The organism is Streptomyces atratus (assembly GCF_040655115.1).
Classification (GTDB): Bacteria; Actinomycetota; Actinomycetes; order Streptomycetales; family Streptomycetaceae; genus Streptomyces; species Streptomyces atratus_D.
In genome coordinates this window covers 1-57,671 of the sequence record NZ_JBFAJH010000013.1, presented here as the reverse complement: position 1 = coordinate 57,671, position 57,671 = coordinate 1, and the positions used below count along the sequence as shown (strand labels likewise).

Below are 57,671 nucleotides of genomic sequence, written 5' to 3'. Positions count from 1 at the left end.
GGGCGCCCGGTCGGTGTCATGCAGACCCACGAGTGGGCGCCGCGCGTCCTGATCGCCAACTCCAACCTGGTGGGCGACTGGGCGAACTGGGAGGAGTTCCGCCGCCTGGAGGCCCTCGGACTCACCATGTACGGCCAGATGACGGCCGGTTCGTGGATCTACATCGGTACGCAGGGCATCCTGCAGGGCACGTACGAGACGTTCGCCGCCGTCGCCGCCAAGAAGTTCAACGGGACGCTGGCCGGGACGATCACCCTGACCGCCGGGCTCGGCGGCATGGGCGGCGCCCAGCCGCTCGCCGTGACCATGAACGACGGCGTCGCGATCTGTATCGACTGCGACCCGCGCGCCATCGAGCGCCGCATCGAGCACCGCTACCTGGACGTGCGCGCCGACTCCCTGGAGCACGCGCTCCAGCTCGCCACCGAGGCGCGCGACGCGCGCAAGCCGCTCTCCATCGGGCTGCTCGGCAACGCGGCGGAGCTGCTGCCCCGGATGCTCGCCGAGGGCGCCCCGATCGACATCGTCACCGACCAGACCAGCGCGCACGACCCGCTCGCGTACCTCCCGATCGGCGTCGACTTCGACGACATGGCCTCGTACGCCGCCGAGAAGCCCGCCGACTTCACGCAGCGGGCGCGCGAGGCGATGGCCAAGCACGTCGAGGCGATGGTCGGCTTCATGGACGCCGGGGCCGAGGTCTTCGACTACGGCAACTCGATCCGCGGCGAGGCCCAGCTCGCCGGTTACGACCGGGCATTCGACTTCCCCGGCTTCGTGCCCGCGTACATCCGTCCGCTGTTCTGCGAGGGCAAGGGCCCGTTCCGCTGGGCCGCGCTGTCCGGCGAGGCGTCGGACATCCACAGGACCGACAAGGCGATGCTCGAACTCTTCCCGGAGAACGAGTCGCTGCACCGGTGGATCAAGATGGCCGGCGAGCGCGTCCACTTCCAGGGGCTGCCCGCCCGGATCTGCTGGCTCGGCTACGGCGAGCGCGACCGCGCCGGTGAGCGGTTCAACGACATGGTGGCCTCCGGCGAGCTGGCCGCACCGCTCGCGATCGGCCGCGACCACCTGGACTGCGGGTCGGTGGCGTCCCCGTACCGCGAGACCGAGGCGATGCTCGACGGGTCCGACGCGATCGCGGACTGGCCCCTGCTGAACGCCATGGTCAACGTGGCGTCCGGCGCCTCCTGGGTCTCCATCCACCACGGCGGCGGCGTCGGGATGGGGCGCTCCATCCACGCGGGTCAGGTGACCGTGGCCGACGGTACGAAGCTGGCGGGGGAGAAGATCCGCCGGGTGCTGACGAACGACCCGGGAATGGGGGTCATCCGGCACGTCGACGCGGGGTACGACATCGCGGAGTCCGTTGCCGCGGACAAGGGCGTGCGGGTTCCCATGACGGAGGGGCAGTGAGCCTGACGGGCGGAAGCGGTTCCGTGGGCGCCGAGGGTTCCCCGGCGCCCTCCCTCCCCCATGGTCCGCAGGGACCGGGAGGGGCCGGACAGCCGTCCTTCCAGGCCATGTGGAAGGAACTTGCCCCCATCGGACGCCACCCCGAGAGCGGTGGGTACCGGCGGTACGCCTGGACCGGTGCCGATGCCGACTGCCGGGTCTGGTTCCGGGAGCAGGCCGAAGCGCGTGGGCTCGGGTACGAGGTCGACCGGAACGGGAACCAGTGGGCCTGGCTCGGGGATCCGCTCGGTGACGACGCCGTCGTCACCGGGTCGCACCTCGACTCCGTGCCGGACGGCGGTGCGTTCGACGGGCCGCTCGGCGTGGTCTCCTCCTTCGCGGCGCTCGACGAACTCCGCCGCAGAGGAGCCGAGTTCACCCGGCCGTTCGCCATCACCAACTTCGGCGACGAGGAAGGGGCCAGGTTCGGGCTCGCCTGTGCCGGGTCCCGGCTCGCCGCCGGGCAGCTGACCGTCGAGAAGGCGCACCAGCTCCGCGACGGCGACGGCATCACACTGCCGCAGGCCATGGAGGCGGCCGGGTACGACCCCGGCGCCATCGGCCCGGACCCCGAACGGCTGGCCCGTATCGGCGCGTTCGTCGAGCTCCATGTCGAGCAGGGGCGCTCCCTCGACCTCACCGGCGACCCGGTCGGTATCGCCTCCGCGATCTGGCCGCACGGCCGCTGGCGGTTCGACTTCCGGGGCGAGGCCAACCACGCGGGGACCACCCGGCTCGTCGACCGGCGCGACCCGATGCTCACGTACGCCGAGACCGTGCTGGCCGCCCGCCGCGAGGCGGAGCTCACCGGTGCCCTCGCCACCTTCGGGAAGATCGCCGTCGAGCCGAACGGCGTCAACGCCATCCCCTCCCTCGTCCGTGGCTGGCTCGATTCGCGCGCCGCCGACCAGGACACCCTCGACGCCGTCGTCACCGGCATCGAGCGGGCCGCCCGGGAGCACGCCGAGCGTGCGGGCATCGATCTCGATGTCGTACGGGAGTCCTTCACGCCCGTCGTGGAGTTCCAGCACGCCCTGCGTGACGAACTCGGCAAGATCCTGACCGGCCGGGGCGGCGACGACGCGGGCCGCGCCGTGCCCGTCCTCGGCACCGGCGCCGGACACGATGCGGGTATTTTGTCCGCCTCAGTCCCTACCGCCATGCTGTTCGTACGGAACCCCACCGGGATCTCGCACTCGCCGGCCGAGTACGCCGCCGAGGACGACTGCACCGCCGGGGTGACCGCACTCGCCGATGTACTGGAAGGTCTCGCGTGCAGCTGACAACGACACCGACGGGCGCGCACCGCACCGCCACGTTCTGGATGTCCCACGCCTGGCTCGGCACCCATGTCGAGCCGGGCGTCACCCTGGACGTCGCCGACGGGCGGATCGCCGGGATCCGTACCGGCGTCGACGCCCCGCTGCCGGGCGCCACCGTGCTGCGCGGACTCACGGTGCCCGGGCTCGCCAACACGCACTCGCACGCCTTCCACCGCGCTCTGCGCTCCACCGTCCAGGTCGGCTCCGGCACCTTCTGGACCTGGCGCGAGCTCATGTACCAGGTCGCGTCCCGGCTCACTCCCGATACGTACTACCACCTGGCCCGTGCCGTGTACGCCGAGATGGCGCTGGCAGGCATCACCGCGGTCGGCGAGTTCCACTATCTGCACCATGCGCCGGGCGGAGCCCCGTACAACAACCCCAACGCGATGGGCGAAGCCCTGATCGCCGCCGCCGACGCGGCCGGGATCCGGATCACCCTGCTGGACACGGCCTATCTCGCCGCCGGATTCGGGGAGCGGCCCGGCCAGTACCGGAAGCCCGACCCGCACCAGATGCGCTTCTCCGACACCACCGCGGACGCCTGGGCCGAACGCGCCTCCCTGCTCAAGGGCAGCGACCACGCCCTGATCGGCGCGGCCGTCCACTCCGTACGCGCCGTGCCCGCCGGGCAGCTCGCGACGGTGGCGAAGTGGGCCGAGGAGCGGCAGGCCCCCCTGCACGTCCACCTCTCCGAACAGACCGCCGAGAACGATGCCTGCCAGGCCGCCCACGGCTGTTCCCCCACCCGGCTCCTCGCCGACCACGGGGTCCTCGGCCCGCGCACCACCGGCATCCACAACACCCACCTCAGCAGTGAGGACATCGCGCTGCTCGGTGTCTCTGCCACCGGCACCTGCATGTGCCCCACCACCGAACGCGACCTCGCCGACGGCATCGGACCCGCCGTCGCCCTCCAGCGCGCGGGCTCGCCGCTCTCCCTCGGCAGCGACAGTCACGCCGTGATCGACCTCTTCGAAGAGGCCCGCGCGATGGAGCTCAACGAGCGTCTGCGCACCCATGCCCGCGGCCACTGGACGGCGGCCGCACTGCTGCGCGCCGCCACCCTCGACGGGCACGCCGCACTCGGCCGGCCCGACGCGGGCGCCCTCGAACCGGGCGCGCTCGCCGACTTCACCACCGTCGCCCTGGACTCCGTCAGAACAGCGGGACCGGTGCCCCGACTGGCCGCCGAAGCAGTCGTATTCGCCGCCTCCGCAGCCGATGTGCGCCATACGGTCGTGGCCGGCCGGCACATCGTCCGTGACGGGCAGCACGCGCTCGTCGAGGACGTCCCCGCAGCACTCGCCTCGGCCATCGCCGTCCTGCACGGCTGACCCCGGACCCACGCAAGGAGAGCAGTCCCCCGATGACGACGACCGCCATCACCAACATCGCCAGTCTGGTCACCAACGACCCCTCCCTCGGTGACGGTTCCCCCCTGGGCCGGATCCTGGACGCGGCCGTCGTCATCGAGGGCGACCGGGTCGTCTGGACCGGTGAATCAAGCAAAGCACCCGACACTGACAACGCCGTCGACGCGGGCGGCCGCGCGGTGATCCCGGGGTTCGTCGACTCCCACTCCCACCTCCTCTTCGCGGGCGACCGCACCGAGGAGTTCAACGCCCGGATGTCCGGCCGCCCCTACACCGCGGGCGGTATCCGCACCACGGTCGCCGCCACCCGCGCCGCCACCGACGACGAGCTGGACGCCAACGTCGCCCGCTACCTCGCCGAGGCGCTCCGCCAGGGCACCACCACGTTCGAGACCAAGTCCGGCTACGGGCTCACCGTCGAGGACGAGGCCCGCGCCCTGCGCATCGCCGCCCGCCACACCGACGAGGTCACCTACCTCGGCGCCCACGTCGTCCCCCCGGACTACGCCGACGATCCCGCCGGGTACGTCGACCTGGTCACCGGACCGATGCTCGACGCCTGTGCCCCGTACGCCCGTTGGGTCGACGTGTTCTGCGAGAAGGGCGCGTTCGACGGCGACCAGGCCCGCGCGATCCTGACCGCGGGCCTGGCCAAGGGCCTGCACCCCCGGGTCCACGCCAACCAGCTCGGTCACGGCCCCGGCGTCCAGCTCGCGGTCGAGCTGGACGCCGCCTCCGCCGACCACTGCACGCACCTCACCGACGCGGACGTCGACGCCCTCGCCCAGGGCGACACCGTCGCCACACTTCTCCCCGGCGCCGAGTTCTCGACCCGCGCGAACTGGCCCGACGCCCGCCGCCTCCTCGACGCGGGTGCCACCGTCGCACTGTCCACGGACTGCAACCCGGGCTCGTCGTTCACCTCGTCCATGCCGTTCTGCATCGCCCTGGCCGTACGGGACATGGGCATGACCCCCGACGAGGCTCTCTGGTCCGCCACCGCGGGCGGCGCGGCGGCCCTGCGCCGCACGGACATCGGCCGCATCGCCCCGGGCGCCCGCGCCGACCTGGTCCTCCTCGACGCCCCCAGCCATGTCCACCTCGCCTACCGGCCAGGCGTCCCCCTGGTCCGGGCGGTCCGGCAGCGCGGCGAACGCGCCCTCTGAGCGGCAACTCCGAACGTGGCGCTCCGTCAACAATGCGGAAGGACCTGCCCCTTGCCGGGCAGGTCCTTCCGCAAGTGGTCCCGCGGGGGCGCGGGGAACTCCGGGGTCATTCCTCCAGCGTCAGGCCCTTCCTGAGCTTGACCAGCGTCCGGGAGAGCAGCCGCGAGACATGCATCTGGGAGATGCCGAGTTCGTCGCCGATCTCCGACTGCGTCATATTGGCGACGAAGCGGAGCGAGAGGATCTTCCGGTCGCGACCGGGCAGCGAGGCGATCAGCGGCTTCAGGGACTCGACGTACTCGACGCCTTCGAGCCCGTGGTCCTCGTAGCCGAGCCGGTCCGTCAGGGCGCTCTCGGTCTCGTCCACCTCGGGCTTGGCGTCGAGCGAGCTCGCGGTGTACGCGTTGCTCGCGGCCATGCCTTCGACGACCTCGTCGTTGGTGAGTCCGAGGCGCTCGGCGAGTTCGCCCACGGTGGGCGCCCGGTCGAACTGCTGGGCGAGTTCGTCGCCCGCCTTGGCCAGGTCGAGCCGCAACTCCTGCAGTCGGCGCGGGACGCGCACGGACCAACTGGTGTCGCGGAAGAACCGTTTGATCTCGCCGATGATGGTCGGCATCGCGAAAGTCGGGAACTCGACGCCCCGGCTCAGCTCGAACCGGTCGATCGCCTTGATCAGGCCGATGGTGCCGACCTGGATGATGTCCTCCATGGGTTCGCTGCGGGAGCGGAACCGGGAGCCGGCGAACTTGACCAGGGCCAGGTTCAGTTCGACGAGTGTGTTGCGTACGTACGCGTACTCGTAGGTGCCTTCTTCGAGGGTTTCGAGCCGCGCGAAGAGTGTCTTCGACAGCGCCCTGGCGTCCAGTGCGCCCACTTCGTCGTACGGCGAGATCTCGGGAAGTCCTTCGAGACCGTCGCTGTCCTTGGTGCTGCTGGTGCTGCGGCGCGGGCCGGGTACGGCGCCCGCGGCAGGGGAGTCTGATTCGGTCAGTCCCTGAGGACATGCTGACGTCGCGATATGGGTACGCGGTTCGTCGAGCCGGGGTGACATGGTCTCCTCCATCGTTCTCGGCATATGGCTGCCGATGCCCATACGTGTTCCTGCGGTGAAGCGGCGCCTCCAAAGCCGGTCGTGTTTCGGGTGTCCCTCTACCCTTACCCGGTCCGGACGTGCAGATACAACCGCCAATTGATGCCATATGTCCGGTTTGTTGAGGTCTTCGGCTACCGTGTGCCGCACGAAACGCGTAGTGTTTTGAGGACGTCAGCGACGGCTACACACGCAACCGCACGCGTCATCACAGACGGTGACGCGCATGGTGACGCAGGCAGTGACGGACGGCGAAGAGGGACGGGCATGGACCGCCAGACGGTCGGCAGTGCGCACCGGGGTCGACTTGAGGTCGAGGTCCGGACCGAGGGGCGCAGCGAGGTAGTGACGCCGGTGGGTGAGTTGGATCACCACACCGCCGATCTGCTCCGCGAACCCCTGGAGAGCGCGGTCGAACAAGGACGGACCCGCCTGGTGGTCGACTGTTCGCGACTCGAATTCTGTGATTCCACCGGGCTCAATGTGCTGCTCGGTGCCCGCCTCAAGGCGGAGGCGGCCGGGGGAGGGGTCCATTTGGCCGGAATGCTGCCGATGGTGGCGAGGGTCTTCGAGATCACCGGGGCCGAGGCGGTCTTCACCGTCCACGACTCCCTCGAATCGGCGCTGGACGCCTGATCGTGGCCCGGAGCGCAGGCTCACCCGTCCCGGGCGTCGCCTGCCTCACGCATTCCGCGGGGGCGAAGTGGGTGTTGTCACGATACGGCCGGGCAGGAGACATCCCGGCGAACCTCTTGTGACCTGGGCGGCCCGCACACTCTGTATGCGGTCGGTATCCGTATCGGCGGCTGCACCCCTATCTGTATCTGTATCTGTTCAATGGCGACATGGTGAATCGGTGAGGTGAAGCGCTGATGAGCACCACCCGGCAGCATCCGCCGGGCGACCTCGGCCGGGAGCCGGAGGGCGCGGGCGACGGCGCAGCCTCCTCCGGGCCCGTCGACCGGCAGTGGCGCACGCTGCCCCTGCGGCAGGTCAGCGGCATCGTGCCGACGGCCCGCGATTTCGCCCGCCAGGCACTCCACGACTGGGGCTGGCTCCCCGCGTCGAGCGCCGACCGGCGCGCAGCCGCCGAGGACGTCCTGCTGGTCGTCTCCGAGCTGGTCACCAATGCCTGCCTGCACGCGGAAGGACCCGAGGAGCTGCGCATCGCCTGCGCCCCGAAGGTGCTGCGGGTGGAGGTCGTCGACGGCGGTGCGGGACAGCCCGCGCCGCGCACCCCGCACCGGGCGGGACGGCCCGGCGGGCACGGCATGTTCATCGTGCAGCGGCTCTGCCTGGACTGGGGTGTCCAGCGGGTGCCGGGCGAGCCGGGCAAGACCGTATGGGCGGAGCTTGCCGCCCCCGCGTAGTCACCACCCGAACCGTCGGGCCGTTCGGCCCCTCCTCCTCACCCCCGAAGAGCGCGCCGGATCGGCGCGCTCTTTGTCTTCCCTCCATACGGCCCAAGGCGTACCTCGAGCGCCCAATCTGATGTGTCGTCAGTAACGTGCGTCGGAGTGATGCGGCGCGCGGCGACTTCCGGCATGAGGGGAACCGAGGTGCCGTACCCGAAGCGAACAGCTCTCGCGCCGGCGTCCGCGCTGGCCGGCTCGGTGGTGCTGCCGGCCGCGCCCGCCGCCCACGCCGCGGTCGTGGACGTCGACTACACGTGCAGGACCCCGATCGGCGACAAGAGCGCGGTGCCGCCCATCGAGATCAAGGGCGTGAAGAGCGGCAGCAGTTACACGCTCACGATGTCCTTCCGGAAGGGTGTCTCGTCCAGCCCCGTCGAGCTGGGAAGGGTGCCATGAAGCCCGGCGCGGTCATCCGGTCGACCGGCGCCGAATCGGGTCGGGTCCAGGTCCCGGGACCGGCGAACACCGCGGCGATCCCGGCGAACACCCCGATCAAGATCAGCGACCTGTCGGGTACGTACACCCCGCGGAAGAGCGGCAAGGTCGGCTTCACCGCCGGAGTGCTCACCGTCAAGGCGCTGGTACGACCACGACCCGCACCCCGGGCAACAGTCCGAAGCCGTCGCTCGAACCCGACGTGACGGCGGCGGGCGGCTCGAAGGACACCTCGGACACGACCCTGCCGAAGACCGGGCCGCTGGACTCGGCGATGACGCTCGGCGGCACGGTGTTGCTGACCGGAGCGGCCGGAGTGCTGTGGCTGACCCGGCGCGGACAGCGGGCCGCGGGCTGAGCTCCGCCGAACCGCCGCGCGCCGTCCGTACGTACACGCCCGTTCTGTACGCAGCAGGGAGTCCGCCCGTGGCCGGCGGCGCCCTGGTGGCGCCGCGCCGGAGCAGCGCCCGGACGAACGGCAGTGGCGCGGCACCGTCGCGCCCGGTCGCAAGGCACAGATCAAGGCACAGATTCAGACTGCCGGTCGAACTGACGGCGGGCGCCCACGGTGACTACCGGGTCTCCCTGCGGTAGGGGACGAAGGCCGTCGCCGAACAGCCGTGGGGGTCGGCGGTCCCTGGGGCGTCACGCTCTTCTGGATCCTGCTCCGCGTCGTCGTACCGGCGGCCGTGTTCCGCATCGGCATGGCGATCGTCGACAAGGTGCGGCCCCGCGCCGCGTACACCCCGGCCCGCGTCGGTCGCCACCGCCATCCACTGCCGGCCGACGCCAGCCCCGCCGACATCCCGGCCGATTCGGTGAAGCCCTCCATGGAGGTCGGGCTCGGCGGAGCCGACAAGGGCACGGTCCATGTCGAGGGCCCCACCGACAAGGAGCCCATCAAGTCCGGCGAACCGATCGAGATCCCCGATCTCACGGGTACGTACAGGCCGGGCGCGAGCGGGAAGTCCACTCTCAGCCCGGGCGTGCTGACCGTGAAGGCGCTCGGCACGACGACGACCTGCACCCCGCCCGCCGGTGTCGCGGTCTCCCTGGAGCCGGACCCTCGTCCCAGCCCGGTGGGGCCGTCGGCGGCTCGGACACGGGCGGCGCCACGACCGGCGGCGGCACGGACTCCGGCGGCGGACCGGCTGCCACCGGCGCCGACGACAACGGCACCCTGCGCGCACTCGGCCTGGTCGCCGGTACGGCGATCCTGCTGGGCGGCGCCGTGTTCACGTTCACCCCGTGGCGCAGGCTGCGCGGCACCCGGTGAGCTGAGCCCGTACGGAAAACGCGAAAGGCCGCCGCACCGGCGATCCGGTGCGGCGGCCCTTCAGTGGCTCAGTGCACGTCACCCATGAGCTGCTTGACCTTGTTGCGGTACATGAAGATCGCGACACCCGCGGCGGCCGCGAGCGCGGCCTGCAGAGCGACGATACCGGTGCCGTTGAGGTCGACACCCGCGATGGAGAGCAGACCCGTGGTGCAGTCACCGGCGGTGACGGCCAGGAACCAGACACCCATCATCTGGCTCGCGTACTTGGCCGGAGCCATCTTCGTGGTGACGGAGAGACCGACCGGGGACAGCGTCAGTTCGGCGACGGTCTGCACGAAGTAGATCGCGACCAGCCACATCGCGGCTGCCTTGTGACCATCCGTGGCGATCGTCAGTGGCATCAGGAAGAGGAAGAACGACGCGCCGACCAGCACCAGACCGGAGCTGAACTTCACGATCGTGCTCGGCTCCTTGCCACGCCGGTTCAGCGCCAGCCAGAAGGCGGCGAAGACCGGGGCCAGCGCCATGATCAGGACCGGGTTGACCGACTGGTACCAGGAGACCGGGAAGTTCCACCCGAAGACGCTGTTGTCGGCCGAGCTGTCGGCGAAGATCGCCAGGGTCGAACCGCCCTGGTCGTAGATCATCCAGAACATGGCGGCGGCGACGAAGAACCAGATGTAGCCGGACATCTTCGACTGCTCGGCGGCGCTGAGCTCCTTGTCGCGCTTGATGCGCGCCAGGACCGTGACCGGAATGACCAGACCCGCGACGGTGATCGGGACGAGGATCCAGTTGAGCGTGTAGACGCCGGTGACGACCGTGACGATGTAGAAGACCGCCGCGATGGCCAGCCAGATCATGCCCTTGCGCAGCGTGCCGGCGCGCTCGGCGGCCGACAGCGGCTTCGGGACGACGAGGCTGCGCTCGTTCAGGTGGCGGGTGCCGAACAGGTACTGGACGAGGCCCAGCCCCATGCCGACCGCGGCGAGCGCGAAGCCCAGGTGCCAGTTGACGTTCTCACCGATGGTGCCGATGACCAGCGGGGCGGCGAAGGCGCCCACGTTGATCCCCATGTAGAAGATCGTGAAGCCACCGTCGCGGCGAGGGTCGTCCGGACCGTCGTAGAGGTGGCCGACCATCGTGGAGATGTTGGACTTCAGCAGACCGGAGCCGATGGCGACGAGGCCGAGACCGGCGAAGAAGGTGCCCTGCGAGGGCAGCGCCAGCGTCAGGTGACCGATCATGATGACCGCGCCGGCGATGGCGACCGTCTTGCGGGGACCCCAGACACGGTCGCCGAACCAGCCGCCGGGCATGGCGAGCAGGTACACGAGCGACACGTAGACCGAGTAGATCGCCGTGGCCGTGGCGGGATCCAGGTGAAGCCCGTTGGGGGCGATCAGGTAGAGGGGGAGCAGGGCCCTCATGCCGTAGTAGCTGAAGCGCTCCCACATCTCGGTCATGAAGAGAGTGGCCAGGCCGCGGGGGTGGCCGAAGAAGGTCTTCTCCGAGCCAGCCGTGCTGGCGGAGTCCTTCGTCAGGCTGGACGCCATGGTCGATCCTTGCTTGCTCGGGACGCGACGCCTCGTGAGCGTGACGCGCCCGGTGGGGGGAGGCCGGCACCGATGCGGCAAACGCCCCATCCCTCACGCCTGAGAAGGGATCTGCTCCGGACTCCGCACGGTGTACGGAGCGGGTACCGGAGTCGGGGGACCAGCTGCATCGGGATCCACGCCCGGCGCACTTCCTCGCGCTCCGGGCCCGGCCACAGGTCATTCACTGAAGTCAGGGCTGGCGGGTACCAGTCCCGCGCACAAAAGAGACCCTTGGCGCTTAAAGCTGCCCAAAGGTCTTTGAGTAGTGCAACAGGCGTCGAGTCACCATACGACACGACGGTGGTCGAATTGAAAGGACTTGAGAGATGAATCACAGGTTCAGGTGCAACCAAACTCGCATATTCCAAGGCGGCCCTCCGAACGGGACTCGGACCCACAGGCCTTGTGGATCACCTCCCGGTGGCCGCCCCGTTCGGACTACCATCACTCCATGACCCGTGTACTGCTCGCCGAGGACGACGCTTCCATCTCGGAGCCGCTGGCTCGCGCCCTGCGTCGGGAGGGATACGAGGTCGAGGTCCGCGAAGACGGTCCGACCGCTCTCGACGCCGGCCTCCAGGGCGGCGTCGACCTGGTCGTGCTCGACCTTGGACTGCCCGGGATGGACGGCCTCGAAGTAGCCCGACGGCTCCGCGCGGATGGCCACGCCGTGCCGATCCTGGTGCTCACCGCCCGCGCGGACGAGGTGGACACCGTCGTCGGCCTGGACGCCGGAGCCGACGACTACGTCACCAAGCCGTTCCGCCTGGCCGAACTCCTCGCCCGGGTCCGGGCGCTGCTCCGGCGCGGCGCCACCGACCCGACCTCGCAGCCCGCCACGCACGGGGTGCGGATCGACGTCGAATCGCACCGGGCCTGGATGGGCGACGAGGAGCTCCAGCTCACCGCGAAGGAGTTCGACCTGCTGCGGGTCCTGGTCCGCGACGCCGGCCGGGTCGTCACCCGCGACCAGCTGATGCGCGAAGTCTGGGACACCACCTGGTGGTCGTCCACGAAGACGCTCGACATGCACATCTCCTGGCTCCGCAAGAAGCTCGGTGACGACGCGGCCAACCCCCGCTACATCGCGACCGTCCGGGGCGTCGGCTTCCGGTTCGAGAAGAGCTGACGTACAGAAACAGTCATGCGCCGCCGACTGATCAACTCCACGCTCGCCGTGGTGCTCGTGGTGATCGCCGTCTTCGGCGTCTCCCTCGTCATCGTCGAGACCCGCACCATCAGCAACAGCGCCCAGGAGAGTGTCGACTCCGAGGCGCTGCGGCTGATCAGCGTGGTCGAGAGCCGGCTCCTCGGGGCGGAACGGATCAACCCCGGGGTGCTGGCCCAACAGGTCGCCCACAACCGGTACGCCCGGATCGAGATCCCCGGCCGCACCCCCATCGAAGTGGGCACGCGTCCCGCCGGCAGTGTGATCAGAAGTACGGCGAAAGGGGGGCAGGGCGAGAAGGTCACCGTCGAGGAGTCCAGTTCCGCCGTCACCCGCGAGGTCGGGCGCACGCTGATGATCATCGGTGCGGTGGCACTGCTCGCGATCGTCTCCGCGGTGCTCCTCGCCGTACGCCAGGCCAACAAGCTGACCTCGCCGCTCACCGACCTCGCCGAGACCGCGGAACGCCTGGGCTCCGGTGACCCGCGGCCGCGCCACAAGCGGTACGGGGTGCCGGAGCTGGACCGGGTCGCGGACGTCCTCGACTCCTCCGCCGAACGGATCGCCCGGATGCTGACCGCGGAACGCCGGCTCGCAGCCGACGCCTCGCACCAGCTCCGTACGCCGCTGACCGCGCTCTCCATGCGGATCGAGGAGATCTCCGTCACCGACGACCCGGACACGGTGAAGGAGGAGGCGAACATCGCCCTCACCCAGGTCGAGCGCCTCACCGACGTGGTGGAGCGGCTGCTGACCAACGCCCGCGACCCGCGCACCGGCTCAGCGGTCGTCTTCGACCTCGACGAGGTCGTCAAGCAGCAGATCGAGGAGTGGCGCCCCGCCTACCGCGGCGAGGGCCGCGCCATCGTCCGCTCCGGCAAACAGGGCCTGCGGGCCGTCGGCACGCCGGGCGCGGTCGCCCAGGTGCTGGCCGCGCTGATCGAGAACTCACTGATGCACGGCGGCGGCACCGTGGCCCTGCGCACCCGGGTCACCGGCAACCAGGTGGTCATCGAGGTGACGGACCAGGGCCCCGGCGTCCCGCCCGACCTGGGCGCCCGGATCTTCGAGAGGACGATCAGCGGCCGCAACTCGACGGGAATCGGCCTCGCGGTCGCCCGCGACCTGGCCGAGGCGGACGGCGGCCGTCTGGAACTGCTCCAGCAGCAACCGGCGGTCTTCGCCCTGTTCCTGAGCCGGGTGGCCCTGAACCGCCAGGAACCGGAACGACCGGTCCGCTGAATCAAGCTTGTCGACGGGGCCCCACGCCCTTGAGGCCATGGAGGGAGACCGGGGACAGAACGGCAATCGGACGCCCCCGGCGCCTCACCTTCGTACCGGCTCCGCCTGCTCCGCCGGTACCGGCTCCGCGGCCCCGCGTCGCTGGGTCACCACGCCTACGCCGTCTTTGGCAGGCAGCGCCTTGAACACCCAGCTCCGGTAGGACCAGAACCGGAACAGCGTCGCGATCCCGATTCCCAGGATCTTGAAGATGTTGCTCTGGACCGGGCTGTTCCATCCGAACCCGTACGTCGCCGTGTACAGCACACCGTTCTCGATCGCCGCACCCACCGCGCTGAACAGCAGGAACAGCGTCAGTTCCCGGGTCCGCCCGGTCTTGTCACGGTCCCGGTACGTCCAGTAGCGGAAGCCCACGTAGTTGAAGAGGATGGCGACGAACGTGGCCAGCAGACTGGCCCGCACCACTTGAAGGTCCGTGGTCTGCCACAGCAGGTTGGACACCGCGATGTTGACCAGCAGACCCATCGCACCGACCACGCCGAACTTGGCGACCTCACGGGCCAGCACATCCAGCCGGGTCCGTAGTACGCCCCGTTCGTTCATGGTGATTGCTCAGCCCCGTCCGTGGATTCGGTCGACCCGGTCATGCTAACCAGCCCTCCTGCGAGATACCTGTGGGCAACCGCCGAGGCGTGGCGAGCCTGTGACTGTGACATGGGGCCTCCGGCCGCCGCCTTCCGGGGCATCGTCCGGCGGTCCCCGGGACGCCCGATACCCTGGAGAAGTGACGTTCCCGGTAGTCGGCATGGTCGGCGGCGGTCAGCTCGCCCGTATGACCCACGAGGCGGGCATCCCCCTCGGCATCAAATTCAAGCTCCTCAGCGACACTCCTCAGGACTCGGCGGCCCAGGTGGTGAGCGAAGTCGTCATCGGCGACTATCGCGACCTGGACACGCTGCGCGCTTTCGCGCGCGGTTGTGACGTGATCACCTTCGATCACGAGCACGTCCCGACCGAGCATCTGCGGGCCCTGGAGGCGGACGGCATTCCCCTGCGCCCCGGCCGCGAAGCGCTGGTGCACGCCCAGGACAAGGGGGTGATGCGCGCGAAGCTCAGCGAGATCGGCGCGCCATGCCCCCGCCACCGCATCGTGACGGACCCGGCGGACGTCGCGGCCTTCGCGGCCGAGATCGGTGGCTTCCCCGTCATCCTGAAGACGGTCCGCGGCGGCTACGACGGCAAGGGCGTCTGGGTGGTCCGCTCCGAGGCGGACGCCGCCGACCCCTTCCGGGCCGGTGTCGCGGTCCTCGCCGAGGAGAAGGTCGACTTCGTACGGGAGCTGGCGGCCAACATCGTCCGCTCGCCCCACGGCCAGGCCGTCGCCTACCCGGTCGTCGAGTCGATCCAGGTCGACGGCGTCTGCGACACGGTCATCGCCCCGGCCCCCGAGCTGAGCGAGCAGCTCGCCGGCGAGGCCCAGCAGCTGGCCCTGCGGATCGCCGCCGAGCTCGGTGTCGTCGGCCATCTCGCCGTCGAACTCTTCGAGACCCGTCATGACGACGGGACTCCCGGCATACTCGTCAACGAGCTCGCGATGCGGCCGCACAACTCCGGGCACTGGACCCAGGACGGCGCGATCACCTCGCAGTTCGCCAACCACGTCCGGGCCGTTCTCGACCTGCCGCTCGGCGACCCGCGCCCGCGCGCCACCTGGACGGTCATGTGCAACGTCCTCGGCGGCGACTTCCCGGACATGTACCAGGCGTACCTGCACTGCATGGCCCGCGACCCGCAGCTCAAGATCCACATGTACGGCAAGGACGTGAAGCCCGGCCGCAAGGTCGGACACGTCAACACCTACGGCGACGACCTGGCGGACGTGCGTGAGCGCGCCCGGCACGCGGCCGACTACCTGCGAGGAACGATCACCGAATGACTTCCCCCGCCTCCGCCGCGCCGGTCGTCGGCATCGTCATGGGTTCGGACTCCGACTGGCCCGTGATGGAAGCAGCGGCCAAGGCCCTCGACGAGTTCGAGATCCCGTACGAGGTCGACGTCGTCTCCGCCCACCGCATGCCGCACGAAATGATCGCGTACGGGGAGAACGCCGCGGACCGCGGTCTCAAGGCGATCGTCGCGGGCGCGGGCGGCGCGGCCCACCTGCCCGGCATGCTCGCGTCGGTCACCCCGCTGCCCGTGATCGGCGTCCCGGTGCCGCTGAAGTACCTGGACGGCATGGACAGCCTGCTGTCCATCGTGCAGATGCCGGCCGGTGTGCCCGTCGCGACCGTGTCGGTCGGCGGTGCGCGCAACGCGGGTCTGCTCGCCGCCCGCATCCTCGCCGCCCACGACAGTGAGCTGCTGGCCCGCATGCGGGAGTTCCAGCAGGAGCTGAACGACCAGGCGACCGAGAAGGGCAAGCGGCTGCGCAGCAAGGTCGAGGGCAGCGACTCCTTCGGCTTCGGCAAGTAGACACATTCGGCACGTAGACACAGCGGACAACGAGCGGAAGCGGGCGACCATGGCGGATCAGATCGCGGAACGGACCACGGACCACTCCGGGGACCACCTCGCGCAGGCGGCAGAACTCCTCGCCGAGTACCCGGTCGTCGACGGTCACAACGATCTGCCCTGGGCGCTGCGCGAACAGGTCGGGTACGACCTGGACGCCCGCGACATCGCCACCGACCAGTCCGCCCACCTCCACACCGACATCGGGCGGCTGCGCGCCGGCGGCGTCGGCGCGCAGTTCTGGTCCGTCTACGTACGGTCCGACATGGCGGGCGAGGACGCCGTCAGCGCCACCCTCGAACAGATCGACGTGGTCGCCGAGCTGCTGGAGCGCTACCCCGCGGACCTGCGGCGCGCCCTGACCGCCGACGACATGGAGGCGGCCCGCGCCGAGGGCCGGATCGCCTCCCTGATGGGCGCCGAGGGCGGCCACTCCATCAACAACTCGCTGGGCACCCTGCGCGCCCTGCACACCCTCGGCGTCCGCTACATGACGCTCACCCACAACGACAACATCGCATGGGCGGACTCGGCGACGGACGAGCCGGGCGTCGGCGGGCTCTCGCCGTTCGGCCATGAGGTCGTACGGGAGATGAACCGCACCGGCATGCTGGTCGACCTCTCCCATGTGGCGGCCACGACGATGCGCGACGCGCTCGCCACCTCCACCGCCCCGGTGATGTTCTCGCACTCCTCGTCGCGGGCGATCTGCGACCACCCGCGCAACATCCCCGACGACGTCCTCGCACAGCTCCCGGCCAACGGCGGCATCGCCATGGCGACCTTCGTGCCGAAGTTCGTCCTTCCGGAAGCCGTCGAGTGGACCCGCGCGGCGGACCGGAACATGCGCGACCACGGTCTGCACCACCTCGACACCACCGCGCAGGCCATGAAGATCCACGCCGAGTTCGAGGCCGCCCACCCGCGCCCGATGGCCACCGTCGCGACGATCGCCGACCACCTCGACCACATGCGTGAGGTCGCCGGGATCGACCACATCGGCATCGGCGGGGACTACGACGGCACCGCATTCCTCCCCACGGGGCTCGAGGACGTCGCGGGTTACCCGAACCTGATCGCCGAGCTCCTCGCCCGCGGCTGGTCCGCCGCCGACCTCGCCAGGCTCACCTGGCGCAACGCGGTACGGGTGCTGCGCGACGCCGAGGCCGTCGCCCGCGACCTGCGGGAGCGACGGGGCCCGTCCCACGCCACGATCGAGGAACTCGACGCCCCGGCGTCCTGACGTCCCACGGGACGGGAGGGCGCCCCCTCCCGTCCCCCGAAGGTCTCTGCATGGTCGGCTTCGCCGCGGACCAGGTCGCCCGCGAGGGGACAGCCTCCCTGCGCGAGGTCGCCGACCGTCCGGAGCACGTACGGGACGTGGCAGGCCCGGACTGCGTGGGCCTCGGCGCCGGGTACGACACGGGGACGACGCACGCCGACGGTCTCACGGACGTCTCCCGCTGTCCGCAGCTGGTCGCCGAGCTACTGGAACGGGACCGGCCGGAGTCAGATACCGCCGCGCTGACCTGGGGGAACGCGGTACGCGTGATGCGTGAGGCCGAATTCGCCGCCCGCGCGGAACAGCTCCGCCGGACCCCGTCGACGGCCACGATCGGCGAACCCGACCGCTAGGGGCGTGTCCGGGGGGTGGGTCAGGCGCGGGGCCGGCCCATCGCCCGGTAGGTCCAGCCCGCTTCGCGCCACACCGTGCTGTCCAGCGCGTTGCGGCCGTCGAGGATGATCCGGTGTGCGGCTGCCCCGCCCAGCGCCGCCGGGTCCAGCTCGCGGAACTCGCGCCACTCCGTCAGGTGCAGCACCACGTCCGCGCCGCGCACCGCGTCCAGCGCCGACTCGGCGTACCCGAGCGTCGGGAAGAGCTGCCGGGCGTTGTCCATGCCCTTCGGGTCGTAGACGGTGACCTGGCCGCCCTGGAGGTGGATCTGCCCGGCCACGTTCAGGGCCGGCGAGTCGCGTACGTCGTCCGAGTCCGGCTTGAACGTCGCACCCAGCACGCCCACCCGCTTGCCGAGGAACGAGCCCCCGCCCACGGCCTCCCGGGCCAGCTCCACCATGTGACCGCGGCGCCGCATGTTGATCGAGTCGACCTCACGGAGGAAGGTCAGCGCCTGGTCCGCGCCCAGCTCACCGGCGCGGGCCATGAAGGCCCGGATGTCCTTCGGCAGACATCCGCCGCCGAAGCCGATCCCGGCCCGCAGGAACTTGGCTCCGATCCGCTCGTCGTGACCGATCGCCTCGGCCAGCTTCGCCACATCACCGTCGGCGGCCTCACAGACCTCCGCCATCGCGTTGATGAAGGAGATCTTGGTCGCCAGGAACGAGTTCGCCGAGGTCTTCACCAGTTCCGCGGTCGGGAAGTCCGTCACCACGAACGGCGACCCTTCCGCGACCGGCACCGCGTACACCTCGCGCAGCACCTTCTCGGCCCGCTCGCTCTCCACACCGACGACGATCCGGTCCGGGTGCAGGGTGTCCTTCACCGCGAAGCCCTCGCGCAGGAACTCCGGGTTCCAGGCCAGTTCCGCATCGGTTCCCACCGGCGCCAGCTCGGCCAGCCGGGCCGCGAGCCGGGCCGCGGAACCCACCGGCACGGTCGACTTGCCGACGACCAGGGCGGGCCGGGTGAGCTGTGGCGCCAGCGACTCGAAGGCCGAGTCCACGTACGACATGTCGCAGGCGTACTCGCCGTGCTTCTGCGGGGTGTTCACGCAGACGAAGTGCACATCACCGAAGGCACCGACCTCTTTCCACGAGGTGGTGAACCGCAGCCGCCCGGTGGATCCCCCGATGCCCGCGACGTGCTTCCGGAGCAGCTCCTCCAGACCCGGCTCGTACATCGGGACCCGACCGCCGCTGAGCATCTCGATCTTCTCGGGCACGACATCGAGCCCGAGCACTTCGAAGCCGAGTTCCGCCATGGCCGCGGCGTGGGTGGCGCCGAGGTAGCCGGTGCCGATCACAGTGATTCTGAGGGCCATGGAGTGCTCCAGAGAGATGCGGACAGACATGCGGTGAACGAGCATAGTCCTGCCTCTGAAGGCCGGGTTTTACGGGCTCGGGGGGACCCCTGTCGCGAAGCTCACGTGCAGTTCGCATAGGCCTTTCCGAGCCAGGCACCTAAAATTCGGTTACTTAACGGTAGTTAGCATCCCTGGGGAGTGAGAGTCTTGGCGGGTTCCACCGATTTCGACCTGTACCGTCCGGCCGAGGAGCACGACATGCTCCGCGAGACGGTCCGTGCGCTCGCCGAGGCGAAGATCGCCCCGTTCGCTGCGGCGGTCGACGAGGAGGCCCGCTTTCCGCAGGAGGCGCTGGACGCCCTGGTCGCCTCCGATCTGCAGGCCGTGCACGTCCCCGAGGAGTACGGCGGCGCCGGAGCCGACGCCCTCGCCACCGTGATCGTGATCGAGGAGGTGGCCCGCGTCTGCGCCTCCTCCTCCCTGATTCCGGCCGTGAACAAGCTCGGCTCGCTCCCGGTGATCCTCTCCGGTTCCGAGGCGCTGAAGAAGAAGTACCTGGGCCCGCTCGCCAAGGGCGACGCGATGTTCTCGTACTGCCTCTCCGAGCCCGACGCGGGCTCCGACGCCGCCGGCATGAAGACCAAGGCCGTCCGTGACGGCGACTTCTGGGTCCTCAACGGCGTCAAGCGCTGGATCACCAACGCGGGCGTCTCCGAGTACTACACGGTGATGGCCGTCACCGACCCGACCAAGCGCTCCAAGGGCATCTCGGCGTTCGTCATAGAGAAGTCGGACGAGGGCGTCTCCTTCGGCGCCCCGGAGAAGAAGCTCGGCATCAAGGGCTCCCCGACCCGCGAGGTCTACCTCGACAACGTCCGGATCCCCGCCGACCGCATGATCGGCGAGGAGGGCACCGGCTTCGCCACGGCGATGAAGACGCTGGACCACACCCGCATCACGATCGCGGCCCAGGCCCTCGGCATCGCGCAGGGCGCCCTCGACTACGCCAAGGGCTACGTCCAGGAGCGCAAGCAGTTCGGCAAGCCGATCGCCGACTTCCAGGGCGTCCAGTTCATGCTCGCCGACATGGCGATGAAGCTGGAGGCGGCCCGTCAGCTCACCTACTCGGCCGCCGCCAAGTCCGAGCGTCTCGACAGCGACCTCACCTTCTTCGGCGCCGCAGCCAAGTGCTTCGCCTCCGACGTCGCGATGGAGATCACCACGGACGCGGTCCAGCTGCTCGGCGGCTACGGCTACACGCGGGACTACCCGGTGGAGCGGATGATGCGCGACGCCAAGATCACCCAGATCTATGAAGGCACGAATCAGGTCCAGCGGATCGTCATGGCGAGGAACCTTCCGTAGAGCGGTCGGCTTCGCAGACCGGTACGGTACGTGCCCTTGGTGCGTGTCAGGGGCGTGATGTCCTGGCGCACACCGAGGGCGCTTCTGCGTGGTGGGGAGCGTCGTCGCGTCAGGTCCGCCCTCCGGGCAGTCTGCGGCTCTCAGGTCGGCGGCGGTCCGCGGTCGGGCGGGGACGCTTCTCCGCCATGGTCCACTGGATGCCGAAGCCGTACGCCCGGTCGACCCGCTCGTGGACGGATGTGTCCGGCAGGCCCGGGAACCAGCGGACCTCGCGCCGGACGGTGAGTCCTTCCCCCTCCGGTGTGACCAGGGCAATCGCGCAGGCTGCCGACCCGGCGGGTGAGTCGTCCAGCAGGATCCGGCAGCCGGCCGGGCGGCTCGGCTCTGCGGCGCCGTGGCGTACCTTCCCTTCCCATGACCGACATCACCGCACTCACCGGCCTGTTCACCGCCCTCGGTGCCGACGACGCCGAGGGCTGGGCCGACTCCGAGGCCGAGGAGAACATTCCGCAGCTCGCCCGCTACCGCTTCCTGCGCATGGTCTGGCAGGACATCGACGGGTGGAGCACAGCGGCCCCCGACTGGGTCGAGGCCTACCGCAAGGACGGGCTCGCCGGTGGCGCCGTCGAGCGGGCGCTGGCCCTCGGTCTGACCCCCGGCGACCTGGGGGAGATAGCCCGTGAGGTGGCGAAGGAGACAGCGTTCGGCCTTCTCTACGGACTGGAGGACCCGGCCGACGGAGCCCTTCCGCCCGAGATCGAGCAGAAGCTGCCCGGCTGGTGCCTGGCCGAGCTGACACCGGGGGGCGAGCCCACGGGACGGATTCTGGACGCGCTGTACGAGGACCTGGACGAGGTCGAGCCGCAGGGGCCTGCGGGAGGCGTGCGATGACTGCGTTCGATGTGAGCGAGCGGCGGATCCGGGACGGGCGGGCCGAGAGCTGCGCCCGGACCTTCGCGCGGTTGTGCGCCCACACGGTGCCCGCGCTGCTGGACGCCGCCGGGGTCGGTCCCGGAACGCGGGTGCCGCATGTGGCCCTGCCGGCCCGGGGGAGCAGGCCCGCGGGGTGAAGGCGCGGACGGGCCGGGCCTCATGGGCCCGCTCCGGGTATGACGCGGGGTCGCCTGTACGGCGAACCGCCCGCTCCGGGCATCACGCAGGGCCCGGACGGTGAACTGTCCGGGCCCTGTCTTCGCCTGCCGTCAGTTGCCGGAGACGGTGACCTTCTCGTCGTTGTTGAGCTGCTCCACCAGCTGCTTGACCTTGGCCTTGTCCCAGACCAGATTCCCGCCCGTGGAGCCGGAGATCGGCATGTTCATGGACGTGCCGTCACCGCCCGTGACGCCCTTCATCGCGAAGAACATCTGGCCCAGGTCCCACAGCGACATGTCCTTGTCGACGATCAGAGTGTCGAGACCGGCGCCCATCGTCGGGTACAGCTTGAACGGGTTGAGGATCGTGGACGGCGTCGCCGTCTGGCTCGCCAGCGCCGCGAGGAACTTCTGCTGGTTCTTCGTACGGTCCAGGTCGCTGCCCGCGAAGGCGTACCGGGTCCGCACGAAGGCGAGGGACTGCTCGCCGTCGAGGGTCTGCTTGCCGGCCTGGAAGTCGGCGCCGGAGTTCTTGTCCTTGAACGCCTTGGGGATGTCGAGCTCCACCCCGCCGATCGCGTCCACGATCTTGGCGAAGCCGCCGAAACCGATCTCGACGTAGTGGTCGATGTGCAGCCCGGTGTTGAACTCGACGGTACGGACCAGCAGTTCGGGCCCGTCCTCGGCGTACGCGGCGTTCAGCTTGGTGAAGCGGCCGCGGCCCGGGTAGAGCTTGCCGGAGTCGGAGCCCTTGTACGACGGGATCTCGACATTCGAGTCACGCGGCAGCGACACCAGCGTCGGGCCGTTGGAGCCGTCGTGCAGGATCATCATCGAGTCGGTCCGCTTGCCTTCGGCGGAGCCGGTGTGGAGCTTCTTCTTGTCCGCGGCCGACATGCCGGCGCGGCTGTCGGAGCCGACGATCAGATAGTTGGTTCCGTCGCCCGAGCTCGGCCGCTCGATCACCTTGGAGAGGTCGACCTCACGCTTGAGCTTGGAGTCGGCCCAGAAGTACGTGCCGATGGAGACGGCCAGCACCACGACCACGAGGGTCAGGGTGCCTATCTTTATCCGGCGGCGCCAGTCCGGCGCGGGCCTCCCCTGGACGTAACCGCCGTCACCCCGGCCGCCGCCGTGACCGTAGCCACCGCCGCCGTGGACGTGGCCCGTGTGGTAACCGCCGCCGTACCCTGCGCCGTCGTCATAGCCGCCGGAGTACTGCGGTGCCTCGGGCTGACGCTGTCGCGGCGCCGTCGGACGCTGCTGAGGCGGCGCGGGGCGCTGCTGAGGCGGTGCGGGGTGCCGCTGGACGTGCCGCATGGCGCGGGCGCCCTCGGGCTGGGCGCTGTCACTGCCCCGTCCGTAGCGGTCGTTGCGGTCGTCGTCGGTCCATCCACCGGGCCTGTCGCTCATGCGGTCCAGTGTGCAGTCCGGGCGTGCCGGTATTACAGGGGGTGTGAGATATCGGGCCCGGGCTGTTGCGAAGCTGATGCAATGTCCGCGGCCCAGGGCCCTCCGCATAAGGTGGACGGTATGACAGATCAGGCCCTGCGCCCGGAGGGTGACATTCCGGGCAAGCCGACTGCGGCGTCCCGGACCACCCTCAGCCACATCATGACCGGTAGCGACACCAATCTGCTGGGTACGGTGCACGGCGGCGTGATCATGAAGCTGGTCGACGACGCTGCGGGCGCCGTGGCCGGCCGGCACTCCGGCGGACCCGCCGTAACGGCCTCGATGGACGAGATGGTCTTCCTGGAGCCGGTACGCGTCGGTGACCTTGTTCACGTTCGTGCCCAGGTGAACTGGACCGGCCGTTCCTCGATGGAGGTCGGCGTCCGGGTCATGGCCGAGCGGTGGAACGAGTCGACCCCGGCCCAGCAGGTCGGCAGCGCGTACCTGGTGTTCGCGGCGGTCGACGGGGACGGCAAGCCGCGCCCCGTACCGCAGGTGATCCCCGAGACGGAGCGCGACAAGCGCCGCTACCAGGAGGCGCAGATCCGGCGCACGCACCGGCTGGCCCGGCGCCGCGCGATCAAGGAACTGCGCGAGAAGCGCGCGGCGGACGGCATCGAGGACTGACGGCAGGATGCACTCCCCGGAGCCCCGGGGAGGACCACCACCCCGCGGAGCTCCACCCACGGGGCGCCTCGCTACGGGCACGCCACCTGGTCGCCCGTGACCGCGGCGAACTCGCCCCGGCGCGTGTCCTCGGCCCGTACCCGCTCGACCTTGCCGAAGTCCGTGCCCGTCGTCACCTTCATCGTCGCGCCCTGCCCCTTGACCGCCCGCAGCTCGGCCTCCGGCAGCGCCGCCGCCAGCGACTTCGCCGACCGGTCCCACCTCGGGTCGTACTCGATCAGGGTGTGTTTCAGATCCTTCGGTGCCCCGTTGAGCGGGGCCCGTGTCGTATGGAAGCCGGTGGCGCGCAGTGCGTCGTCGGCCGTCCTGCCGAGGCCGTCCCTCGGGGTCCCGTTGTAGACCTGGACCCGGATCTGCTGAGGCGCGACGTCGACGGTCTTCGCAGCTGCCTGCTTCGGCCGTTTCGCCGCGAGGGGCTTGTCTTCACGCAGCGCCTGGAAAAGCTTCGCCGACTTCCTGGGATCCCACTTGACCGTCGAGCCGATGCCCTTGACCGGATAGGAGGGATCGCTGACCGGTACGGAGGTGAACTCGGACGACGACGCGGTGAAGCCGCGCATCGCCTGGCCCAGGTCCAGCATCTGCTCCGTGCCGAACCCCTCGTCGGCCCGGACCGAGTGGAGCATCGTCGAGGCGATGTCCCGGAACCTCACCGGGTTCAGCAGCACACCGCTGCTGGTCGTCTGCTTGATCAGCGATGCGAGGAACCTCTGCTGGCGCTCCATCCGGCCCAGGTCGGCGGCCCCGTCGACATGGCGCGAGCGCACATACTGGAGCGCCTGCCCGCCGTTCAGCCGGTGGGTGCCCGCGGCGAGATCGAGACCGGTGTACGAGTCCTTCAACGGCCGGGTGGTGCAGATCTGCACTCCGCCCAGGGTGTCGACCGTCTTCATGAAACTGGTGAAGTCGACCTCCAGATAGTGGTCGATCTTGACGCCGGTCATGTCCTCGACGGTCCGTACGGTTAGATTCGGCCCGCCCTCCGCGTAGGCGGCGTTCAGCTTCACCGGGTGGGCGGCGTGCTCGTCGCCGGTGTTCCGGTCGCGGTGTTCCGGGATCTCGGCGTAGCTGTCGCGCGGCAGGGAGACGATGCTCGCGCGTTCCTTGTCCGCCGACAGATGTACCAGCATGATCGTGTCGGTGCAGTGGCAGGGCACACCGCCCAGCCGGTACGTCCTCTTCTCGTCCGGGGTGATGCTTTCGCGGCCGTCGGTGCCGACGAGCAGCAGATTCGTGCCGTTCCCGGCCCGCGGCCGGTTCTTCATGTCCTTGAACGGGTCGATGCGGTCGATCCCGGTCTCCAGATTGGTCACCACCGCGTGACCGATCCCGCCGGCGCCGAGCACCAGCACGGACAGGCCGGTCGCCATCCGCATGCCCCAGCGGGGCCTCTCGTCCTGTTTTCTCGACCTGAGCTGCGGGGGAGCGGCGCGGGGGCGCGGTGGACGGGGGGAGCGGTGCGGTGTGGGCACGGGGGGACCTCCGCGGTGCAAGGGGGATCGTTCGCACAGTAGGCCCGTACGATCTCCATACCGGGAAGCGACCTTGCGGCGCGCGCCCGTGTCCCCCGTTCGCGGTAACGTGGCGGCCGAAACGCCGCCTCCTGGGGTGAGAGCCCCCGGCGCCCCCGAGGACCCCCGAGGACCACATGTCTGCCGCGCAGTACCCCGCCGTCTCCGTGATCATGCCGGTGCTCAATGAGGAACGCCATCTCAGGAACTCCGTCCGGCACATCCTGGAGCAGGAGTACGCCGGCGGGATGGAGGTCGTGATCGCGCTCGGCCCGTCCACGGACCGTACGGACGAGATCGCCGCCGAGCTGGTACGGGAGGACTCCAGGGTCCACACCGTGCCGAACCCGACGGGCCGGACCCCGGCAGCGCTCAATGCCGCGATCAAGGCCTCCTCGCACCCCGTCGTGGTGCGGGTCGACGGCCACGGCATGCTCTCGCCGAACTACATCGCGACCGCCGTCCGCCTCCTGGAGGAGACCGGCGCGCAGAACGTCGGCGGCATCATGCACGCCGAGGGCGAGAACGCCTGGGAGGACGCCGTCGCCGCGGCCATGACGTCGAGGATAGGCGTCGGCAACGCGGCCTTCCACACCGGCGGCCAGGCGGGCCCGGCCGAGACCGTCTACCTCGGCGTCTTCCGCCGCGAGGCGCTGGAGAAGGCGGACGGGTACAACGTGGAGTTCATCCGGGCCCAGGACTGGGAGCTGAACTTCCGGATCCGCGAGGCGGGCGGACTGGTCTGGTTCTCGCCGGAACTGAAGGTGCAGTACCGGCCGCGTCCTTCGGTGAAGGCGCTGGCCAAGCAGTACAAGGACTACGGCCGTTGGCGCCATGTCGTCGCCCGCTACCACTCCGGCTCGATCAACCTGCGCTACCTCGCCCCGCCGACCGCCGTCTGCGCGATCGCGGCGGGCCTCGTGCTCGGCGCGGCCGTCACGCCGTGGGCGTTCGTCGTCCCGGCCGGCTATGTCGCCGCCATCGCCGCCGGGTCCCTCCCGGCGGGCAAGGGCCTGTCGCTGACGGCACGGGCCCAGATCCCGGTGGCGCTGGCCACCATGCACATGTCCTGGGGCTACGGCTTCCTGACCAGCCCGCGTTCGCTGGCGAGGAAGGTCATCGCCAGCCGCCGCCCCGCGGTGAAGGCCGGATCGCAGCGCGTCTGATTACTCCTGCGGAGCATATGAGTGATGGCCGAGCCCTCAGGGGCCCGGCCATCACCAACGGCGGGGACGTGTCAGCTCTTACCGTCCCACTTGTATACGGAGTAGACGTCCATGCACTCGCCCGCATCGGCGGCGTTGAGGTCGTCGGCACCGTCCGGGAGGTCACCCGCCTCCGCCTTCGGTTCCTTGTAGGTGGCCCCCTCGCGCCAGTCCGCGCCGATGACCAGCGTCAGCCCGTCCACCTTCGCGTCGGCCCTGACCGCGGTGGTCGGCAGTCCGAGCACCTCGGCCACGGACAGCGCGTCGGACTTGCCCTGCTCGCCGTCCTGCTGCGGGTACTTGATCACCGTGTCCTTGCGCGGTTCCGGGCTCTGCGAGGAGGTGGTTCGGGTGAAGCCCTTGCCTTGCAGGGTCTCGGCCATGCCACGGGCCCGGCCGTCCACGGACACCCCGCCGCCGCCGGTACCGTTGATCACCGTGATGCCGAGGGTGTTCGGCGCCGCCGCGGCCGGACCGGACGGCTTCGCGGAGGCCGAGGGCTTGGCGCCGGCCGGCTTGCCGTTCTTGTCGAAGGCGACGTCGTCACGGAGCATCTGCCACATCTTGTCGGCGGACTTGTCGACCGGAACGAGGCGGTCCTTGTCCTGTGACCACTCGACCGTCGGGATCGTCGTCATCGTGATGCGGTTGATCGGCACGTTCTTGAGCTGCATCGACAGATCGAAGAGCTTCTTCACCGAACCGATTTCGTCGGAGACCTGGAGTGCCTTGGTGCCCGCCTCGGCCAGATCCATCAGACGGCCCGCGTCGGACCACACGCTCTGTTTCTTGAGCGTACGGAGCATCGAGTTCATGTACATGTGCTGGGCCCTTGCCCGGTTCTGGTCATTGCCGAACGCGTGCCGGGTGCGCAGCCACTTCAACGCGTTCTCGCCCTTGACGGTGTTGCGACCGACAGGCAGCTTGAGCCCGGAGCCGCCGGGGACCATCCGGGTCGGCCTGTCCCACACGCCGGTCTTCACGCAGACCTCGACACCGCCGATCGCGTCCGCCATCGCCACCACACCGGCGAAGTCGATCAAGACCCAGTGGTCGATGTAGACCCCGGTGAGCTTCTCCCAGGTGGTGAGGGTGCAGCCCGGACCCCCGCGCTGCAGCGACTCGTTGATGGGCTTGGTCGTGGTGGCGCGGAACGTCTCGCCGGTCTTGGTGTCCTTGCACTCGGGGATCTCGACGATCGTGTCGCGCGGAATGCTGACCACCGAGGCGTTCTTCCGGTCCGCCGAGATGTGCAGCAGCATCTGGACATCCGCCCGCGGTTTCTCGCCGACGGTGTCCCGGCTGCCGCCGAGCTTCACGTTCGCCGCACTGTTCCGGCTGTCGGAGCCGATCAGCAGGATGTTGAGCGGGGTGTCGCCGAGGGCGTTGGGCGCGACCTTCTTCACACCGCTCTCGCCGCCGCTGCGTCCGCTACTGCGGATATTGCTGTTGAGGTGCTGGTAGTAGAGGTATCCGGCACTGGCCGTCCCCAGTATCAGCAGCGACAGCGTGATCGCGATCCAGCGGAACACGCGCCGCCTACCGGCTTTCCTGGCACGCCTGCGCGGCTTGCCGCGCCGATGGTCCGTCCGACTGTCACCGCCACCGCCCGGCTGCGGGCCGGTACCGTCCTCGCCGTAGAGACTTTCGTCCCGGCCCAGCTCACGGGCGTGCGGAACGCGTCCCCGCGTCCCTTTCCTGCGCACGCTGCTCTGCCCCACCCCAGGGTCCCCCTGTCGCTCAGGATCGTCTCGCGATCCCGTGTCTTCGGATCACTTCGCGCACTCTGCCTTGGCGGCGTTTGCCAGCGGTATGTCTGCCGGCGCCTTTGCCGGTCCGGTGATGGGCACACCCGCGCCCTTGAAGTCCGCGCCCAGGGTCAGGACCATCGCCTGGAGTCCCTCCGCGTCGGTGGTGCCCTTCTTCAGGGCCGAGCCGGGCAGCCCCATCATGGCGGCGAGTGCGCGGGCCTGGTCCGCCTGGTTGGGGGCGTACTCGAGCGTCGTCTTGGAGATCTTCGCCGGGGCGTTGGCCTTGTTGGTGGACTTGGGCACGCCCTGGTCGTTCTGCAGCCACGCGACCGTCTCCTGCGCGGCACCCGCCCGGTCGCCGCCGTTGAAGACATCGACGCGTACGTCGGCGGCAGCCGCCTTGGTCCCCTTGAGCAGTGCGTCCTGCTTGCTCTTGGCGGCCTTCTTCTGCTCCTTCACCTCGGTCAACGAGGTGTCCTCGCGCATCATCGCGAAGAGCTGGTCCGCCTTCTGCGGATGCAGCACCACCGTGATGGGCTTCGGCTCAGCCGGGTTGTCTATCACCGGGGCCGTCACGAAGGTGATGTTCTTGGTGTCGACCTTGCTGAGCTCCTTGGCGAGCGACACCAGCTTCGTCCCCGAGCCGATGGCCTTGTCGACCGTGAGCGCCTTGGTCGCCGCGTTCGCCAACTTGTACAGCTTCGTCGGACTGGTCAGCGTGTCGTCCGACTTCATCTGCCGGATCATCGAGCCGATGAACTGCTGCTGCACCTTGATCCGGTCCAGGTCACTCTGATTGCCGAAGCTGTGCCGGGTCCGTACGAACGCCAGGGCATCCTCGCCCTGGATCTTGCTCTCGCCCTCCGGAAGGTCGAGGTGCGACTTGGAGTCCTTGACCGGATGTGCCAGGCAGACCTTGACGCCGCCGACCGCCGTGGACAGCTCCTTCACCGCGTTGAAGTCGACCATCATGAAGTGGTCGACCTTCAGACCGGTGATCTCCTTGACCGTTTCCATGGTGCAGCCCGGGTCACGGCCATCCTGGCCGAGGCTGGTGTTGAACCGGACGTTCTTGGTGCCCGGGATGATCTTCTCCGAGCCGTCCGGCTGCTTGGTGCGGCAGTCCGGGATATTGGTCATCAGGTCGCGGGGGATGCTCAGCGCCGTTGCGTTGGTGCGGTCCGCGGAGACGTGGAAGAGGATGTTGGTGTCGGCGTGGCCGACGCTGCCCTTGTCGCCGTACCCCTCATTGCCCTTACCGGTCCGTTTGTCGGTACCGATGATGAGTATGTTCATCGGGCCCGAGGAGGTGACGTTCTTGCTTCCGGCGTCACCGACGTCGACTGTGCTGAGGTTGCTGTTGAAGTGCTGGTACAGCGCGTAGGCGCCGACCGAGAGGCCGACCAGCACGAAGGCCATCGCGCCGCCCGTCCAGATGAGTGCCTTTCTGCGGCGGGCCTTGGGCTGCTTGCGCTTGCGCCGGCCCGCGACGTCCGGACCGGAACCTTCCGGTCCGCGGGGCCCATTGGCCGCACGACGGCCACGCTGCGCCGGTACTTCGCGGCGCGGCCCGTTGCCGCGCCCGCCGCCGTCACGCGCACCGCTTCTGCGTTCGCCACTGCCCTCGCGTACCGCACCTGCACGCCGGGAACCACGCTGCCCCGGTGGGGTCGGCGTGCGGCTCGAATCCCCTCCGGATTGGGGCAGTCGCAATTCGTAATCGCCGGTCTGCGGGTTGAGAACCCATTGGTCTGCGGGATCGATTTCGTCCGCCCGCCCACGGCTTTGTGCATCCACGGTTGCCTGAGTCCTCCGTCGGTGCCACGCGAGGCGCCTCCCCCGACAAGGCGCTCGATCTTTCGCTCCAGCAGTGCGCGACCTGACGGTCGGAAGCACCGGATCGCGTCACACTATCCGCCAAGTTCGGCGTCGAGCGACGGGCGTGACAAATTCCACGGACCTTACAACCGGTCATTCTGCTCATTGCACGCCGATCGTCGACAACTCCTTGGCCATTGCTTTACTGCTTACACAGTTCCGCGGCCGCGTTGTTGCCCGAATAGGTGGGTGTAGGGGTCGGACTCGTGGACTCCGAGGCGTGCCCCTCCTCGTTCTTCCTGCGCGCCAGCTCGTCCGCCGGGACCACCGTGACAGGGGCGTCCTGGCGCAGCTGCTTGAAGAGCTTGGCCGCGTCGGGCTGGACGAGTTCGTCCCGGTTCGGGTCGGCGGCATAGGGCTGTCGTGGCACGGTCAGGAACTGCACCTTGTCGGTCGGTACGTTGCGCACGCCGCGCACCAGCGCGTACAGATCCTTGAGGCTGTCCAGGCCGGGGTCCGTGGTCAGCGACTTGGTGGCCGCGTCCAGCACCGGATAGAGGCGGGTCGGGTTGAGCAGGACGCCGTCGCTCTGCACCTTGTTCACCAGCGCGCCGAGGAAACGTTGCTGGCGGTCCATCCGGTCGGTGTCGCTCCCGTTGCCGAGGGACTTGCGGGCCCGTACGTAACCCAGTGCCTGCTCACCGTCGAGCGTCTGGCGTCCCGCGCGCAGCTTCAGGTGCGCGTCGGCGTCGTCGATCGGCTCCTTGAGACAGACCTCCACACCGTCCACCGCGTCGACCATGTCCTTGAAGCCGTTGAAGTCGACGACCATGTAGTGGTCTATGCGGATCCCGGTCATCCGCTCGACCGTTCGGATCGTGCAGGCGGTGCCGCCGAACTCGAAGGCCCAGTTGAACTGGGCGAATTGCTTCTTGGTCTGCTTCCCGTCCGATGTACGGCAACGGGGGATCTCTGCCATCAGATCGCGCGGGAGGGACATTGCGGTGGCGCTCTTACGGTCCGCGGGGAGGTGCAGCAGGATCGTGGTGTCCGAGCGCTGGCTGCCGCCGTAGGAGCGACCGTACCTGCGGTTGTCACCGGCGCGGCTGTCGGAGCCGACGAGCAGGATGTTCTGCGCCTTGTGCACGACGGACGGCGGGCGCTCCTTCTCGTACACGCGCAGTTCGGCGGCCACGGACGTGTCGGTCCTGATGTTGCTGTCGAGTTTCCGGTACAGCCACCAGCCGACGCCGGCGGCCACCAGGACGAGGAACGAGGCGGCGAGCGCGGCCCAGCGCAGCCAGTGGCGCCTGCGCCGGGCGGGGACGGCCCCGTCCCGCCACTGCATGCGGGAGACTTCCCCGTCCGGCCTGTCCTGCGACTCGCCCCTCGACGTGTCCTCGTCCTTGTCCGCGGCCGAGTGTTCGGGGTCCGGCGGCGTGCCGGCGCTTTCGGTCACGTCTGCGTCCATCCTTCACGTTCGGCAGCGCGCTGGGCCGCCGGTCGCAGGAGTAGACGGCCGAACCCCACGCTTGGTTGTGCCCAGGGCCTGTACCGCTGATCATGTACCGGAGTTGAGACGCAGGCCCGGGGGCTCGGCCCGCTGTGGGCCGTACGAGTGCCCTCAGAGAGCCGGTTGTGCCGCGGTGATGGTGACCCGCTCGCTCTCGATGCGCTTGGCGAGCCCGTCCTCGTCCAGCCGGTCCAGGTGCCGGCACAGCACCACCGAGCCACCGGTGGCCAGCGGCGCGTACAGTCCGGCGCTGAGCCCTTCCCACGTGTCGTAGGTGTGCCCCGTCAGCAGCCGCGATCCCGGCGTCAGACCCAGCTCCGCACCGTTCTCGCGGGCGCGCGCGACCAGTTGCGCCGACGTCAGCGCGACACCGCCGACGGTCAGCGCGGGCGCGTCCGGATCCACCGGTGCGAACGGCGCGAACCGGTCGCCCTGGCTCGGTACCTCCACGGCATAGTCCGCGAATCCCTCGGGCGGCTGCGGGAACCGGCCGCCCAGCGGACGCAGGGCCAGCGCGACGCGCTCGCCGCGGCAGGCGCGCGCCGCGTCCAGCGTGTCCGGACCGGTCACGACGAGGTCGGCGGCTGCGGGGTCGCCCTGCACATCGGCGACGACGCCGACCGAGGAGCAGGCGAGAAGCCAGACCGCGGACTGCCAGTGCGCGGGCAGCAGGAGGGCGAGCCGGTCGCCGGGTTCCGCGGCCAGGTCGCCCTGCAGCAGATTGGCTGTCTTGGCCACCCAATTGGCGAAGGTGGCCACCGACAGTTCGACCCGTTCTCCGGTGGCGTCGTCGTAGAAAGTGACCATGGGGCGGGCCGGGTCCGCGGCGAGCGCGGAACGCAGCAGGTCGGCAGGGGTGCGGTCGCTGGCGTTCATCCGCGCAAGGGTACGCGGCCGCGCCGGACGGGATCGGGTGCCACAGTCATCGCGTACACCGGTTCGGCAGACGGCTCGTCAATTGCGAGGAGATGCCCCACTAGCCGGAGTTGTCGGATTGTGCTCAGTATCGTTCGTATGCGTGCCTTCATTGCATCCGCCATGGGTGTCACCTGCTCGGCAGCCCTCGTGCTGCCGCTCGCCGCGCCCGCGGGCGCCGCCCCCGACACCCCCGTCACCGCAGAGACCGAGTCCGCCGATCCCATCGAGGTGTCCGGGTCGACCCAGTCCCTGCCACTTGCTCCGCTGTCCACCGCGTCCACGCGGGCGACCGGTGCCCCCACCGAGGGGGCCGCCACCGCCGTACAGGGCCTGCCCCGACGTGACGTCCACCCCTTTTCCCTGGTCGGTGTCGTCTGGGACGACGCCGACGCCGAACTCCACGGCACCGTCGAGGTCCGCACCCGCGCCATCGGCACCACCAACTGGTCGGACTGGCAGGAGCTGGAGACCCACAACGCCGAGCACGGCGCCGATCCCGGCACCGCCGAACGCGACTCCGGGACCGTCCGCGGCTCCACCGCCCCGCTCTGGGTCGGCGGCTCCGACGGCGTCGAGGTCCGGGTGAGCCCCGAAGCGACCGACGGACGGGACCGGGGCAGCGGCGTCCACGTCCCCTTGCCCGACGGGCTGCGGCTCGAACTCGTCGACCCGGGCAAGGACCCGCAGCAACTCCCCGCCTCCGGCCCGGGAGCCGCAGCGGGCAGCGGAGACAGCCGTGCCCCGTCCTCCGAAGCCCTGGTCCTCCCCGCGCTGAGCAAGGAGCAGACCGAGGCGGAGAGCGAGGCCGCGGCCGGCGTCGCCCCGGGCGCCGAGCCGTACATCGGCCCCCGCCCGAGCATCATCACCCGCAAGGGCTGGGGCGCCGAGGAGAAGCTCCGCGAGAGCACCTTCGTGTACACGAAGTCCGTCAAGGCCGCCTTCATCCATCACACCGCCACGGGCAACAGCTACACGTGTTCGCAAGCGGCCTCGGTCCTTCGCGGTATCTACCGCTACCACGTCACGAGCAGCGGCTGGCGCGACATCGGCTACAACTTCGCCGTCGACAAGTGCGGAAATATCTACGAAGGACGCGCCGGAGGTGTGACGAAGGCCGTCCAGGGCGCGCACACTCTCGGTTTCAACGCAAACAGCATGGGCATTGCGGTGCTCGGAACCTTCACCACGTCCAACCCGCCCACCGCGGTGGTGAACGCCGTCGCCAAGCTCACCGCCTGGAAGCTCGGCCTGTTCGGCGCCGACCCCAGTGGCAGCACCACGCTCGTCTCCGGCGGCGGCAACCGGTTCAAGAAGGGAACGAAGGCCAAACTCAAGGTCATCTCCGGTCATCGGGACGGCTTCGTCACCGAATGCCCGGGAGCACGCCTCTACGAGAAGCTCGGCACGGCCCGGACCAGCTCCGCCCGTCTGCAAGGCCGCTGACGACCCGCCGCTGCGGACTGCTGCGGGGCTGTCGGACGGTGATGAACCGACCGGTCTGCATACACTGGCCAGCCAAAACCAGGCCCGGCCCCAGCAGGAAGCAGAGACGTGCCGTGACAGAGGCAAAAGAAGCGATTCTCCTGGTCGGTGGCAAGGGCACCCGACTGCGCCCGCTCACGGTGCACACTCCGAAGCCCATGGTTCCGGCGGCAGGTGTCCCGTTCCTCATGCACCAACTGGCGCGGGCGCGGGCCGCCGGGGTCGAGCACATCGTGCTCGCGACCTCGTACCTGGCGGAGGTCTTCGAGCCGTACTTCGGCGACGGCTCGTCGCTCGGCCTGCACATCGAGTACGTCACCGAACGTGAACCGCTCGGCACCGGCGGAGCCATCCGCAACGTGGCGTCCCGCCTCGCCTCGGGCCCGGACGAACCCGTGCTCATCTTCAACGGCGACATCCTCACCGGCCTCGACATCCGCGCGCTGGTCACCTCGTACGCCACCTCCGGCGCAGATGTCTCGCTCCACCTCACCCGGGTCGAGGACCCCCGCGCCTTCGGACTCGTACCGACGGACTCCACGGGCAGGGTCACCGCGTTCCTGGAGAAGCCGCAGACGCCCGAGGAGATCGTCACCGACCAGATCAACGCGGGGGCATACATCTTCCGCCGCTCGGTCATCGACACGATCCCGGCAGGCCGGCCGGTCTCCGTGGAGCGCGAGACCTTCCCCGGACTGCTCGCCTCCGGCGCGCACCTCCAGGGCATGGTCGACTCCACGTACTGGCTGGACCTCGGCACGCCGCAGGCATTCGTACGCGGCTCCGCCGACCTGGTCCTCGGCCGAGCCCCGTCCCCGGCCGTCCCCGGCCGGTGCGGCGACCGGCTCGTCCTGCCGACCGCATCCGTCGCCGCCGACGCCAAACTCACCGGCGGTACGGTCATCTGCGAGGACGCCCTGATCGGCGAGGGCGCCCGGATCGACGGCTCCGCGGTACTGGCCGGAGCGGTCGTCGAACCCGGGGCCGTGATCACGGACTCCCTGGTCGGAGCGGGAGCCCGGATCGGCAGCCGTACGGTCCTGACGGGCGCGGTCATCGGCGACGGCGCCCACGTCGGCGCCGACAACGAACTGCGGGACGGCGTCCGCGTCTGGTGCGGTGCAGTCCTGCCGGACGCGTCGGTCCGCTTCTCGTCGGACGAATGACGTACGCGCTGCGGCGCGTACCCTCGATAGGCACTCCCGACGACCGAGGACCTCACCCGTGGCAGGACGATTCGCTCCCCGCAGCGCCCCACGCACGCCCGTCCCACGCCAGGTGCCGACCGGTCCGGTACCGGAGACACTGACCCGGGACTGGACCCCGCCGGGCCCGCTCGACCTGCGCCTCGTCCTCGGCCCGCTGCGCCGCGGCCCCGCCGACCCCACGTTCCGCATCGACCGGGACGGCTCGGTCTGGCGGGCCACCCGCACCCCGGCAGGCCCCGGCACGCTCCACATCACCGACCGGGGCAGCCGGATCGAGGCGACGGCCTGGGGCCGCGGCGCGTCCTGGCTGCTGGACCAGCTCCCGGCCCTGCTCGGCGCGGAGGACGACCCGGAAGCATTCCGCCCCCGCCACCGCCTGGTCGCCGCGGCCCGGCACCGCCGCCCCGGACTGCGCCTGCTGCGCACCGGCCTGGTGCTGGAGTCGCTGATCCCGTCGATCCTGGAACAGAAGGTCACCACCGACGAGGCCTACCGCGCATGGCGCCTCCTGGTCCGTACGTACGGCACCCCGGCCCCCGGCCCGGCGGCGAACCTGTTCGGCACGCACGGCCTGCACGTCATGCCGGACCCGCGCACCTGGTCCTTGATCCCGTCCTGGGAATGGCACCGCGCAGGCGTCGACGCCAAGCGCTCGGCCACGATCCTGCGCGCGGTACGAGTCGCCCGCCGTCTGGAGGAAGCGGCGACGATGCCCCTCCCCGAGGCCACCGCCCGTCTTGAACTGATCCCCGGCATCGGCCCCTGGACCTCGGCGGAAACTCTCCAACGAGCCAACGGCGCCCCCGACGCGGTCACCGTGGGCGACCTCCACCTCCCCGGCATCATCGGGCACGCCCTGGCAGGCAACAGAAACGCCGACGATGCGGAAATGCTGACGCTCCTGACCCCCTACGAGGGCCAACGCCACCGAGCCACACGCCTCATCCTGCTCTCGGGCCACACCCCGCCGCGCAGAGCTCCGCGCATGACAAGAGGCGACATCGCCCGCCTCTGAAACCACCTCAAACACCTGACCCGGCCTCGCACTCCACGACCAGCCGCGGCACATGCGAGCGCGTCCGGTGCCTGAGGACGAACCGAGCCCGCGGGTCGCGACAGGCCGCGCCGCTTTCGAGCCCGTACGGCGATCGAGGACAAAGGGGGACTCGGGGTCGCCCCCGGGTCCCGGGAAGGGGCGGGCAGGGGAAAACCCGCCCCGGCCCACCTCACCGCACCGCGACGAACCCCTCCGCACCCCGCTCCGCCCGGGCCACCGGCGCGACCGCCGGACGCCCGACCGCCACCGCCCCCAACGGATCCCACTCCGCCGGCAGATCGAGCACCTCACGCACCACATCGCGGCAGAACATCGTCGACGACACCCACGCCGACCCGAGCTGCTCACCGGCCAGTGCCACCAGGAAGTTCTGGACGCCCGCCCCCGCCGCGACCACGAACATCTCGCGCTCCGCGGCGTCCCGTCGCGCGTCCCCGTACGTGTGGGCGCCGTCCATCACCAGGCACGGCACCGCCAGATACGGCGCCCGGCGCAGCACATCGCCCCGTCGCACCCGCTTGGCGATCGACTCCTCGCTCTTCCCGTCGCGACGCAGATCCGCGATCCACGCGTCCCGCATCGCGTCGAGCAGCCGGGTCCGCGACTGCTCGGACTCCAGGAGCACGAACCGCCACGGTGTCGTGTGATGCGGCGCGGGCGCCGTCACCGCCGCGGCGACGGCGCGCCGTACCGCCGCCGGGTCCACCGGCTCGTCCGTGAACTCCCGGACCGTACGCCGCAGCGTCACCGCTTCCCGCACCGCCTCGGACGTCCCGAGCCGGAACATGTCGTCGGCGGCTACCCGCACCATCGCCCGGGACCCGGCCTCCGCGTCCGCCGGGTCCACCACATGAGAGAGCCCCCGCACGATCGCGACCGGCAGCCCTTCCGCCTTGCCCTTGACCAGATCACCGGCCGAGGCGAGCTCGTCCGCGGTGGCGACCACGGTGGCGCTCAGCGGATTGCCGTACGCATCCGTTCCGCCCCGCAGATCGTCCAGCACCCGCACCCCGGCCGCCCCGATGGCGACATCGGTCAGCCCGTTGCGCCACGGCCGCCCGAAGGTGTCCGTGATCAGGACCCCGACCTCGACGCCGAGAGTGTCCCGAAGTCCGTCCCGGATCGTCCGCGCGGAGGCGTCCGGGTCCTCGGGGAGCAGCAGCACCGTCCCGGCGGGGGTGTTCGACGCGTCGACCCCGGCCGCGGCCATGACCAGGCCCTGCCGGTTCTCGACGATCCGCAGCGTGCCGCGGCGCGCCACCACGCGTACCGTCTCGGCGTCGATCGCCGCCTCCCGGTCGGTGGCTTCGGCGATCCGGCCCTCCGCCTTGGAGACGATCTTCGAGGTGACGAGCAGGACGTCACCGTCGGCCAGTCCCGGCTCGGCGGCGGCGATCAGCTTCGCGAGATTGTCCCCGGCCCGTACCTCGGGCATTCCGGGCAGCGCCCACACCCGGTACGAGGGCGTCTCACCGGCGGCCGTGCCGCTCACGCCCGTACCTCCTCGGCCAGCGCCAGCGCCTGCCGCGCCATCTCGGCGGTCGCGTCGACATCCGTCATCATCAGCGGCACGGCCCGGCAGCGGATGCCCGCGGCTTCCACCTCGTCGACCGTCCCGGCGTCCACCGTGTCGACGAGCCAGCCGTCGAGCAGCCCGGAGCCGTAGTGCCGGGCGACGGCGGCCGCCGTGGACTCGACGCCGACCGCGGCGAGCACCTTGTCCGCCATGCCGCGTACCGGCGCGTCCCCGACGATGGGGGAGAGGCCGACGACCGGCACCCCGGCCTCGGCGATCGCCTCCCGGATCCCGGGCACGGCGAGGATGGTGCCGACCGAGACGACGGGGTTGGACGGCGGGAAGAGGATGACATCGGCGTCGGCGACGGCCTCCAGGACACCAGGCGCCGGCTTCGCCTGCTCGGCACCGACGGGCACGATCGCCTGCGCCTGGACCGAGGCGCGCAGCTTCACCCAGTACTCCTGGAAGTGGATCGCCTTGCGCTCGCCGTCGACGTCGACGGCGACATGCGTCTCGATCCGGTCGTCGGACATCGGCAGCAGCCGGACCCCAAGCTTCCAGCGAGCGCAGAGCGCCTCGGTGACGGCGCTCAGCGGGTAGCCGGCGCCCAGCATCTGCGTACGGACGATGTGGGTCGCGAAGTCACGGTCGCCGAGCCCGAACCATTCGGGTCCCACGCCGTACGCCGCGAGTTCCTCCTTGACGTGGAAGCTCTCGTGGGTACGGCCCCAGCCCTGCTCCTCGTTGATGCCACCGCCGAGGGTGTACATCACGGTGTCGAGGTCGGGGCAGACCTTGAGTCCGAACAGATGGATGTCGTCACCGGTATTGCCGATCACCGTGATGTCCGCGTCGGGCGCGGCCTGCTTGAGGCCACGCAGAAAACGAGCACCACCGATACCGCCGGCCAGAACCACAATGCGCATACAGACCAGTCTGTCAGGCGCAGCCTGATCATTGTGGGGGTGGTGGTGGGCGACGGGTGGGACTGTCAGGCGCAGCCTGATCGTTGTGGGGGTGGTGGTGGGCGACGGGTGGGGTCAGGCGCGTACGGCGTCGGCAGTCTCCGAGGCGCACTGCGCCGCGTGCATGGGCATCTCGGTGAGCCCCGGGTAGTAGATGTGCAGGCTGACGGCCGGTTCGAGGGAGTCGTTGACCACTTCGTGGACATATCCGGGCGCGAACACGCGCTGCGCGCCGGAGTCCAGCGATCGCATGCCTCGCTCCGTACGCTCGGTCAGTTCGCCTTCCAGGACGGTCAGTACGCCGGACGACAGTCCGTGGTCGTGCAGCCCGCTGCTCTGACCGGGGACCCAACTGAGCAGCCAGACCTCGTATCCGGGACCCGTGAGCAGCCGGTGGTACCAGCGGGTGGTCGCGTCGTACTGGACGAGCGGAGCCCACTGCGGGCGGTCGGCGGCGATGCTGCGGGCGAGCCCGACGAACTCGGCCACCGTGGAGGGGTGCTGGCGGGCGGGCCGGAGGAGGTGCTGGACCTCAAGGATGTCGCCGGCGATCTGGAGGTCACTGTTGCTGTTCATGAGTGCGGTGGTTCCTCGGCAAGTGAGTGCAGTGCAGGGCAAAAGTGCAGATGCAGAGATCCGGGGGTGTCGCGAGGAGCGTGGACCGGGGAGGGACCGGGCAGCCGCCGGGCGGAGAAGCCGTTCGACGGGTTGTCCGGAGAAGGCCGGGTCCGGAGGAGAGCTGCGACTGGCTGGAGTGCGAAGGCCTCAACAGCTGCGACAGCTGGAACAGCAACAGCGAGCCTGGACAGCGGTGCGGAACCCACGGAGGTGGGTCACGTGCATCACTGAGGTCGCTGGCATGACAGCAAGGGAACCGAGCAAAGCTCCCGTTGTCAACCCGATGCCCGTTTTGGCGGTAATGTTTCACCTCATCCGGTTACTCCGGTCGGAGAAAGGTTTGTGCGCCCACCGTGCCGGAGATGTGGCGCAACAGCGGCGCCCTCAAACGTCGCAGCGGCCTCGTGACCCGACTGTGATCTTGATCGCTTCGGTGATCGAATCGAAACATGGCCGCCCTCTCGGGAGTCTGACTCCGTGAGGGATGGGGGCCCGGCGAAGCCCGTGGCATATGTCAGGTTTTTTGGTGATTTGCACACTTTCCGCATAGGCTTGGTTCCGCAGAGTGAATACCGGGCCCAATAGCAGATCTCCGCTTGACTGGCTCGGATCCACACACTTGTAATTTCACTCGTGTCGTTCGGCCGAATCGATAACGGCTGCATCACGGGGACGCAAGAGACAGACGAGGGGCGCACATGACCGAGCTGTTCCAGCAACTGCTGGTCGAGGACGCGGACGAGGAACTCGGCTGGCAGGAGCGCGCACTGTGCGCCCAGACCGATCCCGAGTCCTTCTTCCCCGAGAAGGGCGGATCGACCCGCGAGGCCAAGAAGGTCTGCCTCGCCTGTGAAGTCCGGTCCGAATGCCTTGAGTACGCCCTGTCCAATGACGAGCGGTTCGGTATCTGGGGCGGCCTTTCCGAACGGGAGCGGCGACGCCTGAAGAAGGCCGCAGTCTGACCGCGAGGCCCGTGAAGCGACGGACCGACGGATTCGCTGGAACCCCCGGCCGCCCGAGCACCACCGACCACACTCCGAACCCCGGCCCCGATGGCCCGCCGCCTGCACCCTGCCCGCAGGCGGCGGGCCATCGCCGTGTCCGCACACCCTCGTGTTGACGCCGGTGCGGCCGCTCCGCAACGTCGCCCTCCGGTCGCCCCCGTTCAACCGCTCGGCGTCACCCCGGTCATCCATACCGTTAGTGTGGGGCCCCGTCCGAGACGCGCCAACGCCCCGACGGAGCGCGCGTGTACACCGATGCAGCCCCCGGGGGGACGCCCCCCCGGACCCGGCCGGAGGGCCCGTACCTCGATGTCCGTGCACAGCCAATCGACGGCGCCGTACGCGGCCGCCGCCGCCCCAGAGTTCCCCCGGCACGTCGTCACCGCCGTGCTGGTCGCCCACGACGGCGCCCGCTGGCTGCCCGCCGTGCTGGCCGGGCTGCTCGGGCAGGAACGTCCCGTACAGCAGGTCGTCGCCGCCGACACCGGCTCCGCCGACGACTCGGCGCGGCTGGTCACCGACGCGCTCGGCGCCGAGCGTGTCCTGCACCTCGCACGTCGTACGAGCTTCGGTACGGCCGTCGACGAGGCGGTTCGCACGGCCGGTGAACTCACGCCCGAGGATCTGCCGTACCTGAAGCGCCCCAGTGGCTGGGACCCGGTCACCAGGAGCTGGCGCGACGACGCGTACGACCTGCCCGAACTGCCGCACGGCGAACCAGTGCAGTGGCTCTGGCTGCTCCATGACGACTGCGCACCCGAGCCGGACGCGCTCGCCGAGCTGCTGCGCGTCGTCGAGACCGACCACCATGCCGGGATCGTCGGCCCCAAACTCCGCGGCTGGTACGACCGCAAGCAGCTCCTCGAAGTCGGCGTCTCCATCGCCAACAGCGGACGCCGCTGGACCGGACTCGACCGCCGCGAGCAGGACCAGGGCCAGCACGACCAGGTCCGTACCGTGCTCTCGGTCTCCTCCGCCGGCATGCTGATCCGCCGTGACATCTGGGAGGAACTCGGCGGGTTCGACCGCCGGCTCCCGCTGATGCGTGACGACGTCGATCTCTGCTGGCGCGCGCACGCCGCCGGACACCGGGTCCTCGTCGCCCCCGACGCCGTCCTACGGCATGCCGAGGCATCCGCCCGGGAACGCCGCCCCATCGACTGCGCCGGACGCTCCGTCGCCTCCCCGCACCGCGTCGACAAGGCCGGTGCCGTTTACACGATGCTCGTCAACGCCCGCGGCAAGCAGCTGCCCTGGGTGCTGCTCCGGCTCGTCCTCGGCACCCTGCTCCGTACCCTGGCCTATCTGGTCGGCAAGGTGCCCGGCCAGGCAGTCGACGAGGTCACCGGACTCTTGGGCACCCTGCTGCGCCCCGGCAGGATCCTCGCGGCCCGCCGCAGGCGCGGCAAGGGCGTCGTGGACGCGACCGAGCTGCGCGGGCTCTTCCCGCCGCCCGGCGCGACCGTCCGCGCCACCGTCGAGCAGGTCGCCGGAAACTTCGGCAGCCGATCCGACGCCGATTCCGGCGGTTCACGACATGGCGCCGTCGAGTCCGGACCGGGCGGTGACGACGCCGACTTCCTGGAGATCGAGCAGTTCGCCCGGCTGAAGCGGATCGGCCGCAAGCCCGGCCCGGTCCTCTTCGCAGTCCTGCTCCTCGTCTCCCTCGTCGCCTGCCGCGGCCTCCTCGGCGGCGGCGCGCTGGCGGGCGGCGCGCTGCTGCCCGCACCCGCGGACGTCTCCGACCTGTGGGGGCGGTACGCGGACGGCTGGCACCCGGTCGGCACCGGCGGCACCCAGACCGCACCGCCCTACCTTGCCGTGATCTCCGCCCTGTCCGCGCTGTTCCTCGGCTCGACCGGCTTCGCGCTCACGCTGCTGCTCGTCTGCTCGGTCCCGCTCGCCGGACTCACCGCGTACTTCGTCTCCCGCCCGCTCCTCGAATCACGACTGCTGCGGGCCTGGGCGAGCATCGTGTACGCCTTCCTGCCCGCCGCGACCGGTGCCCTCGCGACCGGCCGCCTCGGCACCGCCGTACTGGCGATTCTGCTTCCGCTGGTCGCCCGCGCCGCCGTCTCCGCGTGCGGGATGCGCGGCCATGGGGACACCCGCGGCAGTTGGCGCGCCACCTGGGCGTACACCCTTCTCCTCACCCTCGCGATGGCCTTCACGCCCATCGTCTGGCCGCTCGCTGTCGTCCTCGGCATCGGCGTCCTCGTGCTGCGCCGCGACGACATCGCCGCCTACGGACTCCGCTTCCTCGCCACGATCGGCACTCCGCTGCTGGTCCTCGCGCCGTGGTCGCTGTCGCTGCTCAGCAGCCCCTCGTCGTTCCTGACCGAGGCGGGCCTGGACTTCGGTACGGGTACGGCCTCCGCACTCGACCTGCTCGGGATCAGCCCCGGCGGCCCGAAGGCCGCGGGCGGCGTGCTGCTGCTCGGCATCGTGTTCGCGGCGCTGGCCGCTCTGCTGCGCGGGGAGCGGCAGTTCGCGATCCGTGCCGCATGGGCCGTCGCGCTCGTCGCCCTGGTCTTCGCCGGGCTCGCCAACGGCTCCGGCTGGGCCGGGCCCGCCACCCTCGTCTACGGCATCGCGCTGATCTCCGCCGCGCTCGTCGGCGCGGACGGCGCCCGGGTACGGGTCGCCGAGCTCAGCTTCGGCTGGCGGCAGCCCGTCGCCGCCCTGATCGCCCTCGCCGCAGTGCTGGCCCCGGCGCTGGCCGCCGCCGGCTGGATGATCGGCGGCGCCGCGGGCCCGCTGGAGCGCCGTGACCCGGTGCAGGTCCCCGCGTTCGTCGCGGAGGAGAGCAGCACCCGCGACCAGCCACGCACCCTGGTCCTGGGCGGCACCTCGCCCGCCTCTGTCGCATACACCCTGGTCCGCGGCTCCGGCGCGCGGCTCGGCGACGCGGAACTGGCTGAGTCAGTCGGCTCCAACAGCCACCTGGACAAGGTGGTCGCCAACCTGGTCGCGGGCTCGGGGGCCGACCAGGGCAGCCAGCTCAGCGGCTTCGCCATCCGTTACGTACTCGTACGGGACGGCGCGCCGCGCGAGATGAGCCGGGTGCTCGACGCGACCCCGGGTCTGAGCCGGCTGAGCCAGCTCGACGGCAGCGCGCTGTGGCGCGTGGACCGTCAGGTCGCCCGCATCATGATCGTCCCGTCCGGCACCGGCGGCGAACAGCTGCCCGTCGGCTCCTGGCCGGTCGAGGCGCACTCCAAGATTCCCGCGGGCGGCTCCGGCCGCGTTCTGCGGATCGCCGACGCCGCAGACGCCGGCTGGCAGGCCACGCTGAACGGCCGGGCACTGACCGCCAGGACCGTGGACGGTTGGGCACAGGGCTTCGAGTTGCCCGCCGAGGGCGGCACGCTGGACCTCACGTACGAGACGCCGATCACCCACACCGCGTGGATCTGGGCCCAGGCCGCGCTCGGTGTGCTCCTGCTGGTCCTGGCCCTGCCGGGCCGCCGCAGGGAGATCGACGACGACCTGCCCGAGGAGGACCTGACGGTTCCGGCGGAGCCGGTCGCGGGCGAGGGACGCCGGGCGCGCAGGCTGCGCGCCGCCGCGGAGGCGGAGGCGGCATCCGAGGACGCCGAGCCGACACCGGACGAGGCAGGGGAGAGCATCCCCGCGCAGCAGACGACCGACCCGTACACCGAGCAGTCCGAAGCGCAGGACCCGTACGGCGAGCAGTCCGCGGTACAGGACCCGTACGCCCAACCGGACGACGACGGCCAGTACGCCCCTGTACCGCAGCAACCGCAGTACGGCGAGTGGGACACCCAGCAGTACCAGGGCGCCGACTACACGCAGTACCAGGGCGAGCAGCCGCCCGCCGGCGATCCGTACCAGCGGGGCACCACCCCGGCGTACGACCCGTACGGCTACCCGCAGCAGCAGTACGACCAGAACCAGGGCGCGTACGACCAGGACCAGGGCCAGTACAACCAGGGCCAGTACGACCAGAACCAGGGCGCGTACGACCAGGGCCAGTACAGCCAGTACGCCCCACAGCCCCCGTACGACCCGCAGGCCCCCTACACACCACAGCCCCCGTACGACCCGCAGAACCCCGACGAGAACCCCGCCCCGGCCCCGAGTCCGTGGCCGACCGGTAACGCATCGCGAGGCGAGTCCGAGTGAAGTCCACCAGCCTGTCCCTCATCGCGGGCACCGTAGCCCTTGCCGCCGTCACCGGGTTCGCCGCGCTCACCGCGCCGGGCGGCGCGGACGCAGGCGAGGCGAAGGCCGCCGCACGACTGCCGGTGGAGCGGTCCAGCCTGCTCTGCCCGGCGCCCGGCCTCTCGGAACTCGCGGAGACGACGTACACGTCCTTCACCCCGGTGGCAGGCAGCGGCGGCGCGGCAGGCGCCGCCGAACTGATGCCGTCCGTCTCCACCACGGCGGACGCGGGCGACGACACCACCGCCGAGACGGACGGGAGGGAGGACAAGAGCAAGAAGGCGGACTCCGACAAGCCCGTCGTCTCCCTCAAGAAGCCGGGCACACCGGCCACCGCCGAGGCGTCCGGCTCCGACGCCCCCGCCCTGGTCGGCACCGCCACCGGCGCTCTGGCCCCAGGCTGGACCACGCAGCAGACCACCACGGTCAGCGCGGGCGCCTCCCGCGGCCTGCTCGGGGTCAGCTGCACCGGACCCGACACGAACTTCTGGTTCCCGGCCGCCAGCACCGCGAAGTCCCGCGAGGACTACGTCCACCTCACCAATCCGGACGACACGGCCGCGGTGGCGGACATCGAGTTGTACGGACCGGACGGCTCGCTCAAGTCCGATGCGGGGGAGGGCGTCCCGGTCCCGGCCAGGTCCAGCGTCCCGGTCCTGATCTCCACCCTGACCAGCGAGGCGGCCGACGACGTGACCGTTCATGTCACCACGCGTACCGGCCGGGTCGGCGCCGTCGTCAGGGCCGCGGGCGACGACACCGGCAGCGACTGGCTCGCCGCCTCCGTCGACCCGACGGGCACCCTCGTCCTCCCTGGCATCCCGGCGGACGCCACGGACGTCCGGCTGGTGGCCTTCGCCCCCGGCGAGGACGACGCCGACCTGAAGGTGAAGCTGCTGGGCAGGAACGGTGCGATCTCACCGGCCGGACACGAGGATCTTCACATCAAGTCGAACATGACCGCAGGCGTCGACCTGAAGGACGTCACGAGGGGTGAAGCGGGCTCCCTGCTGCTGACCCCGGCGGAGAGCGGACGGGCCACTCCGGTGGTGGCGGCGCTGCGTGTGGTCCGGGGCACCGGCGACAAGCGGGAGGTCGCGTACATCCCGGCGACCGGACCGGTGGGCGCGCAGGCCACCGTGGCCGACAACCGGGCGAAGGGCTCGACGCTCTCCCTTACGGCTCCGGGCGCCACCGGGAAGGTGAAGGTCACGGCCTCCGCGGGCAGCGAGGGCGGCGAACAGACCGTCCAGACGTACACGGTCAAGGCCGGTACGACGATCGCCGTCACCCCGCCGGTACCCGCCGGGCTCAAGGGCAGCTACGCGCTGACGATCGAGACGGAGTCGGGCGGTCCGGTCCATGCCGCGCGCACCTTGTCCCTTCCGGAGGGCGGGATCCCGATGTTCACGGTGCAGACGCTTCCGGACGACGGCGGAACGGTCGAGGTACCCGACACCGAACAGGACCTCTCGGTCCTGGACGAGTGAGCAACGGGTACGGGGAGGGGCCGGCGTCGGCCCCTCCCCGTACCACTGGGGTCTTTCGTTTGGATCATGCCGGACCCCGCGAGCCCGGCGTGATCCGAACGAGAGGCCCTAGTCCTGCCCGTACCGCGGATCCACCGACTCCGGTGACAGCCCGAGCAGCTCCGCGACCTGCTCGACCACGACCTCGTGCACCAGCAGCGCACGCTCGTCGCGGTTCTTGGTACGGATCTCGACGGGTCGCCGGTAGATGATGATCTGCGCGGGCCGGTCCTTCTCCGCGGACACCGCACGCCCCAGCGGTACGGTCTCCTCCTGCGGCCCCGGCACATCGAGGACCATGAAGTCGACATCGGCCAGCTGAGGCCAGCGCCGCTCCAGCCGCTCCACCGAGTCCTGTACGAGATCACGGAAGTTCTCCGCCCTGGTGGCCGAGAGTGGCACCTGGGGCGGGGCGACGGGGCCGCGCATGCCGCGGCCGTGGCGGTCACGACGGCGCGGTCGCGGCTCGGACCGCGGCTCGGACGGGTGGGGCGGCGGTACAGAACTGTCCATCACCGACGCAGCGTAACCCTCTGCGGGGCAGGCGGATCGCCCGTCACCGACAGCACAGCGGCATGTCCACACTTGAACATTCCGGCCAAGCTTGAGCCCGTTTCAGGCCCGGTCCGCGACCACCGCTCTCCTATGTACTGACAGCTTATGTACCGAGTGGTGACCGAAATCGTTGCCGTTGCGACCTGCGCTTCCCTCTTCCCGCGCAGGTCAGGGCAGTTGCCCGAAAGACGGTTGTGCCGGAGGTCACAGTGCGACACGGTGGGGTGACCTGAGGGAGAGTCGTCGCAGCCCGCTCAAGAGTGCGGTACCGTCCAACATCGTGAGCCCTGTACGTCGCTGTTCGCGCACCGCGTGCGGCCGCCCTGCCGTCGCGACACTGACGTACGTCTATGCCGACTCGACTGCGGTCCTCGGCCCGCTCGCCACCTACGCCGAGCCCCACTGCTACGACCTCTGTGCCGAGCACAGCGAGCGACTGACCGCGCCACGCGGCTGGGAAGTCGTCCGGCTCGCCGACCCCTCCGTGCCCACCCGCCCCAGCGGTGACGACCTCGAAGCGCTCGCCAACGCCGTGCGGGAAGCAGCGCGTCCGCACGACCGCGCGGCCGAGGCCAGAGGCGGCGGCCCGCACGCCGCGGACCCGATGGAGGTCGCGCGCCGCGGTCACCTGCGGGTCCTGCGCTCCCCCGACTCCTGAAGCGGTCGACCACCGAACGACGACATCCCCCCGAGGGCCCGCGGCCCGGCCGGGTAGTTTGGGCGGTCCGAAGAAATCTCAGGAGGACCGGCCCGTGGCTGCTGATCTGTCGCAGATCGTGAAGGCGTACGACGTGCGCGGAGTCGTGCCCAACCAGTGGGACGAATCGCTGGCCGAGCAGTTCGGGGCGGCATTCGTCGAGGTGGCGGACGCGGAGGCGATCGTGATCGGCCACGACATGCGCCCGTCGTCGCCCGGCCTCTCGGCGGCGTTCGCGCGCGGCGCGGCGGCACGCGGTGCGGACGTCACCCTGATCGGCCTCTGCTCCACCGACCAGCTGTACTTCGCCTCCGGCAGCCTGGGTCTGCCCGGGGCGATGTTCACCGCCTCGCACAACCCGGCGCAGTACAACGGCATCAAACTGTGCCGGGCGGGCGCCGCGCCAGTCGGGCAGGACACCGGGCTCGCCGAGATCCGTGCCCTGATCGAGAAATGGGCCGAGCAAGGCGTACCGCAGCCGGTCACCACCCCCGGCACCGTCACGGACCGCGACACCCTCACCGACTACGCGGCCCACCTGCGGTCCCTGGTCGACCTGACGGCCATCCGTCCGCTGAAGGTCGTGGTCGACGCGGGCAACGGCATGGGCGGCCACACCGTCCCCACCGTCTTCGAGGGACTGCCGCTCGACATCGTCCCCCTGTACTTCGAACTGGACGGCACGTTCCCCAACCACGAGGCCAACCCCCTCGACCCGAAGAACCTCGTCGACCTCCAGGCCCGGGTGCTGGCCGAGGGCGCCGACCTGGGCCTCGCCTTCGACGGCGACGCGGACCGCTGCTTCGTCGTCGACGAACGCGGCGAGGGAGTCTCCCCGTCCGCGATCACTGCCCTGGTCGCGGCGCGCGAACTCGCCCGCAACGGCGGCAAGGGCACCGTCATCCACAACCTGATCACCTCCTGGTCGGTCCCCGAGGTGGTCCGCGAACACGGCGGCACCCCCGTCCGCACCCGCGTCGGCCACTCCTTCATCAAGGCGGAGATGGCCGAGCACGGCGCGATCTTCGGCGGCGAACACTCCGCGCACTACTACTTCCGCGACTTCTGGAACGCCGATACCGGCATGCTCGCCGCCCTCCACGTCCTCGCCGCTCTCGGCGGCCAGCCGGGCCCGCTCTCCGATCTGGTCGCGCAGTACGACCGCTACACCGGCTCCGGCGAGATCAACTCCACGGTCGACGACCAGCCGGCCCGCACGGCGGCGGTACGCGCATCCTTCGAGTCGCGCGACGGCGTCACGCTCGACGAACTGGACGGTCTGACGGTCGCGGCATCGGATTGGTGGTTCAACCTCCGGGCCTCCAACACGGAACCCCTGTTGCGCCTGAACGTCGAGGCCCGGGACGCGGGGACGATGAAGGCGGTACGTGACGAGGTCCTGGCCCTGGTCCGCGCATAAGGACACCCTTTCGTCCCGAGCGACCATTCAGCCTTTCGTCCCGAGCGATCATTCAGCCCGTCCGGTTTTTGAGGACCGGGGTCCGGGGCGGAGCCCCTGTTTCGGGAAGGGACAGGCAGGGGGCTGCACGCTCCAGCCTCTGCACCCACTCCGCCCCGCCCCTGCACCCACTCCTGCCCCACCTCGCACCCCGCACCCGCACCCCTGCGGACCCCCACCAGGGCCGGGCCAGGCCGCGCCCCCGCCACCCCGGCGGTAGGCTGACGACGCCTGATCCGCGTGAACCGAACAACCACGTTCGAATGCCGAAGGGACCCACCCCATGCCGCTCGAAGCCGGCCTCCTGGAGATCCTCGCCTGCCCGGCCTGCCACTCGCCGCTGGACGACCGCTCGGCAGCCGACAGCCCCGAGCTGGTCTGCACCGGCACGGACTGCGGCCTGGCCTACCCGGTACGGGACGGCATCCCCGTCCTCCTCGTCGACGAGGCCCGCCGCCCCGCGTAACAGCGAGTCACGGGACCGCCGCCACGCGCCACATCGTCGGCCCCGCCCCGTACACCGCAGACCTCACGCTGAGCAGCACGTGATCGGAGGCCCGTCCCCATGCTCGACGAGTCGTTGCTCGACGCCCCGGAAGCACTGGCCCGAGCCGACCGCCGCGGTCTGCTCCGTGGCGCCGCCGAGGCCGGGGCGCGCGTCCGCACCGCCTCCCGGCACGCCGCGGAGGCCGGGATCACCGAACTGACCCCGGAGGGCCGGCCCCGCGCCGTCATGGTCGCCGGCTCCGGCACCGCCGCAACCGGCGTCGCCGACCTGATCTCCGCGCTGGCGGGCGCCTCGGCCCCCGTCACCCGTATCTCTCCTTCCGGCGTCGCACCCGCCGCGGGCGCGATGCGCTGGACGCTCCCCGGCTGGGCCGGCTCCGTCGACCTGCTGCTGATCGCCACGGCCGACGGCTCCGAACCCGGCCTCGCTCTCCTCGCCGAACAGGGGTACCGGCGTGGCTGCACGGTCGTCGCCGTCGCCCCCCACCGGTCCCCGCTGCGCGAGGCGGTCGACGGGGTGCACGGCCTCGTCGTACCGATGGCATCCGCCCCGCACGGCGAGTACGACGCCGAGACGTCGGCCGCGGGCCCCGGCACGCTCTGGGCCCTGTTCACGCCGCTGCTCGCCCTGCTCGACCGGGTCGGCCTGGTCACCGCAACCCCCGAGGCGCTGCAGGGCGTCGCCGACCGCCTCGACCGCACCGCCGAACGCTGCGGCCCGGCCATCGCCACATACAGCAACCCGGCGAAGACCCTCGCCGCCGAACTCGCCGACAGCCTGCCCCTCATCTGGACGGAGGGCGACGCGGCAGGACCGGTCGGGCGACGCTTCGCCGCCGTCCTCGCCGAACTGTCCGGCCGCCCGGCCCTCGCCGCCGAACTCCCCGAGGCGCTCCCGGCCCACGGAGCGCTGCTGGCGGGCAGCTTTGCCGCCGGAGCCGACCCCGACGACTTCTTCCGCGACCGGGTCGACGAGACGGAGCCCCTGCACGCCCGGGTCGTCCTGCTCCGGGACCGGCCCACCGGCGGCCTGAGCGCCGCCCCGGCCGCCCGCGAACTCGCCCTCGGCCACGACACGGCGATCAGCGAACTCGAGCCGGAAGAGGGCACCGAACTCGAAGCCCTCGCCGAACTCCTCGCAGTCACCGACTTCGCCGCCGTCTACCTGTCCCTGGCGTCGGCATCTCACCCCTGACCCGCTCCACCCCACCGCGCGATCCCCGCATCTCACGATCCCCGCATCTCACGAGGACGAAAATCTCCATGGACCGGCTCTCCAACACCGTGCGCCCTTACGCCTGGGGCTCCACCACGGCCATCCCCGAACTGCTCGGCATCGCCCCCACCGGCGAGCCCCAGGCCGAGATGTGGATGGGCGCCCACCCCGGAGCCCCCTCCCGCCTCACCCGCATATCGGGCACCGAGGAGCCCCTCACCGACATCATCGCCGCCGACCCCGAGGGCGAACTGGGCCCGGCGACGGTCGAGAAGTTCGGCCCCCGCCTCCCCTTCCTCCTCAAGCTGCTCGCGGCGGGCGCACCCCTCTCCCTCCAGGTCCACCCCGACCTCGCGCAGGCCAAGAAGGGGTACGAGGACGAGGAGCGCCGCTCCGTCCCGATCGACGCACCCCACCGCACGTACAAGGACGCCAACCACAAGCCCGAACTGATCTGCGCGCTCACTCCGTTCGAAGGCCTCTGCGGCTTCCGCCGGCCCAGCGAGGCGGCCGAGGCGATGGCGGCGCTCGACGTCGACTCCCTCAAGCCGTACGTCGATCTGCTCGACGCCCACCCCGAGGAGGCGGCCCTCCGCGAGGTCCTCACGGCGATCCTCACCGCCGACCCTACGGAGATGGCGGAGACGGTCACCGCGGCGGCCGCCGCCGCCGAACGCCTCGGCGGTGCCCACGCCCCGTACGCCCGCATCGCACACCACTTCCCCGGCGACCCGGGTGTCATCGCTGCGATGCTGCTGAACCACGTACAACTCCAGCCCGGCGAAGCCCTGTTCCTCGGTGCCGGCGTCCCGCACGCGTACCTCGGCGGCCTCGGCGTCGAGATCATGGCCAACTCGGACAACGTGCTCCGCTGCGGACTGACGCCCAAGCACATCGACGTCCCCGAACTCCTCGGCATCGTCCGCTTCGAGGCGGCCGACCCCGGCATCCTGCGCCCCGAGGCGTCCCCCTCCGGCGAGGAACTGTACGAGACCCCGGTCGACGAATTCCGGCTGTCGCGCTTCGACCTCTCACCCGGCGCCGCCCCCGTGGACCTGACCAGGTCCGCCCCCCAGATCCTGCTCTGCACCGCCGGTGCGCCGCGCGTCGGCACGCTCGGCCTCGCCCCCGGCGCCTCGGTCTTCGTGCCGTCGGGCGAAAAGGTCGAAGCGTCCGGTACCGGCACACTGTTCCGTGCAACAGTGGTGGCCTGACGCACCGTCCGAACCAGCGGCTGCAACAATGTCCGGCCGTACCGCGGCGCCAGGGCCGCACCATTGACGAAGGGACACCAGGCACCCATGAGTGCGTCAGGCGGAACCAAGGCCATCGTGGCGGCGCTCGGCGCCAACCTCGCGATCGCAGTGGCCAAATTCGTGGCGTTCCTGTTCAGTGGCTCGTCGTCGATGCTCGCGGAGAGCGTCCACTCGATCGCCGACTCGGGCAACCAGGGGCTGCTGCTGCTCGGCGGCAAGAAGGCCCAGCGCGAAGCCACCCCCCAGCACCCCTTCGGCTACGGCCGTGAGCGCTACATCTACGCCTTCCTCGTCTCCATCGTCCTGTTCTCGGTCGGTGGCATGTTCGCGGTGTACGAGGGTTACGAGAAGGTCCGGCACCCGCACGAGATCGAAGCCTGGTACTGGCCGGTCGGCGTGCTGATCTTCGCGATCATCGCCGAGGGCTTCTCCTTCCGGACCGCCATCAAGGAGTCCAACGAGACCCGGGGCGAGCTCACCTGGACCCAGTTCGTCCGCCGGGCCAAGGCCCCCGAGCTCCCCGTCGTCCTCCTGGAGGACCTCGGCGCCCTGATCGGTCTGGTCCTCGCCCTCGGCGGTGTGGGCCTGGCCCTCGCTACCGGCGACGGCGTCTGGGACGGCATCGGCACCCTCTGCATCGGCACCCTGCTGATCATCATCGCAATCGTCCTCGCCGCCGAGACGAAGTCGTTGCTGCTCGGTGAGGCCGCCGGCACCGACCAGGTCGACAAGATCAAGGCCGCGGTCGTCGACGGCGAAACCGTCACCCGCATCATCCACATGCGTACGCTCCACCTCGGCCCGGAGGAACTGCTGGTCGCCGCGAAGATCGCCGTCCAGCACGACGACACCGCCACCGAGGTCGCCAACGCCATCAACGCCGCCGAGTCCCGCATCCGCGAAGCCGTCCCGATCGCCCGGGTCATCTACCTGGAACCGGACATCTACAACGAAGCGGCCGCCGCCACGGGCACCAATCCGGCCACGGCCCCGAATGCCCCCGACGCCGGCCCGGCCGATTCCGGCCACTGACACTCCCGATCCCGCTTCCTGCCGCTCCCGGCCCCGAGCGGGCTGGGAGCGACCGGGCCCATCGGTGTAGATTCGATGACAGTGTCAGACGTCGCTGCTGATGGCGGTCGGCCGCTCCGCTCCTGCGGACCGGGCGAGGGAGAGAGGGCCTCCGACGACTGCGCTGCGAGCGCCCGGGCATTCGTGTGCCCGCCGCCGCAGAGCCAGCCGTACCCACCCTCGACACCCATTACGAGGAGCAGCCCGTTATGACGACGGTCGCCAATCGACAGGACTTCAAGGTCGCCGACCTCTCCCTTGCGGAGTTCGGCCGCAAGGAGATCACGCTCGCCGAGCACGAGATGCCCGGCCTGATGTCGATCCGCAAGGAGTACGCCGCCTCGCAGCCGCTGGCCGGCGCCCGCATCACCGGCTCGCTGCACATGACCGTGCAGACCGCCGTGCTGATCGAGACCCTGGTCGCCCTCGGCGCCGAGGTCCGCTGGGCCTCCTGCAACATCTTCTCCACCCAGGACCACGCCGCCGCGGCCATCGCCGTCGGTCCGAATGGCACTCCGAACGCCCCCGCCGGCGTCCCGGTCTTCGCCTGGAAGGGCGAGACGCTCGAAGAGTACTGGTGGTGCACGGAGCAGGCCCTGACCTGGCCGAACACCCCCACCGGCGGCCCGAACATGATCCTCGACGACGGTGGTGACGCCACCCTCCTCGTTCACAAGGGCGTCGAGTTCGAGAAGGCCGGAGCGGCCCCGGACCCGTCGACCGCGGACAGCGAGGAGTACGGCCACATCCTCACCCTGCTGAACCGCACCCTCGGCGAGTCCCCGCAGAAGTGGACCCAACTGGCGTCCGAGATCCGCGGCGTCACCGAAGAGACCACGACCGGTGTGCACCGCCTGTACGAGATGCACCGCGACGGCACCCTCCTCTTCCCGGCGATCAACGTCAATGACGCCGTCACCAAGTCCAAGTTCGACAACAAGTACGGCTGCCGCCACTCCCTGATCGACGGCATCAACCGTGCCACCGACGTCCTCATCGGCGGCAAGACCGCCGTCGTCTGCGGCTACGGCGACGTGGGCAAGGGCTGCGCGGAGTCCCTGCGCGGCCAGGGCGCCCGCGTGATCATCACTGAGATCGACCCCATCTGCGCCCTGCAGGCGGCGATGGACGGCTACCAGGTCGCCACCCTCGACGACGTCGTCGCCCAGGCCGACATCTTCGTCACCACGACGGGCAACAAGGACATCATCATGGCCGCTGACATGGCCAAGATGAAGCACCAGGCGATCGTCGGGAACATCGGCCACTTCGACAACGAGATCGACATGGCCGGTCTCGCCAAGATCGAGGGCATCGTCAAGGACGAGGTCAAGCCGCAGGTCCACACGTGGACGTTCCCCGATGGCAAGGTCATCATCGTGCTGTCCGAGGGCCGCCTGCTGAACCTGGGCAACGCCACCGGTCACCCCTCGTTCGTGATGTCCAACTCGTTCGCGGACCAGACCCTGGCCCAGATCGAACTCTTCACCAAGCCCGAGGAGTACCCGACCGACGTCTACGTGCTGCCCAAGCACCTCGACGAGAAGGTCGCCCGCCTCCACCTTGCCGCGCTCGGCGTCAAGCTCACGACGCTCCGCCCCGAGCAGGCCGCCTACATCGGTGTCGAGGTCGAGGGTCCGTACAAGCCCGACCACTACCGCTACTGATCCGGCACTGATCCCGCCCGTCGGCGGCGCCGATCACCACAGCCGATGACCGGTCCAGAACCGCCCTGACGGACGGACCGGCCCCACCTTCAGCAGCAGATACGAGCGCAGGCCCCCGCACCCCCGTGTCGGGGGCCTGCGTCGTACCCCTCCCGCACAGCCCGAGGAACCCGAAGGACCCCATGCCCCGCGGCCGCTATTCGCTCCACGATCCCCACGACCACACCCCCCTCGGGCAAGAACACTTCCAATGCGCCCCGGGCCCCTCCGGCTGGCGCTACGTCTCCCGGACCACCACCCCCTCCGGGGACCACCTGGGCTCCGTCGACCTCACCCTCGACGAATTCGGCCGCCCCATTCGCCTCGAACTCCACGCCGCGAGCTGGCAGATCCGCGGAGCCGCCCTCGAAGGCGTCACCTGGGTCCGCACCGACCCGACCGGCACTCATGCCACCGAAGGCAATGTCCGCGCCCACGCCTTCACCGGCACTTCCCCCGCTTTCCTTGTCGCGACCTCACGACTGCTGCGCCTCACCCCCCGTTCCCCCGCAACCCGCGTCCGCCTCGTCGCCTTCACGGACCCGGTCCTTGCCCCCCGTACCGTCGACCAGTCCTGGGCCCTGGTGAAGAGTGAAGCGCATGCCACTGACAGTGGCCCCCTGATGGTGGACGAATACCAGGTCAGCGCCCTGGATACGGGCGAACAGCACACCATCCACATCGCCGGCGACGTGGTCCTCTCGGCCCCCGGCATCGAGCTCGAAGACCTGGAATCCCCGCCCTCCCCTCGCTAGGCGGGCGGCGCAAACCCAGTACCCGGAGTCCGCACTGGGGACCCAGGAACCCCAGGAACCCCAGGAACCCCAGGAACCCCAGAGACTTCGGAAACCCCGGAGGCCTCAGGGCCGACAGCCCCCACAGGAGCCACCCGGCCCGCAGGTTCCGACGCAGTCTTCACGCCCCCCGCGCCCTCCACGCCGCTCCATCCGTCCACGGGCAGACCCGTGCCCCCCGGGGAAACCCTCTGCGCTGCGGCGAACACCCGCCGCGCATCCCGCGCCTGCCGCTCGTTCACCACGCCGGTCAGATACGCCGCAGCCGGTACCCCTTCCGGGACGGGAACCCCCGTACGCGCCGCCAGTTCCCCACTCAGCCGCGTGGCCATCGACCACCCCACCTCCGCATCGAGTTGGTTCATCCGCGTCAGGTATTGCCGTACCGCCAGCCACAGCTCGTCCGGCACCGCCGACAGATCAAGCCCGGCGAACCGCCCGACCAACCACGGCGGCGGAGGCGGCACGGCGACTCCCCGCCCCGCCGGCACCCGCTCCCGTACGACGAGTGTCCCCGCGAAGACATCCCCGATCCGCCGCCCTCGCGCCGACACCAGCGACGCGATGGATGCGACGACTCCGAGCGTCATCAGAATCTCGACGACTCCCATCGCACCGCGCACCAGCGCGTGCCGGAACCGGATCGGCCCGCCGTCGTCCCGCACCACCCGCAGTCCGCACGCCAGTTTCCCCAGCGAACGGCCGTGGCTGAGGGTCTCCACCGCGATGGGCCCGCCCACCAGCACGAGCAGAAACGTGGCGACGGCAATGGCCGCACGCGCCGCCTCGTCCAGAGCCACCGCCGCGACGGTCAGCCCGATCGAGACCAGGATGAACACCGTCCACACCACGAAAAGATCGATCGCCAGAGCCAGCGCCCGACTCGGCAGTTTCGCCGGCCTCAGCCCCAGCACGACCGCGTCCCCGGTCACAAGCTCACTCATCGCTGCCCACCCTTCGCCGATCTTCCCTGCCGCTCGGGAGCTCAGTCTGCCAAGCTGACCCGCAGCGCGCCGCAGTAGTACGGACCCGTACGCCCCCATGCCTGGAGCAGCAGCCGACCATGGATCTCGACGTCTTCGTGACAGCCCACCGCACCGAGTGGGACCGCCTGGATCACCTCCTGCACCGCGGGCGCCGTCTCACCGGCACCGAAGCCGACGAACTCGTCGCTCTTTATCAGCGGACAGCCACCCATCTCTCACTGATCCAGTCCGGTGCACCGGACCCGATGCTCACCGCGCGCCTCACCCAACTCGTGGCTCGCGCCCGGTCCACCGTGACGGGCACCCGCCGGGCCACTTGGCGCGACGCCACCCGCTTCCTGACAGTCGGCTTTCCCGCAGCGGTCTACCGCTCCAGACACTGGTGGATACCCACGGCCGTCCTCTCGACGCTCCTGGCAGCACTCATGGGCTGGTGGATCGGCACCCACCCGGCGGTCCAGTCGGCGATCGCCGCCCCGGACGACCTCCGCCGCATGACCAGCCCCGGAGGGGAGTACGAGACGTACTACTCCAGCCACCCCGCCGCTTCGTTCGCCGCCCAGGTCTGGACGAACAATGCTCAGGCAGCCGCGATGTGCCTGGTCCTGGGGGCGTTCCTCTGCTTCCCGGTGATCTGGATCCTCTTCGTGAACGTCGTCAACCTCGCAGTGGGCATCGGCCTGATGTCGTCGGCCGGCCGCCTCGACACCTTCCTCGGTCTCGTCCTCCCGCACGGCCTGCTCGAACTCACTGCGGTATTCGTTGCCGCCGGTACGGGCCTCCGCCTCGGCTGGACGGTCATCGACCCCGGCCCGCAGACCCGCCGCTCCGCCCTGGCGCAGCAAGGCCGAGCCGCCATCGGCATGGCCATCGGTCTGGCCCTGGTCCTGTTCGTCTCGGGCGTGATCGAAGGCTTTGTCACCCCCTCGGGTCTCCCCACCTGGGCCCGTATCGCCATCGGTATCGCGGCCGAGCTGGCGTTCCTCGCGTACGTCCACGTACTCGGCGGCCGCGCGGCCCGAGCCGGCGAAGTAGGAGACCTCGACGCCACCGAGCGAAGCGCCGAGCTCCCGGCCGCCGCCTGATGTGCGTACGACCCCGCTGACCTGCTAGTCTCCTCCTCGCCCCAGAAGACCATTGACATGGTGGACGTGGGGAGGTAGATTCAAACGGTTGAGTCGGACTGGACAGGTTCGAGCCCAACTGTTAATGTGTACCTCGCTCTCAACGGGAACCGGGTTTCCGCAGAGCCATTGATTCCCTTATCTCCAGCAATGAAGCCGATTAGCTCGGCGGAAATGCTTCTGATAAAGTCGAATCAGCCGAAAGGCAAAGGCCTTCCAATGGCCACCGGAATCAAATTCGGACCGGAAACGGAAACGAAAAAGAGTCTGGTAAGGTTGGAACCGCCGGAAAGGGAAACGCGAAAGCGAAGAACTGGAAAGCGGAGTAACAAATCTTCTGCTTCGCAGAGGGCCCGCTTCGACCGGGAATCGGACACG

Annotated in this window: 48 protein-coding genes and 2 pseudogenes (1 of these 50 running past the window's edge); 34 read left to right on the top strand and 16 right to left on the bottom strand. The window is 70.2% G+C overall.

Features of this window, described 5'->3' with window-relative positions:
* The 4 genes from hutU to hutI form a co-directional block, all read left to right on the top strand.
* On the top strand, positions 1 to 1,419 hold the 3' portion of the coding sequence (gene hutU, locus AB0I23_RS17270) for a urocanate hydratase (protein ID WP_359110054.1). It extends 240 nt beyond the left edge of the window; only the last 1,419 of its 1,659 coding nucleotides appear in the window; the start codon falls outside the window, past its left edge; it ends in the stop codon at positions 1,417 to 1,419.
* Positions 1,420 to 1,526: 107 nt separating this feature from the next.
* On the top strand, positions 1,527 to 2,741 hold the full coding sequence (locus AB0I23_RS17265) for an allantoate amidohydrolase (protein ID WP_359110187.1): 1,215 nt from the start codon (positions 1,527 to 1,529) through the stop codon (positions 2,739 to 2,741).
* Positions 2,732 to 4,117 (top strand): formimidoylglutamate deiminase, encoded by a 1,386-nt coding sequence (locus AB0I23_RS17260; RefSeq protein ID WP_359110052.1) that lies wholly within the window; start codon positions 2,732 to 2,734, stop codon positions 4,115 to 4,117. The genes AB0I23_RS17265 and AB0I23_RS17260 overlap by 10 nt, the downstream gene beginning before the upstream one ends.
* A gap of 32 nt (positions 4,118 to 4,149) precedes the next feature.
* Entirely contained in the window at positions 4,150 to 5,322 is a 1,173-nt protein-coding gene (hutI, locus tag AB0I23_RS17255) for an imidazolonepropionase (protein WP_359110050.1), read from the top strand.
* Positions 5,323 to 5,428: 106 nt separating this feature from the next.
* Here the strand turns inward: hutI and AB0I23_RS17250 are convergent, their stop codons facing one another.
* Positions 5,429 to 6,373, bottom strand: a complete 945-nt coding sequence (locus AB0I23_RS17250; RefSeq protein ID WP_359110185.1) for an RNA polymerase sigma factor SigF — start codon at positions 6,371 to 6,373, stop codon at positions 5,429 to 5,431.
* A 306-nt stretch (positions 6,374 to 6,679) separates the two neighbouring features.
* Between AB0I23_RS17250 and AB0I23_RS17245 the strand changes: the two genes are divergently transcribed.
* The 4 genes and pseudogenes from AB0I23_RS17245 to AB0I23_RS41685 form a co-directional block, all read left to right on the top strand.
* Positions 6,680 to 7,048 carry an STAS domain-containing protein gene (locus AB0I23_RS17245; protein WP_359110049.1) on the top strand — a complete coding sequence of 123 codons (369 nt, stop codon included), beginning with the start codon at positions 6,680 to 6,682 and terminating at the stop codon, positions 7,046 to 7,048.
* 236 nt (positions 7,049 to 7,284) lie between these two features.
* Positions 7,285 to 7,782: an ATP-binding protein gene (locus AB0I23_RS17240; protein ID WP_359110048.1), complete on the top strand. Its 498-nt coding sequence runs from the start codon at positions 7,285 to 7,287 to the stop codon at positions 7,780 to 7,782.
* Between the two features lie 174 nt (positions 7,783 to 7,956).
* Positions 7,957 to 8,620 (top strand): annotated as a pseudogene (locus AB0I23_RS17235) (peptidase).
* 112 nt (positions 8,621 to 8,732) lie between these two features.
* Positions 8,733 to 9,538: pseudogene (locus AB0I23_RS41685) on the top strand (hypothetical protein); the annotation flags it as partial.
* A gap of 68 nt (positions 9,539 to 9,606) precedes the next feature.
* Here the strand turns inward: AB0I23_RS41685 and AB0I23_RS17220 are convergent.
* The gene (locus AB0I23_RS17220; protein ID WP_359110047.1) at positions 9,607 to 11,097 is read right to left on the bottom strand and encodes an oligopeptide:H+ symporter; all 1,491 of its coding nucleotides are present in this window, start codon (positions 11,095 to 11,097) and stop codon (positions 9,607 to 9,609) included.
* Positions 11,098 to 11,590: 493 nt separating this feature from the next.
* Between AB0I23_RS17220 and AB0I23_RS17215 the strand changes: the two genes are divergently transcribed.
* Positions 11,591 to 12,268 (top strand): response regulator transcription factor, encoded by a 678-nt coding sequence (locus AB0I23_RS17215; RefSeq protein ID WP_359110045.1) that lies wholly within the window; start codon positions 11,591 to 11,593, stop codon positions 12,266 to 12,268.
* Positions 12,269 to 12,283: 15 nt separating this feature from the next.
* Positions 12,284 to 13,549 carry an ATP-binding protein gene (locus AB0I23_RS17210; RefSeq protein ID WP_359110043.1) on the top strand — a complete coding sequence of 422 codons (1,266 nt, stop codon included), beginning with the start codon at positions 12,284 to 12,286 and terminating at the stop codon, positions 13,547 to 13,549.
* 84 nt (positions 13,550 to 13,633) lie between these two features.
* Here AB0I23_RS17210 and AB0I23_RS17205 read toward each other — a convergent pair whose 3' ends face one another.
* Positions 13,634 to 14,152: a GtrA family protein gene (locus tag AB0I23_RS17205; RefSeq protein ID WP_359110042.1), complete on the bottom strand. Its 519-nt coding sequence runs from the start codon at positions 14,150 to 14,152 to the stop codon at positions 13,634 to 13,636.
* 181 nt (positions 14,153 to 14,333) lie between these two features.
* On the opposite strand from AB0I23_RS17205, the gene AB0I23_RS17200 reads away from it, so the two are divergent.
* Genes AB0I23_RS17200 through AB0I23_RS17185 form a run of 4 tightly spaced genes read left to right on the top strand, consistent with a single transcriptional unit; the run spans position 14,334 to position 17,695 of the window.
* Positions 14,334 to 15,485: a 5-(carboxyamino)imidazole ribonucleotide synthase gene (locus tag AB0I23_RS17200; RefSeq protein WP_359110040.1), complete on the top strand. Its 1,152-nt coding sequence runs from the start codon at positions 14,334 to 14,336 to the stop codon at positions 15,483 to 15,485.
* Positions 15,482 to 16,021: a 5-(carboxyamino)imidazole ribonucleotide mutase gene (gene purE, locus AB0I23_RS17195; protein ID WP_359110037.1), complete on the top strand. Its 540-nt coding sequence runs from the start codon at positions 15,482 to 15,484 to the stop codon at positions 16,019 to 16,021. Before AB0I23_RS17200 ends, purE begins: the two co-directional genes overlap by 4 nt.
* A gap of 49 nt (positions 16,022 to 16,070) precedes the next feature.
* Positions 16,071 to 17,303, top strand: coding sequence for a dipeptidase (locus AB0I23_RS17190; RefSeq protein WP_359110035.1), 1,233 nt, complete (start codon positions 16,071 to 16,073; stop codon positions 17,301 to 17,303).
* Positions 17,304 to 17,353: 50 nt separating this feature from the next.
* Positions 17,354 to 17,695, top strand: coding sequence for a membrane dipeptidase (locus AB0I23_RS17185; RefSeq protein WP_359110034.1), 342 nt, complete (start codon positions 17,354 to 17,356; stop codon positions 17,693 to 17,695).
* Positions 17,696 to 17,715: 20 nt separating this feature from the next.
* On the opposite strand, the gene AB0I23_RS17180 is transcribed toward AB0I23_RS17185, so the two are convergent.
* A complete protein-coding gene (locus tag AB0I23_RS17180) occupies positions 17,716 to 19,059 on the bottom strand; it encodes a UDP-glucose dehydrogenase family protein (protein WP_359110032.1) in 1,344 nt (447 codons plus the stop codon).
* A gap of 189 nt (positions 19,060 to 19,248) precedes the next feature.
* Between AB0I23_RS17180 and AB0I23_RS17175 the strand changes: the two genes are divergently transcribed.
* The 3 genes from AB0I23_RS17175 (at position 19,249) to AB0I23_RS17165 (ending at position 21,476) form a co-directional block, all read left to right on the top strand.
* Positions 19,249 to 20,406, top strand: coding sequence for an acyl-CoA dehydrogenase (locus tag AB0I23_RS17175; RefSeq protein WP_359110030.1), 1,158 nt, complete (start codon positions 19,249 to 19,251; stop codon positions 20,404 to 20,406).
* A gap of 414 nt (positions 20,407 to 20,820) precedes the next feature.
* Entirely contained in the window at positions 20,821 to 21,297 is a 477-nt protein-coding gene (locus AB0I23_RS17170; RefSeq protein WP_359110028.1) for a hypothetical protein, read from the top strand.
* Positions 21,294 to 21,476, top strand: a complete 183-nt coding sequence (locus tag AB0I23_RS17165; RefSeq protein WP_436846948.1) for a hypothetical protein — start codon at positions 21,294 to 21,296, stop codon at positions 21,474 to 21,476. The genes AB0I23_RS17170 and AB0I23_RS17165 overlap by 4 nt, the downstream gene beginning before the upstream one ends.
* 132 nt (positions 21,477 to 21,608) lie before the next feature.
* On the opposite strand, the gene AB0I23_RS17160 is transcribed toward AB0I23_RS17165, so the two are convergent.
* Positions 21,609 to 22,910, bottom strand: a complete 1,302-nt coding sequence (locus AB0I23_RS17160; RefSeq protein ID WP_359110027.1) for an LCP family protein — start codon at positions 22,908 to 22,910, stop codon at positions 21,609 to 21,611.
* A 120-nt stretch (positions 22,911 to 23,030) separates the two neighbouring features.
* Here AB0I23_RS17160 and AB0I23_RS17155 point away from each other — a divergent pair, with 120 nt between their 5' ends.
* Positions 23,031 to 23,579, top strand: coding sequence for an acyl-CoA thioesterase (locus AB0I23_RS17155; protein WP_359110025.1), 549 nt, complete (start codon positions 23,031 to 23,033; stop codon positions 23,577 to 23,579).
* Between the two features lie 71 nt (positions 23,580 to 23,650).
* On the opposite strand, the gene AB0I23_RS17150 is transcribed toward AB0I23_RS17155, so the two are convergent.
* Positions 23,651 to 25,111, bottom strand: a complete 1,461-nt coding sequence (locus AB0I23_RS17150) for an LCP family protein (protein ID WP_436846947.1) — start codon at positions 25,109 to 25,111, stop codon at positions 23,651 to 23,653.
* Between the two features lie 176 nt (positions 25,112 to 25,287).
* Here AB0I23_RS17150 and AB0I23_RS17145 point away from each other — a divergent pair, with 176 nt between their 5' ends.
* Positions 25,288 to 26,316, top strand: a complete 1,029-nt coding sequence (locus tag AB0I23_RS17145; RefSeq protein ID WP_359110021.1) for a glycosyltransferase family 2 protein — start codon at positions 25,288 to 25,290, stop codon at positions 26,314 to 26,316.
* A 71-nt stretch (positions 26,317 to 26,387) separates the two neighbouring features.
* Here the strand turns inward: AB0I23_RS17145 and AB0I23_RS17140 are convergent, their stop codons facing one another.
* The 4 genes from AB0I23_RS17140 to AB0I23_RS17125 all read right to left on the bottom strand — a co-directional run bounded on the left by AB0I23_RS17140 (position 26,388) and on the right by AB0I23_RS17125 (position 32,313).
* Complete coding sequence (locus tag AB0I23_RS17140; RefSeq protein ID WP_359110020.1) at positions 26,388 to 27,887, bottom strand: LCP family protein; 1,500 nt, start codon at positions 27,885 to 27,887, stop codon at positions 26,388 to 26,390.
* A gap of 240 nt (positions 27,888 to 28,127) precedes the next feature.
* Complete coding sequence (locus AB0I23_RS17135) at positions 28,128 to 29,903, bottom strand: LCP family protein (RefSeq protein ID WP_359110018.1); 1,776 nt, start codon at positions 29,901 to 29,903, stop codon at positions 28,128 to 28,130.
* Between the two features lie 223 nt (positions 29,904 to 30,126).
* Positions 30,127 to 31,383, bottom strand: a complete 1,257-nt coding sequence (locus tag AB0I23_RS17130) for an LCP family protein (RefSeq protein ID WP_359110016.1) — start codon at positions 31,381 to 31,383, stop codon at positions 30,127 to 30,129.
* 165 nt (positions 31,384 to 31,548) lie between these two features.
* On the bottom strand, positions 31,549 to 32,313 hold the full coding sequence (locus AB0I23_RS17125; protein WP_359110015.1) for a TIGR03089 family protein: 765 nt from the start codon (positions 32,311 to 32,313) through the stop codon (positions 31,549 to 31,551).
* A 138-nt stretch (positions 32,314 to 32,451) separates the two neighbouring features.
* On the opposite strand from AB0I23_RS17125, the gene AB0I23_RS17120 reads away from it, so the two are divergent.
* From AB0I23_RS17120 to AB0I23_RS17110, 3 genes are all read left to right on the top strand, one after another.
* Entirely contained in the window at positions 32,452 to 33,798 is a 1,347-nt protein-coding gene (locus AB0I23_RS17120) for a peptidoglycan recognition protein family protein (protein ID WP_359110013.1), read from the top strand.
* Positions 33,799 to 33,911: 113 nt separating this feature from the next.
* Entirely contained in the window at positions 33,912 to 35,003 is a 1,092-nt protein-coding gene (locus AB0I23_RS17115; RefSeq protein ID WP_359110011.1) for an NDP-sugar synthase, read from the top strand.
* A 58-nt stretch (positions 35,004 to 35,061) separates the two neighbouring features.
* Positions 35,062 to 36,060 carry a DNA-3-methyladenine glycosylase family protein gene (locus AB0I23_RS17110; protein ID WP_359110009.1) on the top strand — a complete coding sequence of 333 codons (999 nt, stop codon included), beginning with the start codon at positions 35,062 to 35,064 and terminating at the stop codon, positions 36,058 to 36,060.
* Between the two features lie 211 nt (positions 36,061 to 36,271).
* On the opposite strand, the gene AB0I23_RS17105 is transcribed toward AB0I23_RS17110, so the two are convergent.
* From AB0I23_RS17105 to AB0I23_RS17095, 3 genes are all read right to left on the bottom strand, one after another.
* Positions 36,272 to 37,594, bottom strand: a complete 1,323-nt coding sequence (locus AB0I23_RS17105; RefSeq protein WP_359110007.1) for a coenzyme F420-0:L-glutamate ligase — start codon at positions 37,592 to 37,594, stop codon at positions 36,272 to 36,274.
* Positions 37,591 to 38,547: a 2-phospho-L-lactate transferase gene (gene cofD, locus AB0I23_RS17100; protein ID WP_359110005.1), complete on the bottom strand. Its 957-nt coding sequence runs from the start codon at positions 38,545 to 38,547 to the stop codon at positions 37,591 to 37,593. The genes AB0I23_RS17105 and cofD overlap by 4 nt, the downstream gene beginning before the upstream one ends.
* Before the next feature lie 114 nt (positions 38,548 to 38,661).
* The gene (locus AB0I23_RS17095; protein WP_359110003.1) at positions 38,662 to 39,162 is read right to left on the bottom strand and encodes a cysteine dioxygenase; all 501 of its coding nucleotides are present in this window, start codon (positions 39,160 to 39,162) and stop codon (positions 38,662 to 38,664) included.
* A gap of 740 nt (positions 39,163 to 39,902) precedes the next feature.
* Here AB0I23_RS17095 and AB0I23_RS17090 point away from each other — a divergent pair.
* From AB0I23_RS17090 to AB0I23_RS17080, 3 genes are all read left to right on the top strand, one after another.
* Complete coding sequence (locus tag AB0I23_RS17090) at positions 39,903 to 40,166, top strand: WhiB family transcriptional regulator (RefSeq protein ID WP_030927001.1); 264 nt, start codon at positions 39,903 to 39,905, stop codon at positions 40,164 to 40,166.
* A gap of 351 nt (positions 40,167 to 40,517) precedes the next feature.
* Positions 40,518 to 44,354, top strand: coding sequence for a glycosyltransferase (locus AB0I23_RS17085; protein WP_359110001.1), 3,837 nt, complete (start codon positions 40,518 to 40,520; stop codon positions 44,352 to 44,354).
* Positions 44,351 to 45,883 carry a DUF5719 family protein gene (locus AB0I23_RS17080; RefSeq protein ID WP_359109999.1) on the top strand — a complete coding sequence of 511 codons (1,533 nt, stop codon included), beginning with the start codon at positions 44,351 to 44,353 and terminating at the stop codon, positions 45,881 to 45,883. The genes AB0I23_RS17085 and AB0I23_RS17080 overlap by 4 nt, the downstream gene beginning before the upstream one ends.
* Positions 45,884 to 45,991: 108 nt before the next feature.
* Here AB0I23_RS17080 and AB0I23_RS17075 read toward each other — a convergent pair whose 3' ends face one another.
* Complete coding sequence (locus tag AB0I23_RS17075) at positions 45,992 to 46,435, bottom strand: metallopeptidase family protein (RefSeq protein WP_078840371.1); 444 nt, start codon at positions 46,433 to 46,435, stop codon at positions 45,992 to 45,994.
* A 322-nt stretch (positions 46,436 to 46,757) separates the two neighbouring features.
* On the opposite strand from AB0I23_RS17075, the gene AB0I23_RS17070 reads away from it, so the two are divergent.
* From AB0I23_RS17070 to AB0I23_RS17035, 8 genes are all read left to right on the top strand, one after another.
* Positions 46,758 to 47,135: a DUF3499 domain-containing protein gene (locus AB0I23_RS17070; RefSeq protein WP_359109997.1), complete on the top strand. Its 378-nt coding sequence runs from the start codon at positions 46,758 to 46,760 to the stop codon at positions 47,133 to 47,135.
* A 94-nt stretch (positions 47,136 to 47,229) separates the two neighbouring features.
* Positions 47,230 to 48,594: a phosphomannomutase/phosphoglucomutase gene (locus AB0I23_RS17065; RefSeq protein WP_359109995.1), complete on the top strand. Its 1,365-nt coding sequence runs from the start codon at positions 47,230 to 47,232 to the stop codon at positions 48,592 to 48,594.
* A 322-nt stretch (positions 48,595 to 48,916) separates the two neighbouring features.
* The gene (locus tag AB0I23_RS17060; RefSeq protein ID WP_030927015.1) at positions 48,917 to 49,099 is read left to right on the top strand and encodes a Trm112 family protein; all 183 of its coding nucleotides are present in this window, start codon (positions 48,917 to 48,919) and stop codon (positions 49,097 to 49,099) included.
* 99 nt (positions 49,100 to 49,198) lie between these two features.
* A complete protein-coding gene (locus AB0I23_RS17055; protein WP_359109992.1) occupies positions 49,199 to 50,335 on the top strand; it encodes an SIS domain-containing protein in 1,137 nt (378 codons plus the stop codon).
* Positions 50,336 to 50,403: 68 nt separating this feature from the next.
* On the top strand, positions 50,404 to 51,570 hold the full coding sequence (gene manA / locus AB0I23_RS17050) for a mannose-6-phosphate isomerase, class I (protein WP_359109990.1): 1,167 nt from the start codon (positions 50,404 to 50,406) through the stop codon (positions 51,568 to 51,570).
* Positions 51,571 to 51,657: 87 nt separating this feature from the next.
* A complete protein-coding gene (locus AB0I23_RS17045; protein WP_359109988.1) occupies positions 51,658 to 52,644 on the top strand; it encodes a cation diffusion facilitator family transporter in 987 nt (328 codons plus the stop codon).
* 248 nt (positions 52,645 to 52,892) lie between these two features.
* Positions 52,893 to 54,350 carry an adenosylhomocysteinase gene (gene ahcY / locus AB0I23_RS17040; RefSeq protein WP_359109986.1) on the top strand — a complete coding sequence of 486 codons (1,458 nt, stop codon included), beginning with the start codon at positions 52,893 to 52,895 and terminating at the stop codon, positions 54,348 to 54,350.
* Between the two features lie 182 nt (positions 54,351 to 54,532).
* Positions 54,533 to 55,144: a hypothetical protein gene (locus tag AB0I23_RS17035; protein ID WP_359109984.1), complete on the top strand. Its 612-nt coding sequence runs from the start codon at positions 54,533 to 54,535 to the stop codon at positions 55,142 to 55,144.
* Here AB0I23_RS17035 and AB0I23_RS17030 read toward each other — a convergent pair.
* Entirely contained in the window at positions 55,141 to 56,127 is a 987-nt protein-coding gene (locus AB0I23_RS17030) for an RDD family protein (protein ID WP_359109982.1), read from the bottom strand. The genes AB0I23_RS17035 and AB0I23_RS17030 overlap by 4 nt on opposite strands.
* Positions 56,128 to 56,246: 119 nt before the next feature.
* On the opposite strand from AB0I23_RS17030, the gene AB0I23_RS17025 reads away from it, so the two are divergent.
* Positions 56,247 to 57,254 (top strand): stage II sporulation protein M, encoded by a 1,008-nt coding sequence (locus AB0I23_RS17025; RefSeq protein WP_359109980.1) that lies wholly within the window; start codon positions 56,247 to 56,249, stop codon positions 57,252 to 57,254.
* Positions 57,255 to 57,487: 233 nt separating this feature from the next.
* Here the strand turns inward: AB0I23_RS17025 and AB0I23_RS17020 are convergent.
* The coding region (locus tag AB0I23_RS17020) for a hypothetical protein (protein ID WP_359109979.1) at positions 57,488 to 57,671 on the bottom strand (184 nt) is incomplete at its 5' end.

Coding starts and splice junctions, on each gene's coding strand:
- AB0I23_RS17265 (WP_359110187.1), top strand. CDS start 1,527: ATGTGGAAGGAACTTGCCCCCATCGGACGCCACCCCGAGAGCGGTGGG.
- hutI (WP_359110050.1), top strand. CDS start 4,150: ATGACGACGACCGCCATCACCAACATCGCCAGTCTGGTCACCAACGAC.
- AB0I23_RS17250 (WP_359110185.1), bottom strand. CDS start 6,373: ATGTCACCCCGGCTCGACGAACCGCGTACCCATATCGCGACGTCAGCA.
- AB0I23_RS17245 (WP_359110049.1), top strand. CDS start 6,680: ATGGACCGCCAGACGGTCGGCAGTGCGCACCGGGGTCGACTTGAGGTC.
- AB0I23_RS17240 (WP_359110048.1), top strand. CDS start 7,285: ATGAGCACCACCCGGCAGCATCCGCCGGGCGACCTCGGCCGGGAGCCG.
- AB0I23_RS17220 (WP_359110047.1), bottom strand. CDS start 11,097: ATGGCGTCCAGCCTGACGAAGGACTCCGCCAGCACGGCTGGCTCGGAG.
- AB0I23_RS17215 (WP_359110045.1), top strand. CDS start 11,591: ATGACCCGTGTACTGCTCGCCGAGGACGACGCTTCCATCTCGGAGCCG.
- AB0I23_RS17210 (WP_359110043.1), top strand. CDS start 12,284: ATGCGCCGCCGACTGATCAACTCCACGCTCGCCGTGGTGCTCGTGGTG.
- AB0I23_RS17205 (WP_359110042.1), bottom strand. CDS start 14,152: ATGAACGAACGGGGCGTACTACGGACCCGGCTGGATGTGCTGGCCCGT.
- purE (WP_359110037.1), top strand. CDS start 15,482: ATGACTTCCCCCGCCTCCGCCGCGCCGGTCGTCGGCATCGTCATGGGT.
- AB0I23_RS17190 (WP_359110035.1), top strand. CDS start 16,071: ATGGCGGATCAGATCGCGGAACGGACCACGGACCACTCCGGGGACCAC.
- AB0I23_RS17185 (WP_359110034.1), top strand. CDS start 17,354: ATGGTCGGCTTCGCCGCGGACCAGGTCGCCCGCGAGGGGACAGCCTCC.
- AB0I23_RS17180 (WP_359110032.1), bottom strand. CDS start 19,059: ATGGCCCTCAGAATCACTGTGATCGGCACCGGCTACCTCGGCGCCACC.
- AB0I23_RS17170 (WP_359110028.1), top strand. CDS start 20,821: ATGACCGACATCACCGCACTCACCGGCCTGTTCACCGCCCTCGGTGCC.
- AB0I23_RS17165 (WP_436846948.1), top strand. CDS start 21,294: ATGACTGCGTTCGATGTGAGCGAGCGGCGGATCCGGGACGGGCGGGCC.
- AB0I23_RS17160 (WP_359110027.1), bottom strand. CDS start 22,910: ATGAGCGACAGGCCCGGTGGATGGACCGACGACGACCGCAACGACCGC.
- AB0I23_RS17155 (WP_359110025.1), top strand. CDS start 23,031: ATGACAGATCAGGCCCTGCGCCCGGAGGGTGACATTCCGGGCAAGCCG.
- AB0I23_RS17145 (WP_359110021.1), top strand. CDS start 25,288: ATGTCTGCCGCGCAGTACCCCGCCGTCTCCGTGATCATGCCGGTGCTC.
- AB0I23_RS17125 (WP_359110015.1), bottom strand. CDS start 32,313: ATGAACGCCAGCGACCGCACCCCTGCCGACCTGCTGCGTTCCGCGCTC.
- AB0I23_RS17120 (WP_359110013.1), top strand. CDS start 32,452: ATGCGTGCCTTCATTGCATCCGCCATGGGTGTCACCTGCTCGGCAGCC.
- cofD (WP_359110005.1), bottom strand. CDS start 38,547: ATGCGCATTGTGGTTCTGGCCGGCGGTATCGGTGGTGCTCGTTTTCTG.
- AB0I23_RS17095 (WP_359110003.1), bottom strand. CDS start 39,162: ATGAACAGCAACAGTGACCTCCAGATCGCCGGCGACATCCTTGAGGTC.
- AB0I23_RS17090 (WP_030927001.1), top strand. CDS start 39,903: ATGACCGAGCTGTTCCAGCAACTGCTGGTCGAGGACGCGGACGAGGAA.
- AB0I23_RS17085 (WP_359110001.1), top strand. CDS start 40,518: ATGTCCGTGCACAGCCAATCGACGGCGCCGTACGCGGCCGCCGCCGCC.
- AB0I23_RS17075 (WP_078840371.1), bottom strand. CDS start 46,435: ATGGACAGTTCTGTACCGCCGCCCCACCCGTCCGAGCCGCGGTCCGAG.
- AB0I23_RS17060 (WP_030927015.1), top strand. CDS start 48,917: ATGCCGCTCGAAGCCGGCCTCCTGGAGATCCTCGCCTGCCCGGCCTGC.
- AB0I23_RS17055 (WP_359109992.1), top strand. CDS start 49,199: ATGCTCGACGAGTCGTTGCTCGACGCCCCGGAAGCACTGGCCCGAGCC.
- manA (WP_359109990.1), top strand. CDS start 50,404: ATGGACCGGCTCTCCAACACCGTGCGCCCTTACGCCTGGGGCTCCACC.
- AB0I23_RS17045 (WP_359109988.1), top strand. CDS start 51,658: ATGAGTGCGTCAGGCGGAACCAAGGCCATCGTGGCGGCGCTCGGCGCC.
- ahcY (WP_359109986.1), top strand. CDS start 52,893: ATGACGACGGTCGCCAATCGACAGGACTTCAAGGTCGCCGACCTCTCC.
- AB0I23_RS17035 (WP_359109984.1), top strand. CDS start 54,533: ATGCCCCGCGGCCGCTATTCGCTCCACGATCCCCACGACCACACCCCC.
- AB0I23_RS17030 (WP_359109982.1), bottom strand. CDS start 56,127: ATGAGTGAGCTTGTGACCGGGGACGCGGTCGTGCTGGGGCTGAGGCCG.
- AB0I23_RS17025 (WP_359109980.1), top strand. CDS start 56,247: ATGGATCTCGACGTCTTCGTGACAGCCCACCGCACCGAGTGGGACCGC.